At 67.0% G+C, this 56,454-nt stretch carries 51 protein-coding genes and 3 pseudogenes (1 of these 54 only partly in view); 32 read left to right on the top strand and 22 right to left on the bottom strand.

The annotated features are described in order from the left end of the window. Positions 1-3,178 carry the 5' portion of an SdrD B-like domain-containing protein gene (locus BLQ28_RS06790; protein ID WP_093237924.1) on the bottom strand. Its footprint begins 4,835 nt before the window's first position, so only the first 3,178 of its 8,013 coding nucleotides appear in the window; the start codon lies at positions 3,176-3,178; its stop codon lies off the left edge, out of view. 243 nt (positions 3,179-3,421) lie between these two features. On the opposite strand from BLQ28_RS06790, the gene BLQ28_RS06785 reads away from it, so the two are divergent. Then, complete coding sequence (locus BLQ28_RS06785; protein WP_093237922.1) at positions 3,422-4,267, top strand: response regulator transcription factor; 846 nt, start codon at positions 3,422-3,424, stop codon at positions 4,265-4,267. Positions 4,268-4,275: 8 nt separating this feature from the next. Next, complete coding sequence (locus tag BLQ28_RS06780) at positions 4,276-6,615, top strand: sensor histidine kinase (protein WP_093237921.1); 2,340 nt, start codon at positions 4,276-4,278, stop codon at positions 6,613-6,615. A 15-nt stretch (positions 6,616-6,630) separates the two neighbouring features. Here BLQ28_RS06780 and BLQ28_RS06775 read toward each other — a convergent pair whose 3' ends face one another. Continuing rightward, positions 6,631-7,515 (bottom strand): helix-turn-helix transcriptional regulator, encoded by an 885-nt coding sequence (locus tag BLQ28_RS06775; protein WP_093237919.1) that lies wholly within the window; start codon positions 7,513-7,515, stop codon positions 6,631-6,633. Between the two features lie 187 nt (positions 7,516-7,702). On the opposite strand from BLQ28_RS06775, the gene BLQ28_RS06770 reads away from it, so the two are divergent. Both BLQ28_RS06770 and BLQ28_RS06765 read left to right on the top strand, forming a co-directional pair. Beyond that, on the top strand, positions 7,703-8,497 hold the full coding sequence (locus BLQ28_RS06770; RefSeq protein ID WP_093237918.1) for a fumarylacetoacetate hydrolase family protein: 795 nt from the start codon (positions 7,703-7,705) through the stop codon (positions 8,495-8,497). Positions 8,498-8,683: 186 nt separating this feature from the next. After that, positions 8,684-9,070 carry a nuclear transport factor 2 family protein gene (locus tag BLQ28_RS06765; protein WP_093237916.1) on the top strand — a complete coding sequence of 129 codons (387 nt, stop codon included), beginning with the start codon at positions 8,684-8,686 and terminating at the stop codon, positions 9,068-9,070. A gap of 10 nt (positions 9,071-9,080) precedes the next feature. On the opposite strand, the gene BLQ28_RS33140 is transcribed toward BLQ28_RS06765, so the two are convergent. Beyond that, positions 9,081-9,524, bottom strand: a complete 444-nt coding sequence (locus BLQ28_RS33140) for a hypothetical protein (RefSeq protein WP_218121907.1) — start codon at positions 9,522-9,524, stop codon at positions 9,081-9,083. A gap of 59 nt (positions 9,525-9,583) precedes the next feature. Here BLQ28_RS33140 and BLQ28_RS06755 point away from each other — a divergent pair, with 59 nt between their 5' ends. From BLQ28_RS06755 to BLQ28_RS06730, 6 genes are all read left to right on the top strand, one after another. Beyond that, positions 9,584-10,429, top strand: a complete 846-nt coding sequence (locus tag BLQ28_RS06755; protein WP_093237913.1) for a hypothetical protein — start codon at positions 9,584-9,586, stop codon at positions 10,427-10,429. Between the two features lie 112 nt (positions 10,430-10,541). After that, a complete protein-coding gene (locus tag BLQ28_RS06750; protein ID WP_256327199.1) occupies positions 10,542-12,356 on the top strand; it encodes an ATP-binding response regulator in 1,815 nt (604 codons plus the stop codon). A gap of 211 nt (positions 12,357-12,567) precedes the next feature. After that, positions 12,568-12,903 carry a hypothetical protein gene (locus BLQ28_RS06745; protein ID WP_143012441.1) on the top strand — a complete coding sequence of 112 codons (336 nt, stop codon included), beginning with the start codon at positions 12,568-12,570 and terminating at the stop codon, positions 12,901-12,903. A 116-nt stretch (positions 12,904-13,019) separates the two neighbouring features. Further along, entirely contained in the window at positions 13,020-13,220 is a 201-nt protein-coding gene (locus tag BLQ28_RS06740) for a hypothetical protein (RefSeq protein WP_093237911.1), read from the top strand. A gap of 115 nt (positions 13,221-13,335) precedes the next feature. After that, positions 13,336-13,800 (top strand): hypothetical protein, encoded by a 465-nt coding sequence (locus tag BLQ28_RS06735; RefSeq protein ID WP_093237909.1) that lies wholly within the window; start codon positions 13,336-13,338, stop codon positions 13,798-13,800. A gap of 123 nt (positions 13,801-13,923) precedes the next feature. Next, the gene (locus BLQ28_RS06730) at positions 13,924-14,442 is read left to right on the top strand and encodes a hypothetical protein (protein ID WP_093237908.1); all 519 of its coding nucleotides are present in this window, start codon (positions 13,924-13,926) and stop codon (positions 14,440-14,442) included. A gap of 341 nt (positions 14,443-14,783) precedes the next feature. On the opposite strand, the gene BLQ28_RS06725 is transcribed toward BLQ28_RS06730, so the two are convergent. After that, a complete protein-coding gene (locus tag BLQ28_RS06725; protein WP_093237906.1) occupies positions 14,784-15,020 on the bottom strand; it encodes a hypothetical protein in 237 nt (78 codons plus the stop codon). A gap of 345 nt (positions 15,021-15,365) precedes the next feature. Between BLQ28_RS06725 and BLQ28_RS06720 the strand changes: the two genes are divergently transcribed. The 3 genes from BLQ28_RS06720 (at position 15,366) to BLQ28_RS06710 (ending at position 18,695) form a co-directional block, all read left to right on the top strand. Continuing rightward, entirely contained in the window at positions 15,366-16,835 is a 1,470-nt protein-coding gene (locus BLQ28_RS06720) for an aminotransferase-like domain-containing protein (protein WP_093239347.1), read from the top strand. Positions 16,836-17,183: 348 nt separating this feature from the next. Continuing rightward, positions 17,184-17,579: a YbaN family protein gene (locus BLQ28_RS06715; RefSeq protein ID WP_371126581.1), complete on the top strand. Its 396-nt coding sequence runs from the start codon at positions 17,184-17,186 to the stop codon at positions 17,577-17,579. Positions 17,580-17,645: 66 nt separating this feature from the next. Continuing rightward, a complete protein-coding gene (locus BLQ28_RS06710) occupies positions 17,646-18,695 on the top strand; it encodes a DMT family transporter (RefSeq protein ID WP_093237903.1) in 1,050 nt (349 codons plus the stop codon). Between the two features lie 126 nt (positions 18,696-18,821). Here the strand turns inward: BLQ28_RS06710 and BLQ28_RS06705 are convergent, their stop codons facing one another. Then, positions 18,822-19,601 carry a hypothetical protein gene (locus BLQ28_RS06705; RefSeq protein ID WP_143012439.1) on the bottom strand — a complete coding sequence of 260 codons (780 nt, stop codon included), beginning with the start codon at positions 19,599-19,601 and terminating at the stop codon, positions 18,822-18,824. A 62-nt stretch (positions 19,602-19,663) separates the two neighbouring features. Then, positions 19,664-20,047, bottom strand: a complete 384-nt coding sequence (locus BLQ28_RS06700; protein WP_143012438.1) for an STN domain-containing protein — start codon at positions 20,045-20,047, stop codon at positions 19,664-19,666. A 240-nt stretch (positions 20,048-20,287) separates the two neighbouring features. On the opposite strand from BLQ28_RS06700, the gene BLQ28_RS06695 reads away from it, so the two are divergent. The 12 genes and pseudogenes from BLQ28_RS06695 (at position 20,288) to BLQ28_RS06645 (ending at position 33,796) form a co-directional block, all read left to right on the top strand. After that, complete coding sequence (locus BLQ28_RS06695; RefSeq protein ID WP_256327198.1) at positions 20,288-20,845, top strand: RNA polymerase sigma factor; 558 nt, start codon at positions 20,288-20,290, stop codon at positions 20,843-20,845. After that, complete coding sequence (locus BLQ28_RS06690) at positions 20,842-21,891, top strand: FecR family protein (RefSeq protein ID WP_093237899.1); 1,050 nt, start codon at positions 20,842-20,844, stop codon at positions 21,889-21,891. The genes BLQ28_RS06695 and BLQ28_RS06690 overlap by 4 nt, the downstream gene beginning before the upstream one ends. A 70-nt stretch (positions 21,892-21,961) precedes the next feature. Then, complete coding sequence (locus BLQ28_RS06685) at positions 21,962-24,502, top strand: TonB-dependent receptor (RefSeq protein WP_093237898.1); 2,541 nt, start codon at positions 21,962-21,964, stop codon at positions 24,500-24,502. A gap of 1 nt (position 24,503) precedes the next feature. After that, entirely contained in the window at positions 24,504-25,946 is a 1,443-nt protein-coding gene (locus tag BLQ28_RS06680) for an MFS transporter (protein WP_093237896.1), read from the top strand. Positions 25,947-26,090: 144 nt separating this feature from the next. Continuing rightward, a complete protein-coding gene (locus tag BLQ28_RS06675) occupies positions 26,091-27,695 on the top strand; it encodes a serine hydrolase domain-containing protein (protein WP_176801038.1) in 1,605 nt (534 codons plus the stop codon). Continuing rightward, positions 27,692-29,131: pseudogene (locus BLQ28_RS33230) on the top strand (M81 family metallopeptidase); the annotation flags it as partial. The gene BLQ28_RS06675 and the pseudogene BLQ28_RS33230, both read left to right, overlap by 4 nt. 87 nt (positions 29,132-29,218) lie before the next feature. Continuing rightward, positions 29,219-30,112: an alpha/beta fold hydrolase gene (locus BLQ28_RS33225; protein ID WP_371126628.1), complete on the top strand. Its 894-nt coding sequence runs from the start codon at positions 29,219-29,221 to the stop codon at positions 30,110-30,112. Continuing rightward, positions 30,109-31,305 carry an alanine racemase gene (locus tag BLQ28_RS06665; RefSeq protein WP_093239344.1) on the top strand — a complete coding sequence of 399 codons (1,197 nt, stop codon included), beginning with the start codon at positions 30,109-30,111 and terminating at the stop codon, positions 31,303-31,305. Before BLQ28_RS33225 ends, BLQ28_RS06665 begins: the two co-directional genes overlap by 4 nt. 46 nt (positions 31,306-31,351) lie before the next feature. Then, the gene (locus BLQ28_RS06660) at positions 31,352-32,236 is read left to right on the top strand and encodes a MotA/TolQ/ExbB proton channel family protein (RefSeq protein WP_371126579.1); all 885 of its coding nucleotides are present in this window, start codon (positions 31,352-31,354) and stop codon (positions 32,234-32,236) included. A 34-nt stretch (positions 32,237-32,270) separates the two neighbouring features. Continuing rightward, positions 32,271-32,699, top strand: a complete 429-nt coding sequence (locus tag BLQ28_RS06655) for an ExbD/TolR family protein (RefSeq protein WP_093237892.1) — start codon at positions 32,271-32,273, stop codon at positions 32,697-32,699. Positions 32,700-32,711: 12 nt separating this feature from the next. Next, positions 32,712-33,146 (top strand): ExbD/TolR family protein, encoded by a 435-nt coding sequence (locus BLQ28_RS06650; protein WP_093237891.1) that lies wholly within the window; start codon positions 32,712-32,714, stop codon positions 33,144-33,146. After that, positions 33,143-33,796: an energy transducer TonB gene (locus BLQ28_RS06645; protein ID WP_093237889.1), complete on the top strand. Its 654-nt coding sequence runs from the start codon at positions 33,143-33,145 to the stop codon at positions 33,794-33,796. The genes BLQ28_RS06650 and BLQ28_RS06645 overlap by 4 nt, the downstream gene beginning before the upstream one ends. A 19-nt stretch (positions 33,797-33,815) precedes the next feature. Here BLQ28_RS06645 and BLQ28_RS06640 read toward each other — a convergent pair whose 3' ends face one another. The 3 genes from BLQ28_RS06640 to BLQ28_RS06630 are packed head-to-tail and all read right to left on the bottom strand — an operon-like array spanning position 33,816 to position 36,867. Continuing rightward, complete coding sequence (locus BLQ28_RS06640; protein WP_093237888.1) at positions 33,816-34,787, bottom strand: Bug family tripartite tricarboxylate transporter substrate binding protein; 972 nt, start codon at positions 34,785-34,787, stop codon at positions 33,816-33,818. 29 nt (positions 34,788-34,816) lie between these two features. Beyond that, on the bottom strand, positions 34,817-35,746 hold the full coding sequence (locus tag BLQ28_RS06635) for a dihydrodipicolinate synthase family protein (protein ID WP_093237886.1): 930 nt from the start codon (positions 35,744-35,746) through the stop codon (positions 34,817-34,819). Beyond that, complete coding sequence (locus BLQ28_RS06630) at positions 35,743-36,867, bottom strand: mandelate racemase/muconate lactonizing enzyme family protein (protein ID WP_093237885.1); 1,125 nt, start codon at positions 36,865-36,867, stop codon at positions 35,743-35,745. Before BLQ28_RS06630 ends, BLQ28_RS06635 begins: the two co-directional genes overlap by 4 nt. Positions 36,868-37,017: 150 nt before the next feature. On the opposite strand from BLQ28_RS06630, the gene BLQ28_RS06625 reads away from it, so the two are divergent. Beyond that, positions 37,018-37,902 carry a LysR family transcriptional regulator gene (locus tag BLQ28_RS06625; RefSeq protein WP_093237883.1) on the top strand — a complete coding sequence of 295 codons (885 nt, stop codon included), beginning with the start codon at positions 37,018-37,020 and terminating at the stop codon, positions 37,900-37,902. Between the two features lie 36 nt (positions 37,903-37,938). Here the strand turns inward: BLQ28_RS06625 and BLQ28_RS06620 are convergent, their stop codons facing one another. Continuing rightward, positions 37,939-39,918, bottom strand: coding sequence for a sensor histidine kinase (locus BLQ28_RS06620; protein WP_093237882.1), 1,980 nt, complete (start codon positions 39,916-39,918; stop codon positions 37,939-37,941). 313 nt (positions 39,919-40,231) lie between these two features. Beyond that, positions 40,232-41,158: a LysR family transcriptional regulator gene (locus tag BLQ28_RS06615; protein ID WP_093237880.1), complete on the bottom strand. Its 927-nt coding sequence runs from the start codon at positions 41,156-41,158 to the stop codon at positions 40,232-40,234. 152 nt (positions 41,159-41,310) lie between these two features. Between BLQ28_RS06615 and BLQ28_RS06610 the strand changes: the two genes are divergently transcribed. After that, on the top strand, positions 41,311-41,706 hold the full coding sequence (locus BLQ28_RS06610; RefSeq protein WP_093237879.1) for a RidA family protein: 396 nt from the start codon (positions 41,311-41,313) through the stop codon (positions 41,704-41,706). 17 nt (positions 41,707-41,723) lie between these two features. Here BLQ28_RS06610 and BLQ28_RS06605 read toward each other — a convergent pair whose 3' ends face one another. The 5 genes and pseudogenes from BLQ28_RS06605 to BLQ28_RS06590 all read right to left on the bottom strand — a co-directional run bounded on the left by BLQ28_RS06605 (position 41,724) and on the right by BLQ28_RS06590 (position 46,840). Further along, a complete protein-coding gene (locus BLQ28_RS06605; protein ID WP_093237877.1) occupies positions 41,724-42,980 on the bottom strand; it encodes a dienelactone hydrolase family protein in 1,257 nt (418 codons plus the stop codon). Between the two features lie 44 nt (positions 42,981-43,024). Then, a complete protein-coding gene (locus BLQ28_RS33220) occupies positions 43,025-43,549 on the bottom strand; it encodes a flavin reductase family protein (RefSeq protein ID WP_256327255.1) in 525 nt (174 codons plus the stop codon). After that, positions 43,526-44,758 (bottom strand): annotated as a pseudogene (locus BLQ28_RS33490) (styrene monooxygenase/indole monooxygenase family protein); the annotation flags it as partial. The gene BLQ28_RS33220 and the pseudogene BLQ28_RS33490, both read right to left, overlap by 24 nt. A gap of 13 nt (positions 44,759-44,771) precedes the next feature. Further along, positions 44,772-46,013: a styrene monooxygenase/indole monooxygenase family protein gene (locus tag BLQ28_RS06595; protein WP_093237874.1), complete on the bottom strand. Its 1,242-nt coding sequence runs from the start codon at positions 46,011-46,013 to the stop codon at positions 44,772-44,774. 35 nt (positions 46,014-46,048) lie between these two features. Beyond that, positions 46,049-46,840, bottom strand: coding sequence for an SDR family oxidoreductase (locus tag BLQ28_RS06590; RefSeq protein ID WP_093237873.1), 792 nt, complete (start codon positions 46,838-46,840; stop codon positions 46,049-46,051). Between the two features lie 194 nt (positions 46,841-47,034). On the opposite strand from BLQ28_RS06590, the gene BLQ28_RS06585 reads away from it, so the two are divergent. Continuing rightward, positions 47,035-48,030, top strand: coding sequence for an AraC family transcriptional regulator (locus BLQ28_RS06585; protein ID WP_093237871.1), 996 nt, complete (start codon positions 47,035-47,037; stop codon positions 48,028-48,030). A gap of 27 nt (positions 48,031-48,057) precedes the next feature. On the opposite strand, the gene BLQ28_RS06580 is transcribed toward BLQ28_RS06585, so the two are convergent. The 3 genes from BLQ28_RS06580 to BLQ28_RS06570 form a co-directional block, all read right to left on the bottom strand. Continuing rightward, positions 48,058-48,900: a winged helix-turn-helix domain-containing protein gene (locus BLQ28_RS06580; RefSeq protein ID WP_093237870.1), complete on the bottom strand. Its 843-nt coding sequence runs from the start codon at positions 48,898-48,900 to the stop codon at positions 48,058-48,060. 249 nt (positions 48,901-49,149) lie between these two features. Beyond that, complete coding sequence (locus BLQ28_RS06575) at positions 49,150-49,941, bottom strand: lysozyme inhibitor LprI family protein (protein ID WP_176801037.1); 792 nt, start codon at positions 49,939-49,941, stop codon at positions 49,150-49,152. Between the two features lie 201 nt (positions 49,942-50,142). Then, positions 50,143-50,982, bottom strand: a complete 840-nt coding sequence (locus tag BLQ28_RS06570; protein WP_093237867.1) for a helix-turn-helix domain-containing protein — start codon at positions 50,980-50,982, stop codon at positions 50,143-50,145. Positions 50,983-51,043: 61 nt separating this feature from the next. Here BLQ28_RS06570 and BLQ28_RS06565 point away from each other — a divergent pair, with 61 nt between their 5' ends. After that, entirely contained in the window at positions 51,044-51,457 is a 414-nt protein-coding gene (locus BLQ28_RS06565) for a DUF3224 domain-containing protein (RefSeq protein WP_093237865.1), read from the top strand. A gap of 393 nt (positions 51,458-51,850) precedes the next feature. On the opposite strand, the gene BLQ28_RS06555 is transcribed toward BLQ28_RS06565, so the two are convergent. Next, a complete protein-coding gene (locus BLQ28_RS06555) occupies positions 51,851-52,777 on the bottom strand; it encodes a LysR family transcriptional regulator (protein WP_093237862.1) in 927 nt (308 codons plus the stop codon). 206 nt (positions 52,778-52,983) lie between these two features. Here BLQ28_RS06555 and BLQ28_RS06550 point away from each other — a divergent pair, with 206 nt between their 5' ends. Beyond that, complete coding sequence (locus BLQ28_RS06550) at positions 52,984-54,363, top strand: MFS transporter (protein ID WP_256327196.1); 1,380 nt, start codon at positions 52,984-52,986, stop codon at positions 54,361-54,363. Positions 54,364-54,537: 174 nt separating this feature from the next. On the opposite strand, the gene BLQ28_RS06545 is transcribed toward BLQ28_RS06550, so the two are convergent. Continuing rightward, complete coding sequence (locus tag BLQ28_RS06545; protein WP_093237859.1) at positions 54,538-54,837, bottom strand: hypothetical protein; 300 nt, start codon at positions 54,835-54,837, stop codon at positions 54,538-54,540. Beyond that, positions 54,834-55,802: an SOS response-associated peptidase family protein gene (locus BLQ28_RS06540; protein ID WP_093237858.1), complete on the bottom strand. Its 969-nt coding sequence runs from the start codon at positions 55,800-55,802 to the stop codon at positions 54,834-54,836. The genes BLQ28_RS06545 and BLQ28_RS06540 overlap by 4 nt, the downstream gene beginning before the upstream one ends. 137 nt (positions 55,803-55,939) lie before the next feature. On the opposite strand from BLQ28_RS06540, the gene BLQ28_RS06535 reads away from it, so the two are divergent. After that, positions 55,940-56,326 (top strand): LexA family protein, encoded by a 387-nt coding sequence (locus BLQ28_RS06535; protein ID WP_371126578.1) that lies wholly within the window; start codon positions 55,940-55,942, stop codon positions 56,324-56,326. Further along, positions 56,326-56,454 (top strand): annotated as a pseudogene (locus BLQ28_RS32520) (Y-family DNA polymerase); the annotation flags it as partial. The gene BLQ28_RS06535 and the pseudogene BLQ28_RS32520, both read left to right, overlap by 1 nt.

The raw sequence follows: 56,454 nt of genomic DNA, 5'->3' as shown, positions 1-56,454 counted from the left end.
TCACTGGCGTGGCGGTGTTGGCCATGACGGCGGTCTTGGAGACCACCTGCACGTCGGCCTTGAAGCGGAATGTGGTGTTCTCGGCCACCGCGTTGTTGCCCTGCACGGGGTCGAAGGCATTGCGCGCGGCGTCGAAGAAGTCGACCCTGGCGTTGTTCTGGAAGGTGCCGCGCGACACGCCGCGCAGCACCACGCGGAACTGCAGCGTGTTGGGCTCGCCGGTGGAGGTGGCGCCCGAACCGCCGAGCGTCGGGATGGTGAAGACGATCTGGCCGCCGGCCGAGCCGATGGCCGCGCCGTTGGCCAGCGCGAAGGTGGTGCCGCTCGGAGAGGTCACCGACACCAGCGTGGGCGGCGCCTCGCCGTTCGGGCCGGGCAGCGGCAGCAGGTCGACCATGCGCACGTCTTCCGCCGTCGAGGCGCTGTTGTTCGACACCGTGATGGTGTAGCCCACGTCGTCGCCCACGTTCACCGGGTCGACGTCGTCGCGCTTGGTGACCACCAGGTCGTATGCCGGCGCGGTGATCGTCGCCGGCACGGCGGCGTTGTTGTTGGCGATGTTGGTCTCGGGCGTTGCCGTGATGATCTGCACGGCGTTGGTCACCGTGACGCCGTTCAACACGTACAGCGGACGCGCACGCACCGTCACCGTCTGCTGCACGTTGGGGTCGAGCGAGGTCCAGGCGCACTCGAGCCTGTTGTTGGTGGTGCCGGTTCCCGTGGGCTGCGTGGTGCTCGGCTGCGTGGTGCAACTGCCGCCGCCCGAGGCGGTGGCCGAGATGAACATCAGGTTGGCCGGCAGCGTGTCGACCACGTGCACGTCGTAGGCGCGGCCGAGGCTGCCCTCCGTGAGGCTCAGGTTGCGCGCCGTGAGCGTGTAGACGAGCAGCTGTCCCACCGGCACCGAGGCCTGGCTGACCGACTTGGTGACTGTCACGTCGGTGCGCGCGAAGAGGTAGGCCGTGGCGCTGCCGTCGTTGTTGGCCAGGTTCGGATCGGCCGGCGTGGTCGCCAGCGCATTGGCCGTGTTGTTGATCTGGAAACCGTGATCGATGGCCGAGGCGCCGTCACCGTAGTGCTTGGCGACGACCTGGATGACCGGGCACAGCGGCAAGGCGCTCGCGGGGTCGGTGCTGGCGCGGCAGACCGGCAGGGTCGACAGCGTGCAGTTGGAGAGCGAGGCGCTGCCGAAGCCGCCGCCGTTGGCCGGCAGCGCGCAGGTGCCGGCGAAGGTGCCGCCGTTGGCCGTCTGCGAAACGGCGCCGGCGCCGATCACCTGTGCGAAGGTGTCGGTGACGACCACGTTCTGCGCCTCGGAGGGGCCGGCGTTGACCACCTCGATCTGCCACGTGATGTTCTGGCCCGCGATCTGGCGGTTGCCGGCGCTGTCGCCGATGCCCACCACGCGCTTGAGCACCTTCACGTCGGCGGCGGTGGCGTTGTCGTTCACGCCGGTGCCCAGGGTCGTGCAGTCGTTGTTGATATTGGCGTCGGGGTCGGCGCCGAGCGTGGGTGCAACGGCGGGCAGCGCCACGTTCACGCACATCTTGTTGACGATCTGGCCGCCGCCCGGGGGCAACGCGGAGATGGTGGCGTTCACGATGATGTAGCCGCCGTTGCGCGCGCCGTTGCCGCTCGACGTGTCCACGCCGATGTCGGCCGTGAGCGTGCGCGTGCAGGTCACCGTGGCGGGGCCGGGCACCGGGGTGGCGGGCGTCGGGACCACGGTGGCGCCGCCCTTGGTCACCGTGCAGGTGTAGCCGTCGCGCTGCGTGACGCTGTTGATCTGCACGCCGGACGGCAGGTCGTCCACCAGCTGGATCGTGCTGCCCGTCAGCAGGCGCGTGCCGCCAAGGTTGGTGCTGCCGACCTCGTAGTCGAAGGCCTGGCCCAGCGGCACGTTGTTCTGCGGCCAGCTGCGGCGCTTGTCGGCGCGGAAGTCGGCGGCCGAGACCGCCACGTCGGCCGGCACGCTGCCGGTGGCCGAGCTGGCGACGGGGCCGGTCGCGCTCACGGTGGCCTCGTTCACGACGCCGGTGCCGGCCGTCATGGCGATGACCGGGATCACGATGTTGCCGAGCGCCACGTTGGCGCCGTTGTTGCCGCCGATGTTGCTGCGCGTGCAGCTCACCGTCTGGCCGCTGACGGAGCAGGTCCAGCCGGCGGACGCATTGATCGGCAACTGGATCGCGAAGTTGGCGGGGATGGTGTCGCTCAGCGTCACGCCGGTGGGCGGACTGCCGCTGAAACTCGGCCTCAACCGGAAGTCGAAGCGCTGGCCCACCAGCAACTGGCCGCCGTTGTGGCTCTTCGCGAGCGCGAGCACGTAGCCGGCCGTCACGGTGGTGTTGGCGGTGATGGTGTTGTTGGTGGAAACGCCGTCGCCGATCGCACCCCTCGGCGCCACGGCCGGCTGGTGCGTGATGGTCGAGCCCGCGCCTGCGGTGACCGTGCCGTTGATGCTGAAGGTGCGCGTGTTGCCGCCCGCGGTGGCCGGCATGGCCGGCACGGTGCAGGTCAGCAGGCTGCCGCTGATCGCGCAGCCCGAGGGCAGGCCCGTGCCCGAGACCGTCAAACCCGTGGGAATGGGGTAGGTCAGCGTCGATCCCGTGCTGGTGTCGGGGCCGTTGTTGGTGAGCGTGAAGACGATCGGCACCGTCGCGCCGCTCGCCGCGTTGACCGGGGCGTTGATGGTCACCGCCACGTCGGCACCCTGGTTCACGGTGATGGTCTTGGTTTCGCTCGCGCCGCCGTCGCTGGGCGTGGCGGTCACGCTCAGCGTGCCCTGCGTGCGCGTGCGCAGCAGCACCTCGAAGGCACGCAACTGGTTGGCCGCGAGCGTGATGCCCGAGCAGGTCAGCGTGCCGGGGCCGGCGCTGCCCACCGGCACGTCGGCCGTGCAGCTGCCCACCGGCACCGCGCCGGTGCCCATGTAGATCGCGTTCACGGGGATCGTGTAGGTGAACGACATGCCCGGTGCGCCGATCGGCAGGCTGTCGGTTTCGGCGACGGTCACGGTGCTGGTCACCGTGCCGCCGGCCGGCAGGATGTCCGGTGCGTGGACCAGGCTGGAGATCTGCGGCGCCGCATGCGCCGCCACCGCGAATAGCAGCCCCGCCAGCGACACCGCCGCCCGTGCCAGTGAGAAGGTGCGACGTTGTGCGTGCGCGCCCGACAAGCTTTTTGTATTCCTGAACATCCCCGTCCCTCGTGATGCGTCGACCGGCCGGATGCGTTCCAAAACACCGCTGCGTGCGGGGTGGCCGTCCGGAGAAAGGGGGGGATTCTTGAAAGGGGGTGCCTGCCCGGTTTTTGCGCGCCGGTGCGAAGCTTTTGCCCCAGCTGACACTTATTTACTATTGCAAACAAATGTGAACTTAGTCACATCGGGTTTCCGCGGAACACCCCTACGCTCGGCCGCATGTCCTACTGGTCGTCCACTCCCACCAAGCGCGCGCACATCCTGCTCATCGACGACAACATCGATGAGTTACAGGTGCTGCTGGGAACGTTGCGCGGCGCGGATCACCGGATCAGCTTCGCGTTCGATGCGATGCAGGGCTACCGCCGTGCCACGGCGCTGCTGCCCGACCTGATCCTGCTCGACGTGCGCATGGGCGCCATCGACGGCTACGCCACCTGCCGGCTGCTGAAGGCCGACCGTGCGACGGCGCGCATCCCGGTGATCTTCGTGACCGCCTCCGGCTCGGTCGAGGAGCGGCTGACCGGCCTGCGCGAAGGCGCGGTCGACTACATCCTCAAGCCCTACGAAGCCACCGAAGTGCTGGCACGCGTGGCGATTCACCTGAGCCTGGCCGATAGCAAGCGAACAATCGACACGACCGACGAGACCGAGGTGGTCTATGTCGATGCCGAAGGTGCCGACGCGGGCAGTGCGGGCCGCGACAAGGCCGACCGCGTGATCGCGCAGGCGGCCGAGCGCGTGCTGCTGTCGAACCTGTCGCGCGCACCGTCGCTGGCCGAGATCGCGGTGCGCGTGGGCACGCATGAAAAGCGGCTGTCGCGCGCGTTCCGCGAGCGCACCGGCCAGAGCGTCTTCGAGTTCCTGCGCGAAGCCCGGCTGCAGCAGGCGCAGCGCCTGCTGCTGTCGTCCGCGCTGAGCATCGACGAAGTGGCGGTCGAGGTCGGCTTCTCGGGCGCCGCCAATTTCTCGACCGCCTTCCGCGAGCGCTTCGACGCCACGCCCGCCGCTTTCCGCAACGCACGCTTTCGCGTCGCGGAGACCGACGCGGCACCCCGCGCCTGAACGCCGCGATGGCCGCGCGACATTGGGTCGCGGCGCTGCTGTGCGCCGCCTGCGGGTGGTGCCTGCTGCCAGCGGCCCAGGCGGGCACCCTGCGCCTGGGCGCCATGCAGACCCTGCCGGCCATGCTCGACAACGACGTCGAGTGGCTCGAAGACCCGACGACCCGGCTGACGCGCGAATCGGTCGATGCACTCGCAGGCGGCAGCCCCGGCGGCTTCCTGCCCGGAACGTCTGCGCGCATGCGGCCCGGCTTCTCGAACTCGGCTTTCTGGCTGCGCTTCACGCTCGCCAACGACGGCCGCATGGTCCGGGCGATGCGCTTCGTGATGGACGCCACCTGGCTGCAGCGCGTCGACTTCCACGTGCTGCGGCAAGGGCCGGGCGCAGACGACGGGCAACCGCAAACCTGGACTCATACGGCAGCCGGCCTGGCCGTGTCGCAGGACGCCCCACCCGACCGCGTGCCCACGCTCGACCTCGACCTGCAGCCCGGCGAAAGCGCGCGCGTGCTGGTGCGCGTGCAAAGCCTCAACAGCGTCAAGCTCAGCCCCTGGCTGCACACGGCCGACAGCTGGCGCGAATCCGAAAGCCGCCATGCGCTGCTCGACGGCCTGCTCATCGGCGGGCTGCTGGTGCTCGCGGTGTATTCGCTCGCGCTGTGGTGCCAGACCCGCACCTTCCCGATGGCGGCGCAGAGCCTGGGCTTCACGCTGGTCGCGCTCTACGAAGGCACCTACCGTGGCCACACGCACCTGGCGCTGTGGCCCCACAGCCCCGAGTGGAGCTACCGCGCGCCGGGCGTGCTGGCCGGCTGCTGCGTGCTGACCATGGTGGTGTACCTGTACGCCCTCGCACGGCGCGGCCCTGTGCGCCCGCCCGGCCTGCGCGTGCTGGTCCTGCTGACCGGCGTGCAATGCGTGGTGGTGTTCGGCACATCGTTCGGCACCTACGCCCCGTTCGCACGGATCGGCGTGCTGAACGCGCTGCTGCTGGTGTTCGCGCTCGGCGTGAGCAGCTTTCTCTACATGCGGCGCGCAGGGCCGGGCGGCAAGCTGGCTTTTCCGGTGATGGCCGTCGTCGCCTTCGGCACCTGCCTGCGGCTGGCCGAGCTGTCGCTGCCGGCCAGCGCGCTGCCGGGCCTCGATGCCTACGCGCTCGGCTTTCCGGGCCTGCTGGTCGGGCTGGTGGCACTGGCCTCGTGGACCCATCGCCTGTCGCACCAGCGCAGCGACGCGCAACGCACGCTGATGCACTGGCAGACGCACGAGCAGCAGCGCCTGCACGAAGAAGTGACGCGCAAGACGCATGCGCTGAATGCCGCGCTCGAACAGGCCGAGCACCATGCGCGCGAGCAGAGCCGGCTCATGGCCTACATCGGTCACGACCTGCGCGCGCCGCTGGCCACCATCGTCGGCCATGCGCGGATGCTGCGCAGCGAAGCCGGCTCGAAGCCCGAGCAGCTGCAGGCCATCGAGCGCAGCGCCGGCTACCAGCTCTCGCTGATCGACGACCTGCTCGAATACGCCAAGGGCGAGCTGCTGCCCTTCAGCTTCGAGCCCCGGCCGGTGCGGCTGCCGGCACTGATCGAAGACATCGCGCAGTACGCCGCCGCGCTCGCGCAGCGCCAGGACAACCGCTTCGTGCTCGAACGCCCCGGCACGCTGCCGCCGGTGGTGGCCCTCGACAGCAAGCGCTTTCAGCAACTGCTGCTGAACCTGCTGTCGAACGCCGCCAAGTTCACGCGCAACGGGCAGATGGGCCTGCGCGTGGAGGCCCACGCCACGACGACGTCGTCGTCGCCATCATCGCAATGGCGGCTGGACGTCGAGGTCTGGGACAGCGGCGTCGGCATCGACCCCGAGAACCAGCAGCGCGTGTTCCAGGCCTTCGAGCGGGCCGGTGCCAAGGCGGATGGCCACGGGCTTGGCCTGGCCATCGCGCGGCGCATCGTCACGCGGATGGGGGGCGAATTGCAGCTCGACAGCCAGCGCCATCTGGGCACGCGCCTGCGCTTCTCGGTGGTGGTCGACGCGGCCCCCGAGACCGCGGTGCCCACCGCCTCCAGGTCCGCGCCGCTGCCGGCCCTGACCCCATCGGCAACAGCGGGTTCGCGGCGCCGCACGCGCCCCATCGCCGGCATCGCGCCGCTGCCCGATGCGATGCGCGCCGAACTCGAAACGCTCGCGCGCGAAGGCCGCTGGACCGACCTGCACGAATGGGCCGACCGGATCGCACACGACGCGCACCATGCGGCGCTGGTCGCTGCCGTGCGGCAGGCGCTCGATGCGCTGGACTTCGAGCACATCCGCCACCTGGCACGCGCCACGCCCAGCGGGCCGCCCGGCTGAGCGCCAGCGCGCTGATCAGGTACCTGCGTCGGGTGCCGCAACGCCGCTGCGAAACTGCCGTGGCGTGACGCCGATCTGCTGCCGGAAGCGGCGGCTGAAATAGTCGGCATCGGTGAAGCCGCATTGCCGCGCGATGTCGACGATGCGCGCGTTCGATGTCAGCAGCAATTCTTTCGCGCGGTCGAGCCGGCGCTCGGTGACCAGCTCGGTGAAGGTGCGGTCGGTCTGCTTCTTCAGCCGATGGGCCAGGTAGTTGGGCGACAGCATCGCCGCCGCGGCCGCGTCGTTGAGCGACATCTCTTCGCTCAGGTGTTCGCGCACATAGCGCATCACGCGCTGCAGTGCATCACGCCGCGAGCTGCGCCCGCTGCTGTGGCGTTGCGCCTGCTCGATCAGTTGTGCCTCGTGCCGCTGGCATGCGAACGCGATCAGCTGCAGCAGGATGCCGCGGATCGCACCCACTGCCGCGAAACCGCGTGTGCGGTTCAGCGCGGAGAGTTCGTCGAGCCAGCCCAGGATGCGCGCGAAGTCGACCTCATCGAAGCCGAAGTCGACGTACTCCTGGAACAGGAACGGTGCCAGCTCGGGCACGCGCGCCACCGGCACCTCTTCCAGGTCGAGCGGCGCAACCGCCAGCTCCGGCCACAGAAAGCCCTGGTCGAAGTTCACGATGGCATAGCGCGCGCCCTCGGGGTGCGGCACCACGTGCACGCGGTACGGCAGCACAAAGCTCAGGTGCCCCGCCCGGAACGGCCGCACCGCGCCACCGATGAGCTGCTGCGCGCCGCCCTCGATGCTCACCTGGATCTGGAAATACTCGTGGCGGTGCGGACGCGCGAGCACGTCGCGCGCGCCCTCGAAGCGGATGTCGAAGTCGAGATGGTTCGCACGCTCCTGCATGCCATAGAGGCGGGAGCTGGAAGAACGGGCCGAGGGCATCGCGCGATGGTAAGGCCGGCCCTGGCGTGGTGGTTGCGTCCTGTTTTTGCGTAGATGCGTGCGGCCTCGCGGCTGCGCAGCATTCCAGAATCGACGGGCGATGCCGCTCACGGCCACGCCTTCGAGAAACCCAAGGAGCACAAAGATCATGTCCAGTTCACGTCGCGGCCTGCTGGCCGGTTCGGCCGCCATGGCCACGGGCGCCATCGCCGGTTGCGCATTGCCCGCCGGCGCGGCGCGCACATCGCCATCGACACCCTTCGATGTCGCCGCCTCGACCATCCCCATCGTCGGCAGCGAGCAGGTGTACCCGGTGCGCCGCATCTATTGCATCGGCCGCAACTACGCCGCGCATGCGCGCGAGATGGGCTCGGACCCGACCCGCGAGCCGCCCTTCTTCTTCCAGAAGCCGGCCGATGCCATCCAGGTCGTGACGCCCGGCGTGGTCGCCGACCACCCCTACCCCTCGCTCACCAAGAACTACCACTACGAAGTGGAGCTGGTGGTGGCACTGGCCAAGGGCGGGCGCGACATCGCCACGGCCGATGCACTCGACCACGTGTACGGCTACTCGCTCGGCCTGGACATGACGCGCCGCGACCTGCAGCGCGAAATGGGCGACCAGAAGAAGCCCTGGGAAATCGGCAAGAGCTTCGACCACGCCGCACCCGTCGGCCCGATCCATCCCGTCGCGAAAGTCGGCCACTTCACCGATGGCGCCATCTGGCTCAAAGTGAACGGACAGACCAAGCAGAGCGCAACGCTCAAGTACATGATCTGGTCGGTCGCCGAGCAGATCAGCCGCCTGTCGCAGGCCTTCGAGCTGATGCCCGGCGACATCATCTATTCGGGCACGCCGGAGAACGTCGGCCCGGTGGTGCGCGGCGACCTGATCGAGATTCACATCGATGGGTTGCCGGAGCTGTCGGTGCGGATTGTCTGAAGCGGCGCATCGCCTTCCGGCTTTGCTTCTTGCGTGCGGTGTGGTGGCCGGGTGAATAGCGCCCGGCCCACTGATCTCTTGTGCATCGTGCATCGGCTGCGATGCGACCAGTGGCGAAGGTCTACAGTCGGCCTGTAGAAGCCTTTCGCCCGACGTCAACGCCGCAGACATGCATGGAGATCGACGATGCAATCACAGGACATCCGCGCAGCCATCGACCGCCACTGGGCCGCATCCGCTGCAGGCGACCAGGTCGTCGAGCACGAGATCTATCACGACGATGCGGTGTGCGCGTACCCGCAATCGGGCGAGCTCATCCACGGCCGGCACAACCTGCAGGCGCTTCGCAGCCATCACCCGGGCAAGCCCTCCGGGTTCGCGATACGGCGGATCGTGGGAGAAGGCTCGCTCTGGGTCACCGAGTACGTCATCGACTACCAGGGCAAGAGCGCCTTCACCGTGAGCATCATGGAGTTTCGGGACGGCAAGGTCTCACGCGAGACCCAGTACTTTGCAGACCCTTTCGACGCCCCCGCCTGGCGTTCGCAATGGGTCGAGCTGACCTCGGGTTGAGGCCTGCGCGCTACGCGCGAGGCAGTCGCCTCTTCAGCATTCGGATCGTTGCGCGCTGACGGATCACCACGGCGAAAAGAACCAGCGTCACGATCGGCCAGATCACGCAGAAAACATAGACGTTGATCTCGTTGTAGGTGATGCCCAGAACCTTGGCCCAGTGCACCAGGAATTGGACGCACCAGTCAAAGACCTGGTCGACGGGCGTTTGTTTTGTCATGCGTTTTTCTTGAGTGAAAGATGCCGCGAGCCGCGCGGATTCTGCCGGACGCCATGAAGGTTCAGCCACGCGCTCGTTCATGAATCGATCGACGTTGCGTGGCCGACTGTAGCCGCGCGCGTGGCCATTCAACGCCTTCTCTTCGATCTGTTTTTCGACCTGTTCGATCGCGTCGATGCGCGTCGATGTGCGTCGTTGGCCTCGTGACTTTCGACACTGGCGAGCCCCATTCAAGGCTCCTACATTCCCGCAGCGGCCTCGACATCCTTCGACACAACCGACCAAAGGGAATCATGACAACATCGAAGATCAAGCGCTTCCAGCAACTCTCCATCATCGCGGCTGCCGCGACACTCGCTGCCTGCGGCGGCGGTGGCGACGGCGGCGGCGGTGCAGGCCTTCTGCCCATCACCGCCACGACGCCGACGGCACCACCTGCACCGCCGCCTCCGCCACCCGCACCACCTGCTCCTGCACCGGCACCCGCGACTGCAGACTCATCGGCCTGCACCAACGCGGCCGATTACGACGAAGGCACTCAGCTGACGTACGACCTGCAGATGACCACGCCCAACCAGCCGACCACCTCGACGCACAACAGCGTCACGACGGGCAAGCGCCAACCGTTCGCAGGCGCCACGCCGGTGACCTTCGAGCAGACGCTCTTCGACGCGAACAACACGCCGTTCGCCACGCTGCCCTACTACCGCGACCTCGTTGGCGGCAACGTGATTCGCTATGGCGACACGACCGGCAGCGGCAGCACGCAGGTGGACAGCGTCTTCACGCCACCACCTTCGACCCCCGTCGCGATGCAGCCGGGCCAGACCGTGAACGTCGCCTATCGCGCGGACGCCGTGAGCGGCAACGCAACGATCAAGGTGAACGTCACCGAAGCCCTGACCTACCAGGCGCAGGAGACGTTGGCGACGCCGGTCGGCACCTTCAACACCTGCCGGTTCTTGCTCGTCACGACCACTGGCACGAACAATGCGCCCGGCGTCACGGTCACCGTCACGTCGTGGATCGCAGCCGAGGGGCCATATCGCGGCCAGCGCCTGAAGTCCTTCGTCGCTCCCACCGACAAGGTGCCTGAAAGCACGAGCGTGGTAACCCAGATGACCTACACGCCGAAGTAGGCCGCATGCGCGGGGCCATGCCGATGAAAGTTTGCTTGCGGCCTTCGACCGGCCGCGGGTTAAATTGCCGAAGCCACATCTGGATGACCCTGCAACTTCTGCCCGGCCCGCGTTGAACAATCCCGCCATCGACACATCCAGCAGCCAGCGCGTGCTGCGCGAGCACCTGGCTTCGGTCTATGCATCGCGCAAGGTGGGTGTCTGGGCCCATCTCGGCTTCACGTTCCTGGGTGGGGCGCTGGGCTACTTTCACCTGAAGCTGCCCACCGTGCTGCCGCTGGTGGCCATGCTCGTCTGCGTGGACCTGTACGTGCTGTCGACGCCGCGCTGGCACCCCGACGTGCCGGTTGCCGACAGCCCTCGCTGGGCGCGCCGGCACATGCTGCAGATGATCCTGACCGGTGTGGCCACCGCACCCGTGCCCTGGTTCTTCATCTCCACGCACGACCCCGAGGTGACGGCGTTGATGGCCATCCTCATCATGGTCGGCTCGGGGCTGGCCATGCAGGCGCTCTGGCCGATGAAGGCTTCGCTGTTCGGCTACGGCATTCCGATGATGGGCGGCCTGATCGGTGCGCTGATCTGGCACAGCGACGGCGTGAATCTTTTTCTGGCCGCCATCGGCATCGCTTATCTGGTGCTGGCATTGCGCCGGGGCGTCCGGCAGAACAAGCAGCTGACCGATGCGCTGGTGCTGCGCTTCGAGAACGAATCGCTGGTCTCGCGCCTGGGAGAACAGATCGCCGCGACCGAACGCGCGAGCGAAGAAAAGACCCGTTTCCTTGCCACGGCCAGCCACGACCTGCGCCAGCCGCTGCACGCCATCGCGCTCTTTGGCGCCGCGCTGCAGAACGAACTGCACGACCGCCCCGAGCGCAAGAACGCCGAACGGCTCATGCGCGCGGTCAATGCGCTGGGCAACTCGCTGGACACCATGCTCGACGTCTCGCGCCTCGATGCGGGCGTGATCACGCCCGACGTGCGGCTCATTCCGCTCGATGCGCTGCTGGTGTCGCTCAACCACGTCTTCCTGGCGCGCGCCGAGCAGGCCGGGTTGCAGCTGCGCGTGCAGGCCAGCGGCGTGTGGGTGCGCAGCGACCCGCAGCTGCTGCAGCGCATGCTCTCGAACCTTGTCGACAACGCGCTCAAGTACACAGTGCGCGGCGGCGTGATCGTCAGGGTGCGTACGCGTGGCGAGAACGTGTGGATCGAAGTGCGCGACACCGGCATCGGCATCGCACCCGAGCAACTGGGCCGCATCTTCGAGGAGTTCTATCAGATCGGAAACTCGGGCCGCGACCGTTCGCGCGGCCTGGGCATCGGCCTGTCGATCGTGCAGCGGCTGTCGCGCCTTCTCGACCATCCGGTGCAGGTGCAATCGCGCGTCGATCGTGGCACGCGTTTTCGCGTGCAGCTGCCATCGGCCAGCGCCCCGGCCGACATGCCATTCAACTGGCGCCCGGGCACGAACACCTGGCGCGAGCATCAGCGCCCCGCCCCGATGCCGACCCCGACCGTCTCGCCGGCCCTGCCGCGTCGCGTGCTGCTCATCGACGATGAGGCCGAGATCCGCCAGGGCATGAGCGAACTGCTGCGCTCGTACGCCATCGACGTCGAGGCCGTGGCCGACGAGGCCACCGCGGCCACAGCGCTGTCGCAGGCCGACGTCGACGGCCGGCCCTTCGAGCTGCTGCTGTGCGACTACCGCCTGGCCGACGGCGGCAGCGGTCTCGATGCCGGCCTGCGGCTTCGCTGGCGCGGCGGCCGGCGGATTCCGCTGCTGCTGATCACCGGCGAAACGGCGCCTGATCGCCTTCAGCGCGTGCGGGAGTCTGGCGTGCCGGTGCTTTTCAAGCCTGTGGATACGGAGAAGCTGCTGCAAGTCATTGGGATGACGCTGGGGGCGGCGGTGGCTGGTGTGTCTTGAGTTGCGGCGGCGGCTTCGTCGTCAGCTTGTGGCCTCGCTATGGGTCGGTACGGTGCACGACGGCAGCCTGCATGCCGATGGCTCATTTGGCTGCCAGGAGTTAGCCTCTGTCCGCGCTGCGCGCTTTTCGCGCAAACCGTTTGGCCACGGAAAATGACGATGGGTGACTCCAGTCGGCCAGAAGCTGAAATTCGTCAGGGGCTCGCACACCATGCAAATTGAAGCATCAATCAAAACCGCTGCAGTCGCCGGCGCGTGGGCATCTTTCGGCCTCGTGCCGTTCGAGGGATGGATGGCACAACATCCTATCGATTCGGCTCTCGCGCACAACCTCTTGTGGCTGTCTGCCGCGCTGATGTTCTTCATCTTGCCCGCCTATTTCTTTGTATTCGGCCGCGGCAGTGAGCCCTTCGGCCGAACATGGTTCATCGACCCTGCAGAGCGCGCCCGATACGCTGTCATCGCGAAACGGATGTTCGCGTGGTTCATCTCCGCCGGCATCGTTGGTTCGCTCTGGTCCTGGGCCCTGTCATTGGTGATCAAGTGAGTTCGCCTCTGAGTGTTTTCGACGAAGGCTGGCCCCGGAGAGCACCCGGCGCACGGTGTGAAGCAAGATTCGATCGAAACCCGACCTTCGCGAGTAGCCCAAAGGGCAGAAAGACGATGTCCATGATCAACGATGAAACCGGTGCACGGATCGCCGCTTTGGGCTTCTTTCTCGCGCTCTTCGGAGCTGCTTTGGCCTTCACGTTCCTTCCGGTTGGCGGGTACTGGATCGCCGTCGCAGGGGTCGTACTTGGGTTGGCCGGGATTGCGTTGCACTTCGTTCTGCACCGGCAAGCAATCTTTCGAATCAAAAAATAGTTTGCCCCGTCATAGGTCCGAAATCGGCCGGAAGCAAACCCTCATCCCGGCCTTTCAACAAGAGGGCATTCGCGATCTTCACTCTCGGCCGATTGCATCTAACCAAATCCATCCCATGAAGTCATATCACCTCGAACTCTTCGCGGACTACCACCAGTTTTATCTTCAAGATGAGGCCGCGGAAGGAAATCTGTCGGACGCTTGGGATGAGGTGGCAACGCGTCGCATGCTTGCGGTCTCGGCGGGTGTGGTCGGTATCGGAACCGCCCGCAACACGAATGTGCCGGTGACGCTCGAGTTTCTTGAGTCCAAGCCGCCTGGCGACTTCGCCAACTTCGACCATGTTGTTGAAGGCTCGCTGGTCGTTGCGGCTGGCCCTCTCGTGGTCGCAGGCTGCACCGATTATTTTCCCGATGCCCTCCGTCTCGATGTGAAGCCCGGCACATTCAGGGTCAGGCTATCGGCCTCTGGCTTGGATTCGCTGTCGGCGAATGGGCTGGACGGTGAAGATCATTACCTCGTGCAGCTCTGGCCAGGACATCCCATTGAACCTACTGTGTTGAAGCAGCGTTCCGTCTGACCTGGCGAGCCCGCCGATGTGGCAGAGTTCGGCCAGAACCAGTCGTTCGTGAGCGCTGCGCGATACGCAACGCCGGCGGCTACATCTGGACGGGTGCAACAGCAGGACGTTTCAACAATCAAGATGATTGAAGACAAATACCGTAAAGAAGAGCAGACCTTTGCCATCTTCGCCCTACCGGAAGACTACGCATATCACATCGGGCAAGTGGCAAGTATTGGATCGGACGGGCTAAGAGTTGTGCGCAGACAGCTCTCGATCAACAGTCCCTACAGGCTCGAGGTCGTTCCTGCCACAAGCATTTCTCGAGCGGAGTACGACTGTGGGTTGGCACCGGTGCGAATGGTGGCAGGCATGCTTGTGCTCGTCCTTTTGGTTAGCATCTTCTACTACCTTGGGGTCTACTGGGATCGTCTCGAGCCTGGTACTACTGTCCGATACGGTTTGCTTGCGCTTGCCGGCATCTATGGTCTGAAGTGGGCTTTCATGTCGCGCCGCCACCAGCTTACGTTTCACCTGCATGACGGCGGTCGAGTTCGGTGGCGCTCTCGCTCAGGTGACTTCAAATACAAGGCACCGGTGGCTGATCGTGCATTGGGGCATCTGAGGGAACTAGGATTGCTCGCACCCGATTCCGCATAGTGACTGGGTTGACTCAATTCGGCCACAAGCAGCCACTCGGCGGGCTCATCGAATATGAAAATCGAAGATTGCCACATCGAGTTCCGGCACCGCCTCGAGGCTTCTGGCAAGAAGGTAACCGGCCTGGTGCCTGGCACCAACGCAGGTTGGCGCAGGAGCAGAGACGATGCAGCCGGAAAATCACTTCACATGAATTCTGGGCGAGAACTTTACCGTCGGCGAGTTCGTGCCTCGCACGTCGGCATGCCCGCCAAATACCGCGCCGTCGTGTCGAGGTCCGTCTCCGAAAGGGTCGTGCCGTTGGTTGCATCGTATCCGGGCTATCGGCCGAAAACTTCCAATCACCGCATGGCCAGGTCCAGACCCATCCAATTGCAAACTTCGAAGGTAAGGAAGAGCACGAGGAACGCAGAAGCGACGAACGCCGCGCCCACCTTGACGGATGTCAGTACCACTGCAACTGTCTTTTGATTCTTGTCCTTCTGTCCCCGTTCGTAATGCCACTTGACGGCTAAATACATGCCCACGCTGAGCACGAGGATCTTGAAAATAACAAAAGAGATAGGGATTGAATTCATGATTGAAAGGACATTGGGTGACAGACGGCGAAGTGCCCGAGTGCGGCGAGTAGCTCAATAGACCGATGAAGAAACGGTCAATCAATCAATCCAACGAAACGGTAGCGGTCAGCTAAATGAGTGTCCGCAAGACGCGTCGAAAGGCGGAGCAGTCTGCCTGCACCACAGAAGCACTCTCATCGTCCCGTCGAGTGTTCATCTTCCAGGCTGATACGTACAGAACCAGATCGGCTGAAAATTGTCGTATCAGATGCAAGGAGGTCGGTAGTCGCGCCGGGGCAGGCCGACGTCTGATATGACAATCTCGGGAGCGGTCCAGAACGACCGTATCAGAAAGAGATGCCCGTGAACCGCTACGAGAAGCTTGCCGACAACATCGCTCAGCGTATTCGCGCGGGTAGCCTGAAGGCGAGCGATCGCCTTCCCTCCGTGCGCGAACTGAAGTCGCAAATGGGCATCAGCGCGTCCACCGTGTTCTCTGCTTACTACCTGCTGGAGGCGCAAGGGCTTGTCGAAGCGCGGCAGCGGTCGGGATACTTTGTTCGAGCGGGCGCGGAAATGCCGACCAACGAACTCGCCGCCAGCGAGCCTGTCCTCAGGTCCATGTCGGTCGACGTCTCGTCGCTTGTCTTTCAGGTCCTTGCGCAGGCTCGCGAGCGCGACATGGTCCCGCTCGGCTCGGCCTTTCCGTCGCCGGAGCTGTTTCCCTTCGAACAACTTGCCGCCGGCCTGACGCGAGCGCTCAAGCGGATGGATCCTTGGCAGACCGTCGAAGATTTGTCACCAGGAAACGCCCTATTACGCCATCAGATCTCCCTCCGCTATGGCAGCGTCGGGATGGATGTTCCTGCGTCTGAACTGGTCATCACCAGCGGGGCGATGGAAGCCCTCAATCTTGCACTCGAATCGGTGACGCAGCCAGGCGACGTCGTGGCGATCGAAACGCCAACCTTTTATGGTGCGTTGCAGGCACTGGAGCGGCGCGGTCTTCGCGCGGTCGAGGTTGAGACCCACCCGCGTACAGGCGTAGATCTCAGCTCTCTTGCTCGCGTGCTCGACCAGCATCCGGTGAAGGCCTGCTGGTTCATGCCGACCTTCCAGAACCCAATGGGCTGCACCATGAGCGACGCAGCCAAGGAGCAACTGGTCAGCATGCTCGCCGCCCGCGCCATACCGCTGATCGAAGACGACGTGTACGGCGAGCTCGCGCATGGGGCTCGGAGACCTCCACCAGCCAAGGCCTGGGACCGGGCTGGCGGGGTGCTGCACTGCAGTTCTTTCTCGAAATCCCTGGCACCCGGATATCGCATCGGTTGGGTAGCGGGCGGTCGCTTTGCAGCCACTTTGAGTCGGAACAAGTTGATGAGCTCGCTGGCGACGGCACTCCCCTCGCAACTGGCGTTGCAGGAGTACCTCCAACACAAGAGTTTCGATCGCCACCTGCGCGCCCTGCGGCATTCGCTCAGCCGCCAGCAGGCTGCATGCTTGCGACTCATCGATCGATACTTTCCGACTGGAACGCGGGTCACGCGCCCCGAGGGTGGCTATTTCCTGTGGCTCGCGCTGCCAGAAGGTGTCGACTCGCTCGCACTGCACCAGGACGCTCTTCGGCTCGGCATAGGCGTAGCGCCGGGCCATTTGTTTTCAGCCGACCGCCGATACACCCGACACCTGCGCATCAACTACGGGTATCTCGGCGACCCGCGCTTGGAAGGGGCTATCAGGAATCTTGGAGATCTCGCCAACGCGCAGCTTGAATCTACAACTGGAAAATCGGGGCAATCTTCGAGGAACGTTCGTCGAGACCCTAGTTAGTGTCAATGCAGATCGAGGTCCGCCGCCTTCGACTGACTCTCAACGTCATGCGCGCCGCTTCTGTTCAGTCGTCGACGCTCCACCGCAAGATGGCACGAAGGCCTGAAGCGGTAGCCTCGACTTCTTGGTGACAAGATTGAGGGCGTCGTGGACGACTGCGCTTTGCACGTTGCCGAGGGGCCAGTTGAGAATTCCTTGACTCATCGAGACTCGTCCACCTTCGCTGGCAGCGACTGCTTTTTTCAGACTTTGACGGCCTCCTCAGGGTCCATTCCAGCCATCCAGTCTTCCCCATAACCGCTATTTAAGAAACTCGGGCCAATCGAAATGCCTGGCCGGAGCGCTGCATTGAACCCCACCCCCAAGCCACCATCACCGCTGATGCGCGCCCTGCTGTACTGCTTTGCCGTACTGTGCCTTGTCCTGGGCCTCATCGGCGTGGTGCTGCCGGGCATGCCGACGACGGTGTTCATCCTGCTGGCTGCATGGGCGGCTGCGCGCAGCTCGCCGCGCCTGCACGGCTGGCTGCTCGGGCACCGGCTGTTCGGCCCGCTGCTGCACAACTGGCAGAACGGCCGCACCGTGAGCCGCCGCGCCAAGTGGAGTGCGACGATCACCATGGCTGCCTGCGCCGTGATCGTGTCGCTGACCGCGCACAGGTGGTGGCTGGCCGCACTGGCCATCGGTTGCATGGCCATCGTGCTGGCGTGGCTGTGGTCGCGCCCGGTGCCGCAGCCCTCGTGACGCCATGCAGCGGCTGATGCAATCGCTGCAGAATCGACCTTCTCCCCCACCAAAGAGACCCAGGCCATGCGCTTCTTCCATCTGCCCGCGATGCGCGGCGGCCTGCTGGCCCTGCTGGCGGCCGTGCTGTTCGGCATCAGCACGCCGCTGGTCCAGTTGGCGGGCGCCGGGCTGGGCGCCTTCACCACCGCCGCCCTGCTCTATGCCGGTGCCGCGCTCATGGGCGCATGGCTGCGGCAACCGGTCGAACGCGAAGCGGCCCTGCGTCGCGCCGACCTGAAGCGGCTGTCGTGGATGGCGCTCTTCGGCGCGGTGGTCGGCCCCGTGGGCCTTGCCTGGGGCCTGCAGCACACCAGCGGCACCAGCGCATCGCTCATGCTCGCGCTCGAAGCCCTGTGCACTGCCGTGCTGGCCCGCATGCTCTATCGCGAGGTGATGGACCGCCGCGTCTGGACCGCGATGCTGCTGTTGCTCGCGGGCGGCATGGTGCTGGTGGTCGATCGCGGGCTGAACGGAGGTGCTCAACTGCTGGGCCTGCTCGCCGTGCTGGCGGCCACGCTTGCCTGGGGCATCGACAACACCTTGTCGCGCACGCTGGCCGAACGCGATCCGGGCCAGGTGGTGCTGGGCAAGTCGCTGCTCGGCGTGGGCGCCACGGTGCTGCTCGCGGTCGCCGCCGGCGAGCCTCGGCCCGAATGGTCCGCCGCGCTGGCACTGCTCGCCATCGGCGCCAGCGGCTATGGCCTGAGCCTGCGGCTGTACCTGTTGGCGCAACGGGCGTTCGGCGCGGCGCGCACCGGCTCGGTGTTCGCGTTCGCGCCCTTCATCGGCGCACTGATCGCCATTGCGCTGGGCGACCGGAGCCTGAGCTGGGGAATGGCCACCGGCGGCCTGCTGATGCTCGCAGGGGTCGCCCTGCACCTGGCGGAATCGCACGGCCATGCGCACGACCATGAATGGCTCGACCACGAACACGCGCACCGGCATGACGATGGCCACCACGACCATGTGCACGAGCCAATGCCGCTGGGCGAGCACAGCCACCCGCACCAGCACACGCCCCTGCGCCACACGCATCCGCATGTGCCGGACGTGCACCACGCGCATCCGCATTGAAGCTTCAAGGAGCAACGGCAAGATCGACCGGCGCTTCGACGTTCTTCTGAACAGGCAAGCGCCTTCAGCGCATCGGCACGGCGCCACCGAAAGCGGAGCCGATCCAGCCCTCCCGAACCCCGGCCGTCAGTGGCCGCCGAACGACGCAACGCTGCGAACGCCCTTGGAAATGCGCCACAACGAGACGCACCAGCCGTCGCAGTCTTCCTCGACGAGGATGGCCGGCAGGTCGCCACCATCGATGTCGAAATACCCCGTGGGCTTGGCCGGGAGCATTCCCCGGTACGCATACGCCCCGTCTTCCTTCACGAAGACATAGTGGCGTTGCGCGTAGTACTGGCCAGGTTCATCCCGCACCTCATTGCCCGGCACGACGAGGGTGGTAGGCCTTTCGTCCGAGGCAGATACCGCCGTGGCCGCGGCCAGCTTCAACTGCTTCGCGGGCAGGCGCGGACGTGGCTTGTTCGCATCGATCCAAGCTTTCAGCGCCGCCTGCTCTTCAGGCGTGACTGCCCGCGTGTTCCAGTGCGTGGTCCGCGTGGGCTTCAATGAAAACATGCCGAACCGTTGCGCGCCTGACTTTGGCGCCGCCCCTCTCACGATGACTTCGGCCGCCTTCCAGGCTTCCGGACTGTCGGCCTCATGCGGCCGCGCCTCGCAGGTGAACCGCGCGTTCTGCCCGAAGCTGTAGACGGGGAGCCCGCTGCCGCAATGCGCGGTCAACGCGCGGGAGTCCGCTTGCCTTGCGAAGTTGACGACCACCGGCTCATCGCTGTCCTTGGACGAGAACCATGCAAAGAACAGGTCCGGACGGGTGCTCGTGCTCTCCATCGCCCCTCCGGCCATGGACGATGCGGACGCAAGACAAAGTGCCGCGCAAACGGCGTAGCGAACAAGGGGCTTCATCGCGGTGCTCTCCAGGATTCGCGCCCGACTGTAGCCGGACACGGCACCGTCGCGATGACAGGTCAGAGCTTCCTGTCCTTCGCCACAGGCACGCCCTTCGGCGATGCCATTCCAGGCGGCGCGATGAGCACCATCGCGCCGTCCTGCCCGCGGCGGATGTGCAGGCGGGTGCCGTCGAGCAGGCGGTCCAGCGCGGCATCGGGGGCGATCTTTCCCTGGACGCCCCGCGTCGACAGGTCCTTGACGTCTTCCACCTTGTAGATGAGCTGCACGCCCGACTGCGCGATGTAGGCGTCGAGCGCGGGCTTCAGCTCGCCGCCGGGCACGTCGAACTCCCGGATGGTGGCGAACGACAGGCCCGCCGTCAGCACGCACGCCGCCGCAACGGCCATGCGCCGGCCCGTTCCGGCCTGGAGGATGGGGCTCTGCCTCCCGATTCGATTCATGTAGGTGTGTTTCCAGCGAGATGAGATGGTTTTTCTTGTTACCCCCATGAGACGAGTGCGGGCGCGCTTTCCGGTAACGGGCGCGCCCCAATGGGGTGCCACCTAGAATTTCGTGGTGCTCCTCACCGTGCGTTACCGGAAATCTTCGGGCCGTTCGTCTCAGTGTCTGTCGCCAATCCCGGCGACGAGCCGTCCGCCCATCCGGCCATTCCCAGGAGCGCTTTTTTGGTTCTCAGTGACTTGGACAACTGGTTTGTCAGGGAAGTGCTGCCCATGGAGGCGGCGCTCACGCGGTTCCTTCGCCGCAACTGGCGCGACGAAGCCGAAATACCCGACCTGCGCCAGGACGTCTACATGCGCATCTATGAGTCCGCGGCCAAGGCCGTGCCCGATCTGGTCAAGCCCTTCGTGTTTGCCATTGCACGCAACCTGCTGATCGACCGCGCGCGGCGGGCGCAGATCGTGTCGATCGAAATCATTGCCGACCTCGACGCGCTCGATTTCTCGGCCGACGAGCTCACGCCCGAGCGCCATGCCGCCGGCCGCGGCGAGCTGCGGCTGCTGCAGACGGCGCTCGATGCCCTGCCGTCCAAGTGCCGGCGCGTCATCGAGATGCGCAAGATCGAAGGCCTGTCGCAGCGCGAGGTCGCCACGCAGCTCGGCATCACCGAAGACACGGTCGAGCGGCAGGTGTCCCGTGGCGTGCGGGCGCTGGCCGATGCGCTGCTGTCCGACGGCGTGCAGCTGGCCACCAAGGCCTTCGGCCGGGCGCAGAACGAAAAGAGGCTTTCGACATGACTGAAGCCGAACGCATCGAATCCGCGGCGGCCGACTGGCTGGCGCGCCGCGACAGCGGCACATGGACCGACGCCGACCAGCAGAAGCTGGACGCCTGGATCGCCGAGTCGATCACGCACCGCGTGGCATGGCTGCGGCTGGCCAGCGTGTGGCAGCGCAGCGACCGGCTGAGCGTCTTGCGGGCGCCGCCGTTCCTGGCGGGCGCGTCGACGAATACACCGTACACACCAGATACGCCGCCGCCCATCCGCATCCCCCTGCCCGCACCTGCGTCCGCCACCGGGCCACGCACCGCACCGCCGCAACGGCTCTCGCGCTTTTCCACGCAACGCATCGCGGCGGGCCTGCTGGTCGTTGCCGCCGCCTGCAGCTGGCTGGGCTGGCGCTACACGCAGGACTGGCAGAGCGAGCACTACGCCACCGCCGTGGGCGCGCGCCAGTCGGTGGCACTGCCCGACGGCTCCGTGCTCACGCTGAACACCGCCACGCACGTGCGCGCGGTGGTGAACGGCAGCGGACGCAAGGTCTGGCTCGAAGACGGCGAGGCCTACTTCGACATCGCGCACGACAAGGCACATCCCTTCGTCGTGATCGCGGGCGACCGCCGCATCACGGTGCTGGGCACGCGCTTCCTGGTTCGCCGCCAGGGCGAGCAGGTGAACGTGACGGTGGAAGAAGGCCGCGTGCAGATCGCCTCGGCACAGGCCTCCAAGGAAGTCGCGCCGACGGTCATCACGCGCAACCAGGCTGCGGTTGCCAGCCCGAACAGCGTGCTGGTGATGTCGAAGGCGCCCAAGCAGATCGACGACGAACTGAGCTGGCGACAGGGCCGGCTCGTGTTCGACCAGACGACGCTGGGCGACGCGGCCGCACAGTTCAACCGCTACAACACGCGCAAGCTGGTGATTGCCGATCCGACCGTCGCGCGCATTCGCATCGGCGGCAGCTTCGAGGCCAACAACATGAGCGGCTTCGTGGCCTTGCTCAAGCAGGGCTTCGGCCTCGCGGTGCAGGACAGCGGCAACGAAATACGAATTTCAAACTAGCTTATTACCGGAATGTGACCGGGCATTCGTCTCAGTGGATACCAAAACAAATACCACTCTGGAGACACCCATGAATCGAATCGCGCAAGGCCTGGGCCAGCCCGCCAGGAAGAAAAAACTGAAGAGCAAACGCACGCCGGTGACGATCCCCGTGGCCATTCGCCATTGGGTCATCGGCGGCACGTGGGCACTGATGAGCGGCCTGCCGGTGCTGGTGCACGCACAGGCGCAAGTGCAGGCACAGCAGGTGTTCGACGTCAGCGGCGGCGACCTGAAGACCGCGCTCGACGCCTACATCGCGCAGGGCGGCGTGCAGCTGCTCTACAAGGTCGACGACGTGAAGGGCATGGTCACACGCGGCGTGAAGGGCGCGCTGTCGCCGCAGGAGGCGCTGTCGCGCATTCTCGAAGGCACGCCGCTGCTCACGCGCCGCGGCGACGACGGCGCGATCGTGGTCTATGCCGCCGCAGCCGCTGCTGCCGCCGCAAAGCCTTCGGCCGACGAGCCGCAGTCGCTCGACAGCGTCACCGTCACGGCCACGCGCCGCCGCGAGCCGGTGCGCGAGATCCCGATGCAGGTCAACGTGATGAAAGCCGAGACGCTGGAACGCGCCGGCGCCAAGAACCTGGCCGACTACGTGGCCGAGCAGCCGGGCGTGAGCCTCACGAGCAGCGGCAGCGTGGGCGGCATCCTCACCATGCGCGGGCTGACCACCGGCCCGGTGCAGGGCATCGCGACCGTCGGCGTGTACGTCGATGACGTGGCCACGGGGCAAAGCTCGTCGGGCGCGCTTGCCGGCTTCACGCCGCTGGACATGGGCATGCTCGACCTGAACCACATCGAGGTGCTGCGCGGCCCGCAGGGCACGCTGTACGGCGCCGGCGCCATGAGCGGCGTGCTCAAGTACGTGACCAACCAGCCCGACACGATGGAGTTCGCGGGCTCGGTGAAATTCGGCACCACCTGGACGCAGGGCGGCGGCCAGGGCTACTCGACCAACGCGGTGCTCAACGTGCCGATCAAGGAAGACGTGGCCGCCGTGCGCATCGCGGCCTTCACCGACCAGGTCGGCGGCAGCTACAACGCCATCGGCCCGGCCTGGGGCCGCAACATCGATCGCGGCCACACCGATGGCGGCCGCGTCTCGCTGCTGCTCACGCCCACGAAGGAACTCACGGTGCGCCTGACGGGCACCGTGCAGGACGTGAAACGCAAGGGCCTGGGCTTCGAAGACATCGACAAGCGGACCCTGCGCCCGTGGTCGCTCGACCGCACGCGCCAGCTGTCGTCCAGCGAGCCTTATGAAAACAAGACGCAGCTGTTCGGCCTGGACGTGGAGTACGACTTCGGCTGGGCCCGCCTGAACTCGATCACCTCCGCGCAGGACGTGAAGATCGCCAACTCCGTCGACCTCACCGCCCTGTACGGGCCGGTGGTGACTGCGATGCGCCTGCCGGTGCTCTCGGTGCCGCTGGCCAGCACCGTGGAGCAGCACCGCATCAGCCAGGAGTTCCGGCTGACCTCGCGCTCGGGCACCACCATCGAGTGGCTGGCCGGCGTGTACCTGAACCGCGAGCGCGGCAGCAACGACGGCACGGTCAGTGCGAACCTGGGCGGCGGACTGGGCAACAAGAGCTTCCTGACGTCGACGCAGTTCTCGCGCTACCGCGAAGAGGCCATCTACGGCGACGTCACCTGGAACGTGACGCCCGCGCTGTCGTTCACCGGTGGCGTGCGGCTGGCGCGCAACAACCAGCGCTACGGCAGCAAGCAGTCCGGCTCGCTGATCGGCCCGGTCGACTCCGTCGCCAGCGGCACCTCGTCGGAAAGCCCCACCACCTACCTGGCCGCGGCCAAGTACACGCTGTCGGACACCAGCAACGTGTACTTCCGCGCGGCGAGCGGCTACCGCCCCGGCGGCCCGAACGTGCTGAAGGCCGACACCGACCGCAACATCGTGCAGCCGATGTTCAAGTCCGACTCGCTGTGGAGCTACGAGCTCGGCTACAAGGCCGACCTGCTCGACCGCAAGCTGTCGCTGGAAGCCGCGCTCTACGACATCGAATGGCGCGACGTGCAGCAGCCCACGCGCAGCGGCGGCTTCGTGTTCGTCACCAACGCCGGGGGCGCGCGCATCAAGGGCGGCGAACTCACGCTCAACTGGAAGCCCAGCAAGGAGTGGCGCTTCACCGCCAACGCCGCGCTCATCGACGCGCGCCTGACCGAGGACGCCAAGGGCCTGGACGCCAGGGCCGGCACCCGCCTGCCCCAGACGCCGCGCTTTGCGACCACGCTGGGCGTGATGCGCAACTTCAGCATTGCCGATCACCCGGCGTACTTCGGCGTCAGCGCGCGCTACACCGGCAAGCGCGATGCGGGCTACCCCGGCAGCGCGGTCATCCCGAGCATCAAGATGCCGGCCTACACGATGGTCGACCTGCAAGCGGGCATCGACTTCCAGCGCTTCAGCCTCGCGGCCTATGTGCGCAACCTGGCCAACAAGCGCGGCATCGTGTCGATCGACACCGGGCTGGTGGCGAACCCGAACCTGGTGCAGGCGGCACTGGCGCCCTCGCGCACCGTCGGCCTGACCGTCAACGTTCCTTTCTGAGATGTCGAGCGTCAATCCGCTGGCGGCCGCGTTGCCGCCGGATGCGGCGAGCCCCGCAGCACAGGAAACGGCACGCAAGGCACCTTCCAGCGCGTGGTATGCGCTGGCGGTGCTGGTCATCGCGACGGTGCTGGGCTCGATCGACAAGGTCATCCTCACGCTGCTGACGGAGCCGATGCGCATCACGCTGTCGCTCTCCGACACGCAGCTGGGGCTGCTGCAGGGCGCGGGCATCGTGCTGTTCACCGGCATCGCCACGCTGCCGCTGGGCTGGCTCAGCGACCGCTACGACCGGCGCGTGGTGCTGGCCGCCTGCGTGGTGCTGTGGAGCGCCGCCACCGCCATGCGCGGCACCGCGATGGACTACGGCGTGCTGTTCATCGCCTCCATCGGCCTGGGCGTGGGCGAAGCGGGCCTCGGCCCCATCACCAACAGCATGATTCCCGACCTGTTCCCGCGCGCGCAGCGGGTGCTGGCCAACGCGGTGTTCGCGCTGTCGGCCATCTTCGGCAGCGCGCTCGGCGCGCTGCTGGGCGGTACTGTCGTGCACCTGACCGACGACCTGCGGCACTGGCTGCCCGCGTCGATGCAGCACCTGGAGCCGTGGCGGCTGACCTTCTTCGTGATGGCGTCGGCGGGCCTGCCGGTGGCGCTGCTGGTGCTGTCGATTCGCCGCACGCGGCGCGGGGGCGCGCAGCCCGTTGCCCCTGCGACTTCCACGGCGCACGATGCCGCACCTGCAGCATCTGTTGCGGATCGAGCCAACGCGGCCGATGCCGACGATGCGGCCAGCACCATCAGCTTTCGCGACCACTTGCGCCAGCACTGGCGCACCTTCGCGGGCCTCGTGGTCGGCGCGGGCCTGGCAAGCATCGGCATGAGCTCGATCGGCACCTGGCTGCCGATCATGGCGGCGCGCCAATACGGCGTCACGCCGGCACAGATGGGGCAAGGCATGGGGATCGCCTTTCTCTGCGGCACGGTGATCGGCGGCCTGCTGGGCGTGGCGGCAATGCGCTACGTGCAACCCCGCATGGGCCCGGCCGCCGCGCTGCGCATCATCATGCTGGGCAACCTCACGGCCGCGCTGCTGTCGTCGCTGCTGCTGTTCACGCGCTCGGCGACCGATGCATTCACCTTGCTGGCGCTGCTGGTCATTCCGCTCATCAGCGGCGCGGTGCTGCTGCCCAACGTGCTGCAGGACGCCGCACCGCCGCACCTGCGCGCCCGCACCATCGCACTGCTCTCCGTGGGCGGCCTGCCGTTCGCCGTGCTGGGCCCGCTGGTGGTCGGCATGTTGTCGGACGCCCTCAAGTCGGTGCCCAACGGGCTGGCGATGGCCATCGTCGCCACGACGCTGATCGGCGGCCTCATGGGCGCCATGGTGCTGCGCGCCACCGAAGGCCCGTTCGTGCGCCTGATGCGCGCGGCAAGGCCCACCTGACCGCCTCTCTCTCTCGTTTCTTCCTCGCTCTTCCCTCCCCTTCGTTGTCCTTCCATGTCACAACAACCTTCGTCATCCTTACCTGACTCCCCCTCTTCGCCCGCTGCCGCGGAAGCGGCCGCGCTGGCCGCCATCGATGCACTGGTGACGCCCCTCAACCGCAGCGACGCACCCGGCATGGTGATCGGCATCGCGCGCCATGGCCGCCTGCTGTACCGGCGCGCCGTCGGCATGGCCAGCCTGGAGATGGGCGTGGCCAACACGCCGACCACGCGCATGCGCATCGCCTCCACCAGCAAGCACTTCACCGCGATGGCTGTGCTGCTGCTGGCCGAAGACGGCCTGCTCGGCGTCGACGACGCGGTGCACAAGCACCTGCCCGAGATGCCGCAGCTGAGCGCCAACGGCCCCACGCTGCGCCACCTGCTGACCCACACGAGCGGCTGGCGCGGCCACGACGAGCTGTGGGCCATCGCGCACGGCCTCACCTTCACCCGGCCGGGCCCGGGACTGCCTTCGATGGCGCGCCAGAGCGAGCTGAACTTCGAACCCGGCACGCAGATGGTCTACAGCAACGGCGGCTACTTCCTGCTGGCGAAGATCGTCGAGCGCGTGAGCGGCCAGAGCTTCAACGACTTCCTGAAGGCGCGCCTCTTCGGACCGCTGGGCATGCCCGACACCGCATCGGTGGTGTCCGACCTCGACGTGGTCCCCGGCCTGGCCGGCCAGTACCTGCCCGCGCCCGGCGGTGGATGGCAACGCGGCGTGTACCCCTGCGAACTCGACGGCGGCGGCTCGCTGGTCTCGACGGTGGACGACATGCTGCGCTGGCAGGCGCACATGCGCAGCAGCGAGAAGATCGTGGGCACCGCAAGAAGCTGGGCCCTGCTGAGCGAGCCCACCACGCTGTCTTCGGGCTCGAAGGTGACCTACGGCTTCGGGCTGGCGCGCCACCCCTACCGCGGGGTCGAGATCGTGCATCACGCGGGCGCGGTGCTCGGTGCCCAGTCGCAGATGCTCAGCGTGCCGGCCCACGGGCTGGACATCATCGTCATGGTGAACGGCGCGCCAGTGGCCCCGTCGCCATTGGCCCTCAAGGTGGTCGAGCTGCTGCTGGGCGACGCGCTCGAGCCGCATGAAACGCGGCCCTTGGCCAGTGCCTTCCCCACGCTGATCGGGCAGCGCTACCACGCGCCGTCCACCGGCAGCCTGATCGGTTTCGCCGACGTCGGCGGCAAGCTGGGCATGTCGTGGCAGGCCGGTGCGCCGAAGCCGATGCACCAGGGCGAAGGCAAGCTGTGGCTGGGCCTGCAGGACCTGCCTGTGAACGACCTCGTGCTCGACGCCAGCGACATCGACCCGCAGCGCGCGCCCGACACGCTGGTGCTGCACGAAGGCGGCCAGCCGCGCCGCTTCGAGCGCATGAGCGAGACCGTGCCCGACATCGCCACGCTGGCCGAGCAGCTGTGCGGCCACTACACCAGCGCCGACCTCGACGCCACCGCGCAGATGGCGCTGGTCGACGGCAGGTTGCTGCTCACGGTGCAGGGCCGCCACGGCCAGCACGCCTGCGCACTGACGCCCGTGTCGGCCGACGTGATGACGCTCACCTCGACCGATCCGGTGCTCAGCCAGATGGGCAACTCGCTCCTCAACGTCGAGCGCAAGGCGGGCCGGGTCGTCGGACTCCGGCTCGACACCCTGCGCACCCGAAACATCCACCTCGTCCGTCAGGAGCCACGCGCATGAAGTTCTTCACCACACTCCTTGCCACCGAAACCAACACCTTCGTCTCCGCCCCCACGGGGCAGGGCAGCTTCGAGGAATACGGCATCTTTCACGGCGACTCCAGCACGCGCGACGCATCCGGCTACGGCATGTTCGCGGTGGAGCTGCGCAAGCAGCTGGCCGCCGAAGGCCACGAGATGATCGAGAGCCTGCTGGCCTTCGCGCAACCGCTGGGCCGCACCGTGCGCCCGGTGTACGAAAGCCTGCGCGACGAGATCCTGGCCGACCTGCGCGACGCCGGCCCGGTGGACGGCGTGATCCTGGTGCTGCACGGCGCCATGGTGGCCGACGGCTACGACGACTGCGAAGGCGACCTGATCTCGCGCGTGCGCGCCATCGTCGGCCCGAAGGTGCCTGTCGGCGTGTCGCTCGACCTGCACTGCCACTTCACGCAGCAGATGCTGAGCGAGTCGGACGTGATCATCTGCTACAAGGAATATCCGCACACCGATGCGCTGGACCGCCTGCGCGAGCTGGCCCGCATCGTGATGGACACCGCGCAGGGCCGCGTGCAGCCGGTGACCGCCGTGCACGACTGCCGCATGGTGGGCAAGTGGCACACCACGCGCGAACCGATGGCCAGCTTCGTGCGCCGCATGGAAGCCTGCGAGAAGCTGCCGGGCGTGCTCTCGGTGTCGCTGGGCCATGGCTTCCCGTGGGCCGACGTGCCCGAGTCGGGCGCCAAGCTGTGGGTGGTGACCGACAACGCCCCCGCGCTGGCCGCGAAGCTCGCCGATGAATTGGGCCGCGCGTTCTGGGACCTGCGCCACCAGACCGGCGTGCCCTCGCTCTCGATCGACGAGACGCTGGAGCGGGCCATGGCCACGCCGGGCGGCCCGGTGGTCATCGCCGACACGGCCGACAACGCCGGCGGCGGCGCCACCAGCGACAGCACCTTCGTGCTGCGCGCGATCGTCGAGCGCGGCATCGCCGACGTGGCCCTCGGCGGCGTCTGGGACCTGGGTGCGGTGCAGCTGTGCCGCGACGCGGGCGTCGGCGCCAGCTTCGAGTTGCGGCTGGGCGGCAAGTGCGGCCCGGCCTCGGGCGACCCGATCGACCTGCACGTGACCGTGAAGGCCGTGCGCGAAGCGCATTCGCAGCGCGGCCTCGTGGCCGGCAACCATACGCCCATGGGCCCCTGCGTGTGGGTGCAGGCGGCGAACGGCGTGGACATCGTGCTCATCAGCAAGCGCAACCAGGTGATCGGCAGCGACCTCTTCACGGGGCTGGGCATCGACCTGGCGGCCAAGAAGCTGGTCGTGGTGAAGTCGGCGCAGCACTTCCACGCGGAGTTCGGCCCCATTGCCAAGTCGGTGCTGTACGTGTCGACGCCGGCCGCGCTGAGCACCGACTTCGCCAACCTGCCCTACCGCGTGCGCGACCTGGACTACTGGCCGCGCGTGGAAGAGCCGAAGCGTGTCGCGCGTTCGTTGTCGTTGTCGCCTTCATCGCCTTCATCGGCATCGTCGGCAGACGGGCGCGGCATGCCCGCGCCCGGCGAGCTCTACACCGTCGACGGCCGCAAGATGCACCTGCAGCGCAGCGGCCCCGTGCCGGCCAGCGCGCAGCAGCCCACGCTGGTGATCGAAGCCGGTGGCGGCTGCGCTTCGCCGATCTACGCGCGCCTGCAGCAGGCGCTGTCGGCCAGGTACCCCGTCATCAGCTACGACCGCGCCGGCATGGGCTGGAGCGAGGCCGACGACGCGCCCTTCGACGGAAAGCGCAACGCGCAGCAACTGCATGCGCTGCTGGCCGCGGCCGAAGTCACCGGCCCGATCGTGCTGATCGGCCATTCGCTCGGCGGCCTGCTCAACCGCATCTACACCGGCCTGTACCCCGAGCAGGTGGCCGGCGCCGTCATGCTCGACGCCAGCCACTGGGACCAGTTCGAGGTATTCAAGGGCCTGCCGCCCGAACACCTGGCGACCGAGCGCAACAAGCGTGCCGAGTTCCAGGCCGGTGGCTCGCCGCCGCCGGAGTTCGCGCCGGTGCAGGCCCTCTTTGCCGACATGCCGCATGTGCTGCGGCAGATGGCCGCCAACTACACGCCGCAATCCATCGACACGATGGCCAAGGAGGTCGTGGCCCTGCCGCACGTCGCACGGCAGGCCGGCGCGTCGCCCGACCTGGGCGCGCGTCCGCTCGCGGTGCTGTCGGCCACGGTCATGCCGAAGTTGCCGCCCGGTGCCGAGGAAGGCGCCGAAGTGCAGCGGCGCTGGCCCGAGTACCAGCAGGCCTATGCGGCGCTGTCGACGCGAAGCCACCTGTGCCCTGTCGAAGGTGCCGAGCACATGACGCTGGTGCTGCTGCCGCCCTTCGTGAACCGCATCGCCGAAGAAGTCGACTGGATCATGTCGGAGCTCGGATGCGCCCGATGACGCCGCTTGCACACACGGCGCTGGCCGAGCTGACCACGCCCGCGCTGCTGCTCGACCGCACGGTGCTGGAGCGCAACTGCGACGCGATGGCGCAGCGCGCCGCGCGGCACGGCGTGGCGCTGCGTCCGCACCTGAAGACGTCCAAGTCGGCCGAGGTGGCACGCGTGGCCACGCGCGGGCACAGCGGCGCGATCACGGTGTCCACCGTGGCCGAGGTCGATTACTTCGCACGCTACGGCTTTCTCGACCTGACCTACGCGGTGGGCATCAGCGCGAGCAAGGTCGATGCGCTGCACCGCGTCCAGCGCTTGCACGGCGCCCGCGTGAACCTGCTCGCGGACTGCGTCGAGGCGGTGCGTGCCGTGGCGGCGCGTGCGCGTGCCCTGGGCGCGAGCTTCGGCCTGCTGATCGAGGTCGACACCGGCGGTGGCCGTGGCGGCGTCGCGCCCGACGACGAAGAAGCACTGCGCGCCATCGCGGCCGAAGTGCAACGCAGCGGCTCGCTCACGCTGGCCGGCGTGCTCACCCATGCCGGCCACAGCTACCACGCCGACGGACTGGAGTCGATCCGCGCCATCGCCGAAGCCGAGCGTGCCGGCGCCGTGCGCGCGGCCGAGTGCCTGCGCGCGGCCGTCTTCACGGTGGACATCGTGAGCGTGGGCGCCACGCCCACGGCGGTGTGCGCCGAGCGGCTCGACGGCGTCACCGAGATGCGCCCCGGCGTCTATACCTTCTTCGATCTCGACCAGGCCGCGCGCGGCATCTGCGGCATCGAGGACATCGCGCTGTCGGTGCTGGCCACCGTGATCGGCCACAACCCGCGCTCGCGCCGCGTGCTCATCGATGCAGGTGCGCTCGCGCTGTCGAAAGATGAATCGGCCGCCGAGTTTCGCGACGGGCTGGGCTTCGGGCTGGTCTGCCGCGTGGACGGCACGGCGCCGCTGCCCGGATTGCGCGTGGCCGAGCTGCACCAGGAACACGGCCTCGTTGCCTCCGGAGGCGATGGCCACGGCGACAGCGACGACGACCTGCGGGCCATGTTCGAGGCACTGCCCATCGGCAGCCGCGTGCGCATCCTGCCGCACCACGCCTGCATGACCGCGGCCCCCTACGACCGCTACCACGTGGTGCAGGGCACCGGTGCGAGCGTGCACGCCGTCTGGGGCAAGGCCCTCGGCTGGCGCCCGGCCTGACCGGGCGCATGAACCACAGCGCCCTTTGCTTTTTTTGGAGACATACATGATGAAGACCTTTTTCGCGAAGCTGATGGCCGCGGCCGCTCCGCTCGTTCTGGCGCTTTCGCTCACCGCCGCACCGAACGCCGCCAACGCCCAGGCCACGCCCGAAGCCGCGCCCGCCGTTGCACCCACCGCCGCACCGGCAACGGACCCGTCGGCCGGCAGCGCCGCGGCGCCGGCTTCCACAGCGCCGGCCGCTGTGCCTGCAGCCGCAGCCACCACCAAGGTCGACAACCCCTACGGCATCGGTGCGCTCTGGGCGCAGAGCGACCTGGTGGCCAAGGCCGTGCTGGCCATCCTGGCGATCATGTCGATGGGCAGCTGGTACGTGATCGTCACCAAGCTGCTCGAACAGATGCGCATGGGCCGGCAGGCGAAGGAGGTGGACAACGAGTTCTGGAACGAGCGCACCGTGCAGGACGGCACCGCCAAGCTCGCCGAGGGCAGTCCCTTCCGCTTCATCGCCGATGCGGGCGTGCATGCCACGCGCAAGCACGACGGCCTGCGCGGCAAGGTCGACTTCGCCGACTTCGTGGACCTGTGCATCCACCGCGCCACCGAGCGCGTGCAGCGGCGTTTGAGCAACGGCATGTCGCTGCTTGCCACGGTGGGTTCCACCGCGCCTTTCGTCGGCCTGTTCGGCACCGTCTGGGGCATCTACCACGCGCTCACCGCCATCGGCATCGCCGGCCAGGCGTCGATCGACAAGGTGGCCGGCCCGGTGGGCGAATCGCTCATCATGACCGCCATCGGCCTGGCCGTGGCCGTGCCCGCGGTGCTGGGCTACAACTGGCTCCTGCGCCGCAACATCACCGTGATGGACGACGTGCGCGAGTTCAGCGGCGAGCTGCACTCGGTGATCCTGGCCGGCAGCGCCGCGGCCTGAGCCGCCGCGCCGCCGCACGGAACCGGGCCACATCATGGCGATGAACATTCCATCCGCCGGAGGCGACGAGGAGCAGGTCATTGCCGCCATCAACACGACACCGCTGGTGGACGTGATGCTGGTGCTGCTGATCATCTTCCTCATCACCATTCCGGTGGTCAATTATTCGGTTCCGGTGGAGGTCCCGAAAGAGCGCAACGAGGTGCGCGAAAGCAAGCCCGACACCGTCGTGCTGTCGGTCGATGCCTCAGGCCGGACCTACTGGTTCGACACGCCCGTGCGCGACACGAACGCGCTGGCCGACAAGCTCAAGAAGGTGGCGGCGATGAACCCGCAGCCCGAGGTGCACATCCGCGGGGACTGGCACTCCGACTACGAGCCGGTGGGAAAGATCATCTATGCGTGCCAGTCGGCCGGCATCGTCAAGGTCGGCTTCATCACCGAGCCGCCCGCGCGCAACTGAGAAGACACAGCAATGCCTAGAGAAAAACAGGGGCGCCGCCGAAGTGCGCCGTCCGACGAGCCGATGATGGACATCAACACCACGCCGCTGATCGACGTGATGCTGGTGCTGCTGATCATGCTCATCATCACCATCCCGATCCAGCTGCATGCGGTCAACCTGAACATGCCCACGGGCAACCCGCCGCCGAGCGACATCAAGCCCGAGGTGCTGCGCATCGACATCGACGAACGCAGCACCGTGCTGTGGAACGGCGAGGCCATTGCCGACCTGCCCGAAGTCGAGCGGCGCTTCGAGCAGATCGCGACGCAGGCGGTGCAGCCTGAAGTGCACCTGCGCCCCGACAGGCACGCCAGGTACAGCATCGTGGCCGGCGTGATGGCCTCGGCGCAGCGCTCGGGCCTGACCAAGCTGGGCATCGTGGGTTCGGAGCAGTTCATCCCATGAGCCGCGCCAACGACTTCGACCCCAAGTCCCGCTTCGGCCCGGTCGGCATCGGCGTGATGATCCTGTTCCACGTGCTGGTCGGCTATGCGCTCGTGTCGGGCCTTGCCCGCAAGACGATCGAGATGATCAAGAAGCCGATGGACGCGACGATCATCGCGGAGATCAAGCCGCCCCCGCCGCCGCCACCACCGCCGCCCCCACCCAAGAAGATCGTCAAGCTGGAAACGCCGAAGGCGCCGCCGCCACCGCGGCCCGCCTACGTGCCGCCGCCGGCCGTGACGCCGCCCGCGACCGCCGCGCCGACGATCACCGCGGTGCAGAGCGTGGAGCCGGTGGCACCGCCGCCGGCCGCACCGCCTGCGCCGCCCGCGCCACCGGCACCGCCGAAGGCGACCTCTTCGGACATCGCGGTGGCCTGCCCCAAGCAGGTCAAGCCCGAGATGCCGCGCAAGGCGCTGGACGAAGGCACCAGCGGCGTGGTCAAGGCCGAGGTGCGCATCAAGGGCAGCCACGTGACGGAGGTGCGCTTCCTGTCGGGGCCGCGCGTGTACTACGGAGCCGTGCGCTCGGCCATGATGCGCTACGAATGCCAGACCACGGGCGACGCGGAGATCCTTGCCACGCAGGAGTTCGTCTTCAAGATCGAATAGGCGGGCCGGGCGCGGCGGCTCACTTGTCGACCGCGATGCGGGCCGTCTTGATGAGGCGGCCCCACTTCTCGCGTTCGGCCTGCATGAAGTCGCCGAAGCGCTGCGCGCTTCCACCGCCGTCTTCGGCGCCGAACTGGTCCAGCCGGGCGATCACGTCCGGCATGGCCAGCACGGTGTTCACGTCCTTGTTCATGCGGGCGACCATCGCCTGCGGCATCTTCGCCGGGCCGACCAGCCCGAACCAGATGCTGGCCTCGTAGCCTTCGTACCCCGACTCCGCCAGCGTCGGCACGGCGGGAAAGTTCCTGGAGCGCTTCGCTCGCGTTTGTGCAATGGCCGTCATCTTGCCGCCGCCCAGGTACTGCGTGGCGGTGGTCATGCCTTCGAAGCTGTACTGCACGTGCCCGCCGAGCATGTCGCTCACCAGCGGCGCCGAGCCCTTGTACGGCACGTGCAGCACGTCGATGTTGGCGCGCGCCTTGAAAAGCTCCAGCGCCAGGTGCTGCGCCGACCCGTTGCCGGCCGAGCCGAAGATGACTTCCCCGGGCCGGCTGCGACACAGCTCGACCAGCCCCTTGAGCGTCTTGACCGGCTGGTTGCTCGCGCAGATGAGCATCTGCGGCGTGGCGCCGACCAGCGCGATGGGCGTGAAGTCGCGCTCGGCGGAATAGCCCAGCCCCGGCTGCAGGCCGGGCGCGATGCCGTGGCTGTTGATGTGCGCCATCAGCAAGGTGCTGCCATCGGGTTCGGCGCGCGCCACCTGCTCGGCCGCGATGATCCCGGCCGCGCCCGCCCTGTTCTCGACGACGACCGGAATGCCCCACATCACGCCCAGCTTCTGCGCCAGCAGCCGGGCCAGCACGTCGGTGCCGCCGCCGGCCGGGAACCCGACGACCAGCCGCGTCACGCTCTTGGGCATGGTCTGGGCGAACACGCCCGTTGCGGCCAGGGTGGCCGCGACGGCGCCCCCGGTAAATAGCCTGCGTTTCATTGTCTTTGTCTCCTGTTTTTTCTTCGGTATCAGGCGGCCAGTGCCGAGGCATTCGGCATGTGGAAGCCGCAGGCATCGAGGCCGGCCGCCAGCGCGGCACGCTGCACGGGTTCGATCTCGACCAGCGGTGGCCGCACCGCCGCCCAGCCGACATCGCCAGTCTGCCGCGCGATGGTCGCCTTCATGGCCGCGATCATCGGCAGCGCCTGGAAGACGGCGCGCGTTTCGTTGAGGGCCTTCTGCCTGTCGTCGGCATCCGCATCGCGCCAATGTTCGTAGAGATGAACGATGGGCGCGGGATTCACATTGCCGGTGGCCGTGATGCAGCCTGCGCCGCCACCGCGCAGCGTGGGCAGCAAGACCGTCTCGGTGCCGGCGAACACGTCGAAGCCCCCGGGCTGGAATTCGCGCAGCAGGGCGGCCGTGTTGTTCCAGTCGCCCGAGCTGTCCTTGATGCCGGCGACCGCGCGCGGGTAGGCCTTGAGCAGCCGCTCGATCAACGCCAGGCTGATGCCGACCTGCGAGACCGGAGGGATGTGATACAGGTAGATGCGCAGCCGCTCGTCGGCCACCGCATCGATCACCCGCGCGAAGCTCCGGAAGAGCCCTTCGTCGGAGATGCCCTTGTAGAAAAACGGCGGCAGCATGAGCACGCCGGCGCAGCCCGCGGCCACCGCATGCCGCGTGAGTTCGATGGTGTCGCCGAGCGCGCAGGCACCGGTGCCGGGCATCAGGCGATCGGGCGGAATGCCGTGCGCCAGCAGCGCATCGAGCAGGCCGCGCTTTTCGTGGAGGGTCAGCGAGTTGGCCTCGGAGTTGGTGCCGAACACCGACAGGCCCACGCCCTGATCGAGCAGCCAGCGGCAATGCCTGACGAAGCGCGGCACCGACGGAGAAAGGTCGGCATCGAAGGGCGTGAGCACCGGCGACAGCACGCCGCGCAGCTTGGGTGCGCTCATTGCACGACGCCCCAGCGGCCGTACTGCTGCACGGCCTTCTCGTCGAAGCCGAAGCCCAGCCCCGGGGTCTGGTGCAGGATCACGCGGCCGTTCTTGTGCTCGAGCTGGCGATCGACGAGGCGGCGGAAGTTCAGCACCTGGTCGTCCCAAAAGAACTCCACGTAGCGCGCGTTGGGCGTGGCGGCAACCAGCGGCGCGTGCACGTCGTGGAACCAGTGCGGGCACATCACCACGCCGTAGCTCGCCGCCGTCGCGGCAATGCGCTTCCATTCGGAGATGCCGCCGCACACGAGCGCATCGGTCTGCAGGATCGATGCGGCGCCCTTGTCGAGCAGCTCCTTGTGGTACCAGCGGCCATAGCCGATCTCCGCCGTGGCCACGGGGATGCGCGTCAGCCGGGCCAGCTTCGCGTGGCTCTCGATGTCGTCGGGGCCGAAGGGCTCTTCGATGAAGTAGGGGTCGTAGGCCTCGAAGCGGCGGATGTACTGCATGGCCTGGGTGGTGTCGACCCAGCCGTTGTTGCAGTCCATCATCAGCTCGACGTCGGGGCCGACGGCATCGCGCGCGGCCTTCAGCCGTGCTTCTTCTTCCTTGGGCGAGAGGCGGCCGGTCTTCATCTTCACGGCCTTGAAGCCCTTGTCGACGTAGCTGGCCATCTCGTGGCCGAGCATCGCGGGCGTCTTGCCGTCGAGGTAGTAGCCGCCGCTGGCATAGGCGGGCACCGATTCGAGTTCGACCGCGCCCAGGTACTTGTGCAGCGGCAACCCTTGCGTGCGCGCGTTCAGGTCCCAGAGCGCCGTGTCGAGCGCGCTGATGGCACGCATGACCGTGCCCGAGCGGCCCTGCAGCAGCGACTCCTGGTACATGGCCGACCACAGCCCCTCGACGGCATGGGAGTCCTTGCCGATCAGCACCGGTGCGAGCAGTTGCTCGACCGCCGCGGCGAAGAGGCTGCCGCCGGCGCTGCCCACGTAGCAGAAGCCGATGCCTTCGACACCGTCGTCGGAGCGGACCTTCACGAGCCCGTAGTGGCGCGTGCTGACGGTGCGGTTGGAAAACGAAGTGACGCGGTCGAGCGGAACGGCGGCGGCACAGAAATGAATGGATTGAATCTTCGGCAATGCGGTCTCCTGTTGATGTTGCAGGAGATTCTGGGAGGCATCAAAGCAAAGAAAAATGGTTGTTCCATATCTTCTGAAGAAGTAAATTATTTCTTCCCGTGCAGGCACGATCGGCCCGCGCACCCAGCACCTACCGCACCCCCACACACCATGGACTCACGATTCCTGCAGAGCTTCGTCTCGGTCGTCGAACTCGGATCGATCGCCGAGGCGGCGCGCCACCTGGACATGACGCCCGCGACCATCGCGCAGCGCGTGCGGGCGCTCGAGGCGGACATCGGCAGCCAGCTCATCGTGCGCTCGGGGCGCACGGTGCGGCCCACGGTGTCGGGCACGCGCATCCTCGCGCGGGCGCGCAACGTGCTGCGGGAGCTGAGGGACCTGCAGTCCGCGGCCTCGGACACGGAACTGCCGGCGGGGCCCTTGCGGCTCGGCGCCATTCCGACGGGGCTCATGGGCATCATCCCGCTCATCCTCAAGGACTGGGTCCGGCGGCATCCGCACATCGGGATCTACATCGAGCCCGGCTCGACCACTGCGCTGTACGGCCGCGTCATGGCGGGCGAGCTCGATGCGGCGATCCTCGTGCACCCGACCTTCGAGTTGCCCAAGACGAGCAACTGGCACACCCTGCGCCGTGAACCGCTGGTCTTGTTGACGCCCGCGCGCATGAAGGTCGCGTCGGTGCCGGCCACGATCGCGCGCGAGCCGTTCATCCGCTACGACCGGCAGGTGGTCGGCGGCAAGATGGCCGACGATTACCTGCGGCAGCTCGGCATACGCCCCAACGTGCGCGTCGAACTCGATGGCATCGAGTACATCGCGAAGCTGGTGGCCGAGGGGCTGGGGGTGTCGGTGCTGCCCGACTGGGCGGTGGTCGGCCCGCCCAACCGCGCGCTCAAAAAGTGGGCCTTGCCTGCGCCCTGTCCTGCGAGAACGGTGGGCGTGCTTTGGCAGCGTTCGACTGTCAGAGCGCCGCTGGTCGAAGCCCTCGTGCAAATTGCGCAGGCGCATTTTCCGCAGGCGGCGGGCTGAACAACGCGGGTGCGCCTGTACCCGCGCCTTCTTCGCTCAGAGCGAGCCCACGGCCCTTTCGGCCTCGACCTTGCGCTCGAGCGGCAGCCAGAGCGTGAAGCGCGTTCCGCCGCTGCCGGATTCCCAGTTCACGGTGCCGCCGATGGCCTGCGCGCGCTGCTGCTGGTTGCGCATCCCGCGGCCGCTCCGACGCAGCGCCTCGTCGACCGCGAAGCCAGCGCCGTTGTCTTCGATCACCACGCACACGCCCTGCCCCACCGTCGCGGTGCTGAAGCCGATGGTGGTGGCCCGCGTGTGGCGCAGCACATTGGCCACGCACTCCTGCATGATGCGCAGGATGTGCAGGGCACTGCCCGGGTCGAGCCAAGGCAACGCGGGCACGGGCTGTACCTCCCAGCGCAATGCGACGCCGGCGCTCTCGATGCGCGGCGCGAGGCGAAAGCGCAGGGTCGCCAGCAACAGCAGCAGGTCGGCGTCCACGCTTTCCATGGAATCGATCGCCAGCTTCAGGTCGTCCATGCAGCCCTTGAGCACGCCGGAGATCTCGGCGTCGTTCATGGCGCCGCGCTCCACCGAACGGATGGCGCCGATCAGCGACGAGCCCAGCCCGTCGTGCATGTCCTGCATGAGGCGCCTGCGCTCGGCGTTGAGCATCTGCTGGTTCTCGATCACGCGCAGCCGCCGGTAGCTTTGCTCCAGCTCGGCCTCGCGCTCCTGCAGCCGCTGCGCCAGGCCCGTGTTCAACCGGCCCACCTCGGCGAACGCGCCCGTGTAGCGCTGGAACATGATGTACGAGAAGACGAAGAACAGGCCGATGATGGCGTAGGGCGAGGTGTACACGCTCTCGGGGCTGACCAGGTTGTTCTGCAGCAGCCCGTCGTAAGACGTGAACCCGACCGCGAAGACGGTCCACCCCGCCACCAGCCGCCCTTCGGGCAATTGCGCGCGCAAGGCCTTGCGCAGGTTCACCGAGAAGATCAGCACCGCGACGGGCAGCACCGCCAGGTTGAGCAAGGGCGTGAGCAGGTAGAGGCTGACCGACACATGCGGCAGCGTGCCCACGCTGCAGGCCAGCGCCAGCCCGACCGACGTGCGTGTGAGCCACGGCGAGGGCTGCTGGTGCAGGCGCTGCAGAAACAGGTGGATGAGGATGATCAGCCAGAGCAGCGAGGCCACAGTCATCCACTCGAACCACTCGTCCGACATCGGCAGGTAGCTGCCGCCTGCGTAGTAGTGGAGCATCCGCAGGAAGGCCAGCGCCGAGATGGCGGCGAACAGCAGGTAGAGCGATTCGCGCCGCTTGCCCAGCCACACCGCGAACGCGAAGGCGCCCACCGCCAGGAACGCGGCACTGCCCATGAACGGCAACTGCACCTGCAGCAACTGGCGCGCCTGGTAGCGCCAGCTCAGCGAATCCTGGTCACCCACCCACACGGTCGAGAACCCGCTCCCGCTGCTGCGCAACCGGTTGACGCGGATCAGCACCGACGACGGCGACAGCGCATCGGCCGTCGCGTTCAGCGGCAGCAGCAACGGATGGTTGTAGCCGTTGTGCACCGGGCTGCCGATCGACTGATAGAGCAGCACACCGTCGCCATACACCGCGATGTGGCCGAGGGTCTTCCAGCGCGGAAGGTACAGAAGGCGCGGCCGTTGCGATGGCGGCAGGCCCGCCAGGTCTAGGCGGTACCAGTCGGAGACCGTCCGCACGCCGCCCGCCTCGGTGGGGACCAGTTCGCGCGGGGCTGTGTACGGAAGGGCGACGACTTTCCAGCCGTCCTTCGGCAACCCGGCGTCTTCGATGCGCCGCGGCGGGGACGAATAGCCGATGCCGGGAACGGACAGCAGCTCGGCCTGGGTGAAGTGAACGACGATGTCGTGTTGCGGCGGCGCCTTCGTGGCCGGTGGCTCGCTGGCGTAGGCGCAAGGCACCACGACGGCCAGCCACGACAGCCACAGCAGCCGTGCGAGCCAGTGGCCCACCCGCCACCCGCGTTGGCCGTCGTCGGGTTTCATGAAACGCTGATGCCCTGGAAGCCGCACTTGGCCAATTGCCGCGAATGCACCGCACGAATGCCCGCTTCGTGTGAAGTACCGCGCCCATGAGGCCGGCGATCTCGTCGACCGTGTTGCCTCATTGGAAGTGGCTCAACGCCCCGCGCTGGTGGCGAAACCGGTCGCCGCCGCGACGGTATTCCGCAATTCGGGAGCGCCGTCCGCCTGCGCAGTGCGAAGGGTGTGGCGGTCAAGGGCAACGGCGGGCGCGTTCATCAGGCCGCGATTATGTCCTTGGCCCACTGTTCCGGCCAACCGGGCGGAACACGGCAGGTCAGGCGGCACGCCCGACGACGACCGGCGCGTGCTCCGCCATCAGCGCGACGACCCAGTCGATGAACACGCGCAGCTTGGCGCTCACATGCCGGTTCGGCGAAAACGCCAGGTACAGCGGCATCGGGTCGAGCCGCCATGCCTCGAACACGGGCACCAGCTCGCCGCGCGCCACGTGCGCCCTGGCCATGTAGTCCGGCAACCAGAGAATGCCCAGCCCCGCCACGCCGGCTGCAAGGTAGGCGTTGCCGTCGTCGACCGAGAACACGTGGCGGCCCTGCACCTCGATGCGCTCGCCCTCGCGGTGCATCGCATACGGAAAGGCCTTGCCGGTGCGCGACCACAGGAAGCCGACGATGCGGTGGTGCGTGTCTTCCAGCTCGCGCGGATGCGAGGGCGTGCCGGCACGTTCGAGATAACCCGGCGCCGCATAGACCCCGAGCTGCAGGTCGCCCACGCGGCGCGCCATCAGCGAGGGGTCGGTGAGTTCGCCGCCGCGCACCACGCAATCGACGTTCTCGCCGATCACGTCCACCATGCGATCGCTCACGCCCATGTCGATCTGGATGTCGGGGTAGCGCGCATGGAACGCCGGCAATGCCGGCACCAGGATCAGGCGCGCGAGCGGGCTGGGCACGTCCACGCGCAACCGGCCCCTGGGCAATGCCGCGGCGCTCGACAGGCTGGTCTCGGCATCGTCCATGTCGACCAGCAGGCGCACCACGCGCTCGTAATAAGCCGCGCCGTCGGCGGTGACGTTCACCTTGCGCGTGGTGCGGTTGAGCAGCTTGACGCGCAGCCGCGCCTCGAGCTGCTGCACCAGCTGCGTCACGCTGGTCTTGCTCATGTGCAGCGTCTCAGCCGCGCGGGTGAAGCTGCCGGCCTCCACCACGCGGGCAAACGCCTGCATCGCATCGAAACGGTCCATCTCTCACGTGCTCCTGCGGGTGTGACGATTGTTTGGGTTCTGCAAACAGTGATTGTTGGCTTTGCCCGTTTATCCGGCAGGCGCCGATCCCTAAAGTCCCTTCGTCGTGATCAGCGGGCCGGCTTCGGCCCCATCAACCCAGAAAGCAATCCATGGCCAGACGTGATGTCGTTTTTCCACCCGGGCGCCAGGCGCTCTATGAAAAGAACCGCTACTCGCCGGCGGTTCGCGCCAACGGCTTCCTGTTCGTTTCGGGGCAGGTCGGCAGCCGCGAAGACGGCTCGCCCGAGCCCGAGCTCGAAGCCCAGGTGCGGCGTGCGTTCGAGAACCTGAACGCGGTCCTGACGGCGGCCGGCTGCACCTTCGACGACGTGGTCGACGTGACCGTCTTCATCGTCGACCCGGAAACGAACTTCGAGAAAATCTGGAAGCTGGTGCCGGCGTATTGGGGCGATGCGCCGCACCCCACGCTGACCGGCATCGGCGTGACGTGGCTCTACGGCTTCCAGTTCGAGATCAAGGTGATCGCGAAGCTCCCCGAGGCCTGAACGCCTCAGGCATCGCTTCAGCCGCGCGCAGCGGGCATCAGGGTGTTCGACGGCAGCGTCTCGTCCAGCAGCTTGCGCGCCGTCTCGATGCCCGCCACCGGCAGCAGCTTCGCGTCGAGCAGGCCCACCTGCACCAGCACGCTGGCCTGGTCCCAGTAGATGTGCTCGTGATAGAGCTTGTCGCCACGGAACTTGATGACCGCCAGCAAGGGAATCTCCACGCGCTTGCCGGTGGGCGGCACGCCCGGCAGCATCCACGGGATCTCGGTGGTGTGCGTGAAGCAGAAGAGCATTTCGTCGACCACCTGCGACGCGCCCACCGTGCGCGAGATCGGAACGAGCGAGGTGTCGGGCGGGTTGCTGTTGACGAAGTGGTGCGTGTAGAAATGGTGCAGGTCCTTGTAGCCCACGCCGCCGGTCATCGTCGGGATGTGGTTCACATAAGGCTCGGCCACCATGGTGGCCATGGTGTCGTCGACATTGCGCGTGCCGAACTCGTACTCGCAGTGCTTGTCCCACAGCGCGGCCAGGTCGTAATGCGGCCCGATGGCGCCCTTCAGCGTGGCGATGCTGCGCTCGTGCGCCATCAGCGCCGAGGCCCGGTGGAAGTGCTCGCCGCCCACTCGCGCGAACGCGTGATCGACGCCGGGGTACACATGCACCTGCACGTTCTTGCGGCCGCGCAGCGTCTGCACGATGCGCTCGCGCGCCTCGGGTGGGCAGAAGCCGTCGAGCTCGGCCACATGCAGGGTGAGCGGGCAGCGGATGCCGTCGGCCTCGTCCAGCGCCGCGTCGATGCCCACGCCGTAATAGCCGACGGCAACGTCGGCATCGGTGCGGCAGGCCGCCAGGTAGGCCAGCTTGCCGCCCAGGCAGAAGCCGAGCACGCCCACCTTGGCGTCCTGCACTTCGGGCCGCTGGCGCAGCGCGGTGATGGCCGCCTGCATGTCGGCCATGCCATGGGCCTCGTCGAAGCCCTTGTAGAGCGCGAACGCGCGCTGCCAGTCGTCCGGCGAATAGCCCAGCTCGACATCGGGCTGCTGGCGCCAGAACAGGTCGGGCACGAGCACGACGTAGCCCTCTTCGGCGTAGTAGTCGGCCACCTCGCGCATCGTCGCGTTCACGCCGAAAATCTCCTGCGCAAGCACCAGGCCGGGGCCGCTGCCCGAGCGCGGCACGGCGAGATAACCGCTGAAGCTGCCGCTGCCATCGGTGGCCTGGATGCGGATGCGGTGCGCGGAGGCAGCGCGAGAGGTCGAATTTTTTTCTTGCATGTGGGCTTCTCCATTCCAAGGTTTGTGGGGTGTGGGCCGCGCGCTCACTGCGCGCATTCCGGGTGGCGTGTGGTCACCTGGTAGTAGCCCGAATGAAAGACCAGCGGCTCGCCATCGAAGCGGTCGTAGCGCTCGACCTCGCCGATGAAGATGAGGTGGTCGCCGCCGTCGTACTGCCTCACGTTGCGGCAGACGAAGCGCGCGATGACACCGTCGAGCAGCGGCACGCCGGCCGTGCCTTCGCAGCAGTCCACGCCGGCGAACTTGTCGGCCTGCGGCGTCGAGAACTGCCGCGACAGGTGATGCTGGTGCGCCGCCAGCACGTTGATCGCGAAATGGCTGGCGCCGGTGAAGTCGGCCACGCTCGGCGCCTGCCGGGCCAGGCTCCACAGCACCAGCGGCGGATCGAGCGAGACCGACGAGAACGAATTGGCGGTCATGCCCACGCGGCGGCCATCGATGGCGCGGGTGGTGATGACGGTCACACCGGTGGTGAACTGTCCGAGCGCCTTGCGGAAGTCGCGCCGGTCGAAGCGGTCGACCACGGCTTCGCGCGCGCGGGCCTCCAGAAAGCGATCTGTCTCCACCGGGTCGAACCACCACGGCGCAAACGCACGCGGATCGTCGAACCCGTTGACGATGGTGCTGGCAACAGCGGGCATGTGGGTCGCGCTCTGCAACAGCTTCTGCAGGTGCGGCTTCGGCGCTGCGAGCAGGCTGTGCGTCCAGTCGGTGGCCCAGCGAGCGTAGCCTTCCCAGTAGCGGTCGAAGGTCTGTTGCATCCACTCGGCGTCGAACGGTGCGCCGCCGCGTTCGAGGATCCGCTTCAGGTAGATGTCGGCGCTCTTGGCCGCGTTGTTGGAGCCCTGCCCGGTGATCGGGTCGTTGAGCACCACCGCGTCGGCCAGGCCCAGCACCTGGCGCCCCGAAGGCAAGGTCGCCACCGGCTTGCGCACCGTCGGCGTGAAGCGGCCCGCGAGGACGCCGTTGTCGTCGGTCAGCTCGATGTGCCTGCAGCGCTCGGCCTCCCAGGGCAGAAAGGTCTCGAGAATCTGCTTGCTGCGCGCCAGGTGTTCTTGTGGTGTCTTCACATCGGCCCAGCAGTCCATCGGGCCGCCGGGCACGCCCTCGAACACCATGATCTCGCACGGCCCGCTCGTGGTGAGCGCCGGGAAGACGAAGTACTCGCCCACGCCGGGGATCAGGTTGAAGCACACCGCGGCGAACGGCTCGCGCGGCGTCATGCCCTTCACGTAGGTCAGCGCCAGTGCGCGCTGGGGCTGCTCGAACGGCGAGCGCTCCGGGTCGCGCTCGAACAGTTGCGAGATCTCACCCTTGCCGCTCGCAACGACCACGAGGTCGTGTTCCGCAGCGCAGGCCTCCAGCGCATCGAGCCCCACGTCCTGCAGCACCAGCCGGCCGCCGCGCTTCTCGAACTCGGCCATCCATGCGGGAATCTTGAGCCGCTGGTCGACCGAGCGCGCGGGCCCGTCGAGCCTGGCGCTCCATTCGATGGCCTTGCCGCCTTCCGGGTTGCGCACCGTCATGCCGATGCCCTCTACGCGGGGGCACGCGTCCGCCCACGCATCCAGCCCCAGTTCGCGTTCGGTCTGCAGCGCGGTCTCGAACATGCACTGGCTGGACATCACCGGCCCTTCGAAGATCTCCGATGCCGTGCGGTTCGAGTAAACCGCCACCTCGTGCCCCGCGCCCAGCAGGCCCAGCGCGAGTTGCATGCCGGACTGTCCGGCGCCGACGATGGCCACGCGTCGCTTCATGCGTTCGCTCCGGCTACGCAGCGGCGGCAGCGCAGGTGTCGATGTAGCGGTCCGCCTCGACGGGGTCGGCAAACCACGGGAAGAAGGTGCGCGGATCGTCGAACCCGTTGGCGAAGGCACTGGCCAGTGGCGGCACCGCGCCTGCGGTGCCCAGCAACTTCAGCACGTGGGGCGGCGGCGGTGCAAGCAGCATGTTGGTCCACTGCGTGACCCATTGCGCGTAGCCGTACCAGTAGCGGTCGAAGGTCTGCTGCATCCACGCCGCATCGGCCGCGCCGTCGCCGCGCGCAAGAATGCTCTGGAGGTAGGTGTCGGCGCACTTGGCCGCGTTGTTGGAGCCCTGGCCGGTGATCGGGTCGTTGAGCACCACCACGTCGGCCAGGCCCAGCACCTTGCGCCCCGAAGGCAGCGTTGCCACCGGCTTGCGCACCGTCGGTGCGAAGCGGCCCGCGAGGATGCCGTTGTCGTCGGTCAGTTCGATGTCCTTGCAGCGCTCGGCCTCCCACGGTGTGAAGGTGTCGAGAATCCACTTGCTGCGCGCCAGGTGCTCCTGCGGTGTCTTCACATCGGCCCAGCAGTCCATCGGGCCGCCGGGCACGCCTTCGAACACCATGATCTCGCAGGGCCCCGTCGTGGTGAGCGCCGGAAACACGAAGTACTCGCCCACGCCGGGAATCAGGTTGAAGCACACGGCGGAGTGCGGCTTGCGCGGCGTCATGCCCTTCACGTAGGTCAGCGCCAGTGCGCGCTGCGGCTTGTCGTAAGTGGACTTGTGCGCATCGCGCTCGAAGAGCTTCGAGATCTCGCCCTTGCCGCTGGCGACCAGCGTGAGGTCGTGGCTCTTCGTGCAGGCCTCCAGATCGTCGATGCCCGCGTCCTTGAACACAAGCTCGCCGCCCTTCTTCTGGAACTCGGCCATCCACGCCGGAACCTTCACGCGCTGGTCGACCGATTGCGCGCTCGAGTTCAGCCGCCCGATCCAGTCGATGGCCTTGGCGCCCTTCTGCTCAGGGTGCGGCACGGCCAGCCCGATGCCGTCCACCGTGGGGCAATCGCTCGCCCAATGGTCCAGCCCCAGGTCGCGCTCGATCTGCAGCGAGGTGTGGAACATGCACTGGCTCGACATGACCTTGCCGTGGCGGATGTCGTCGCCGGTGCGGTTGCTGAACATGGTGACTTCGTAGCCTGCGGCCAGCAGGCCCAGGCCCAGTTGCAGGCCCGACTGGCCCGCGCCGACGATGGCGATTCGCTTCATTGCTTGCTCCTTGCTTGTGATGCTCCGGGCCGGAGCTAGTCCATCAACTTGGGAATGGCGGGCACGGCCTGCTCGGGGCCCATGGCCGAATAGCCACCGTCGACCGCGTAGTCGGCACCGGTCACGAAGCTCGCGTGGTCGGAGCACAGGAACAGCACCACCTGCGCCACTTCGTCCGGATCGCCGACGCGCCCCAGCAGATGGAAAGGCGCAGCCACGCGATCGGTCTTGGCGCGGTCGCCGCCCGAGAGCTGGTTCATCACCGCCGACCACGTCCAGCCCGGCGACACGCTGTTCACGCGGATGCGGTCCGGTGCCAGGTCCATCGCCATGTTGCGGGTGAGCTGCGCCATCGCCGCCTTGCTCACCGGATAGAGCCAGCGCCCCGTCTGCGCCACGCGCGACGAGATGCTCGTGAAATTGACCACCGCCCCGCCGCCGGCCGCGACCATGTGCGGATGCGCGGCCTGCAGCATCGCCACCGCGCTCGCGACGTTCACGTTGAACGAGGTGAGCCAGTCGGCGCGCGGCGACTTGAAGCCGTCGTCCACATACGAGCACGCGAGGTTGACGAGAAAGTGCACGCCGCCGTGCCGCGCGGCCGCCTCCGCCACGCAGGCTTTCACCTGCGCGTCGTCGGTGATGTCGGTGCGCACGAAGCGCGCGCCGGCGCCGAGCGAATCGGCCAGCGCCTGGCCGTTGGCGGCGTCGATGTCTGCCACCACGACCTTCACCCCGGCCCCATGCAGCGCGCGCGCCACGCCGGCGCCTATCAGTGTGGCGCCGCCTGTGACGATGGCGCTCTTGCCTTCGAGTCCCTTGAACATGACGTTTGCTCTCCTGTGCTGATCGAACGGGCCGGAATGGCCTGTGCCGTGGAGCGAACGTTATGAGGCGGCGGGCCGCGGGCGAATCCCGCAAACGCAGGGCCTGTCCCTGGCGCGCAGGTTTTTGCATGCTTTGCGTGAGGGCCGGCCCGAATTGTGGGCGGGGACGGTTTTTGCTACGGTGACCCTGCCCCATGGAAACCGCCACGACTCCCCTGCTGCCGCTGCAGCGCTACCGGCTTTTCGAGAGCCACGACATGGACGAGGCCCGCGAAAGCGTGGCGCGCGTTTTCTGTCCGCACGGCCTGGTCATGCTGCGGCCGCGCACCGAACTCGATGCCTGCCACCACAGCGCGCGGCTGCACCGGAACGTGAGCCTCAACTACGTGCAGTACGGCCCCGGCGTGCAGATCGACCCCGGCTACCTGCAGGACTTCTATTTGCTGCAGATCCCGTTGCGCGGCGGTGCCGACATCCGCTGCGGTGCCCAGCATGTGGACGCGACCCCGCGCCTGGCCTCGCTGCCCTCGCCTACCGAACCGCTGTCGATGCGCTGGGCCGACGACAGCCCGCACCTGATCGTGCGACTGGCCCGCCCGGCACTGCTTTCGCGGCTCGAAGCGCTGCTGCAGGCGCCTGTCAACCAGCCGCTGGTGTTCAACCTCGGCGTGCCGCTCGACAACCCCGCGCTGTCGCCGCTGGTTCACTTCATCGACTACCTGCGGCTCACGCTCGATGCCGGCAACGCGCTGCAGGCGGGTGGTCCGCTGGCCGAGCATGCCGAGGAGTACCTGATGTCGTGCCTGCTGATGTCGGCCGGGCACAACCACTCGCGGGCGCTGGCGGGCGACACGCGGCGCAACCTGCTGCCGCGCGTGGTCCGCAGGGCGCAGGAGTACATGGCCGCCCATGCCGACCAGCCCTTGTCGCTGGCCGACATCTGCGGCGAAGTCGGCTGCAGTGCGCGCGCCCTGCAACTGGCGTTTCGCCAGCATGCGGGACAGGGGCCGATGGAGTTCCTGCGCGAGCTGCGGCTCGACAGGGTGCGGGCCGAGCTGCAGGCTTCGCCCGGCACAGGGGTCCGCGAGGTCGCGCAGAAGTACGGCTTTCTTCACCTGGGGCACTTCGCGGCGCAGTACCGCGTTCGCTTCGGCGAGCGGCCGTCGGAGACGACGGCCCGGCGCGTTTGAGCCTTTCTTCAGGCCGGGCGCCGATCTTCAAAGCCTGTCGTCGCAAAGCCCTGGGTTGACGGCATCGCCTGTTGACGAAGCGTTGTGCAGTTGCACCTCGATGAGCTGATAGCCCTGTCCGTACACGGCCCGCAGCAGGAACCCGTTCTCGCCGTTCAGCTCGAGCCGCTTGCGCACGTTCGAGGCACAGGCATCGAGCGCCCGCTTGCCTTCGCGCTGGGCCGGCATTCGCCACAGCTCCCGCCACAGCCGATCTCGTCCCATCACATGGCCGAGATTGCGAAAGAGCTGCAACGCAAAGCCGAACTGGCGCGGTTGCAGCCTGATCTCCTGGCCCTTGAACTGCACGCTGCGACTGCTCTCGTAGAAGTGGTAGTCGCCCCATACCTCGGCGCTGTCGGGCCAGTCGATGGCGGGGGCCGTGCTGGTGCGCTGAATCAGCGCACGGACCAGCCAGTCCAGTTCCGCATCCGCCATCCGCGACACATCGGCGCCCAGCGTGCCGCTGGACTCGAAGCCTCCGCCCGTCGATGCAAGAGGCCCCCACTGCCCTCCGGAGACCACCACGAGAACGGGCATGCCGAGGATCAGACAGGCCGCGGGCAGGCCGCCGAGCGATGCGTCTTCTTGCGGGACCGACAGCAGCAATCCGAACCGGCGCCCGCGACTCAGCGTCAGGATCAGCTCACTCGCGTTGGCGAACACGGCGCATTCATGGCCCAGTTGCTGGAGCCTTGCACGAAGGGCCGTCCGCCGGGGCTCCTCGTTGTCGAGAAGCGCCAGGGACAGCGCATCTCTCGAAGGGGTCGTCATGATCGCTTTCGGAATGAAACGCGGCGCCGAGGCCGCGATGGCAGGAATGGATTGCATCGTTGTCGCGGGGGTGAAACCTGAAGGACGACCAACCTTCGCGGGACGGCAATTGAAAGAGAAGCGAATCGTTACCGAGACGGGAAATCCATGGGAGCCGATTGCGAGATTTCGTGAACATTCACTGGTGCGGCACACACATTTCGTGAAATTCTTGTGGCGGTGTTCACACTTCTGCGGTGGTCTTGCGGCGCAGCCCCCCTGCGGCGCCGAGGCACGTCAGCGGGCCTTTGTGCAAGCCCCCGCTCTTCACCGCGCCGCTTTTTTCCCGTCGCCGCGCGGATCCTGAAAATCGTTGATGCACCGGTCGTGGCTCTCCCCGGTTTGCTGGCGGCAGGTTTCCAGCTGCGCGCTCCGCGCCGTGAAGGCAGCGAGCACGCAGGCGCGCGCGGCGGGCGACGGAGTGCCGCCGACCGCTCCCAGGGGGCAGCTACGGCTGACGAATTTCAGCCAGTTGTTCTGACTGGCGACCAGGCTCGACCTGGCACTTCCACCCTTCTCCAAGCCCTTGAGTGCCGAGGTATAGCGCTCGGCAAGCACCAGGTCTGCACGCCCCACTTCCGGGTCGGCGCAGATGGTCTTTTCGAGGGGTGTCCTGGCCTTCGCGCAATCGAAGCTCGCCTGGCCGGACGGGGCGTCGACACGCTCCTGCTTGGCGGCGAAGCGGGTGGCGACATCGGCCTGGCAGATCGCGGTGGCCGAGATGTACATGGTGCCGTCTCGATGCGCGTAGCGATCGGCGCAGAGCTTCATCTGACGGTCGTAGGCGCGCCGGTCTGGTGGTGTCAATTTGCCGAGAAACTCTTGCTCGCATTTGCTCACGACGGTGGCGCCGAACGTCGTGTCCATGCTGGAGCCCCAGGCACATTGGCGCAGCATCGCCATGGCCGCCTTGCAGGTCGGCGTGCCGGCCAGCGCCGCATCGAGGGCATCGGGCCCCTTCGGGCCAGGTCCTGCGCAGGAGTTTTCGTCAGCGAATGCCTGCGTCGACGCCAGCACGGAAAAAATCGACAGGATGAGAGCGCATGTAAGACGACGCATGGAGCCTCTGCCAAAAAGAGAAAATTCTATGGCTGTCGCCCGAGGAATAACCTCGGTACACATCGGTTCTTCGCACATTGAGCTGGCAATCCATGCCGCCCCGCTGCGCAACCGCCAGCGTGAAGCCGTTGAACATGCCACCTCCGGTTTCGCAGGCATCGGCCCCGATCGATGCTCACTGCCAAGGTCTGTTCTTTCGGCTCAGCCGGGCGCAGAGTCCAGTTCGCGTGCGTAGTCCGCCGGGGTCTTGCCGACCAGCTTGCGAAAGTCACTGATGAAATGCGCCTGGTCGAAGTAGCCAAGCTCCTGCGCGAGCGCCACCCAGGACACGGGCTGACCCGCCTGCACGCGGGCAATCGCCTCATGCATGCGGTAGCGGTTGATGACCCACTTCGGACCGATGCCGACGTACTCGTTGAACAACCGCTGCAATGCGCGCAGACTCATTCCGAAACGTTCGGCGAGTTCGCCGGCGCCTTTGAGCTCACGGTCGTCCACGATGCTGTCGACGATGCGTCCGGCCAGCAGCGCGTTCGGATCGACAGCCGGCAGGCGAGCGATCAGAAACCGCGACACCTGTTCGACTACGTCGGTGTCTTCACCCATTTCGCCGCTGCTGTCGACGATGTCGTTCAGCTCGCGCGCGTCAGTCCCCCATAGCGCCTCCATCGGCAGCGAAGAATCTTTCAGCCCCGAGACGGCACTGCCCAGGAAGGCGCGGAACGCCCCCGGCCGAAGCTTGATGCCGAAGGCCGAAGAGCGGCCTTCGAGCACGCGCGTCCATCGCCGGGTGTGGATGCCGAACGCCTGTGCCGAGCCGCGCTCGATGACGATGTGCACGTTCGGGTGAGGCAGCGTTTCCTGCACTTGCGGCGGCAGTCCTTCGAGGTTCCAGCGCACGCGCCAGAAATGCTCAACCCAGTCTTCGAGAGCAGGCGGTGGAGCGTCGCGGCAATGGGCGAATTCGCCAGTCGCCAGCGTGTGCAGAACCCCGCGCGCCTCGCGGGCAACCGGTCGTCGTGTTTTTCCAATCGTCGTCATGCGTCTTGCTGCTTCAATGCACTCCCACCTTGAACGATCACGTCACTCCACGATGCCAAAGATGATTCCTCATTCCGTCAACGGTCCATTCGACGTCCAGATTGCGCCGCAGCCATCGAGCAGCGTGGCTGGCGAAAGCGGCCTGCTGCGCATGTCGATCGACAAGCGCTTCCACGGCGCGCTGGACGCGACGAGCACGGGCGAGATGCTAGCTTTTCGCAGCGCGACCGACGGCTCGGCCGGCTACGTCGCGATGGAAACGGTGCGCGGCACGCTCGACGGCCGACGCGGCAGCTTCGTGCTGCAGCACAGCTCGACAAGAACACGCGGCGAGGCGGCGCAGTCCATCACGGTCGTTCCGGATTCGGGCACCGAAACGCTGACCGGCCTGACGGGCCGGATGACCATCGACATCGCCGCGGATGGTGCGCACGCCTACCGGTTCGAATTCACGCTGCCAGACGGCACCGATTGACGCAGGAAGGCATCGCGAAACAGGACGGCGGGTATCGTTTCACAGAACTCCCGCACAGACTTCACTGCGACTTCACCTGCGTCGTGGACACTGCCTCTCGACAGCGGTTCGGCGCTGGTAGAGGCCAGGGGGAAGACTGTGAAGGGACCGCCTCGATGCCGACCACTGTCGCCTTTTTCATGGCCTGCAGCGCTGTCTTCGTGCTGATGGCCCCGCTGCTGTAGCGCGATGCCGATGCGGCGGCGCTAACCAACGATCTCTCTCGACGTTCGTCCGCCTTTTGCGCGACGCCTATTGACGGCGACCCCAATGAAGAAAGCGGCCGACGACGGATTCAACAGGTCGAGGCAACAGATTCGCCGAACATCTCGGTAAGCCCCAACTCGAATCCAATCACGGCACTCTTTCCTGCTCATTCAGCGGCCTGCAAACCTCCAGCACCATCCCGCGCAGCCACCGATGCGCAGGGTCCCGATCAAGACGCGGGTGCCACATCTGCGACACAGTGATCTGCTCCGTAGGCATGGGTAGCGGAAACGAGCGCAGCGTGCCCCGCGCCCTGAGGTGTTCGAAGTACGACGACGGTATCAGTGCCACCAGATCGGTCGCAGCCGCTATCGACAAGGCGGTGTTGAAGCTGGGCACGACGACCGAAGCATTACGCACCAGGCCCATGGCTGCGAGCGCATCGTCCACCGGCCCCTCTGTCCTGCCGTGGCGCGAGGTAATCACGTGGTCGCAGGCAGCGTAGCGCTCGGCGGTGATCTCGGGTTCGGCGAGCAGAGGATGATCCTGGTGCACGACCGCGATGAATCGGTCGCGAAAGAGCGCCTGAAGGCGCACCTCCGGGCCCGACTCGCCGAGAACGCCGACATCCAGATCGAGCAATCCTTCGCGCAGTGGGCGAACGTCCTTGTCGGGCTTGGGCGCGAAGCGCAGGCGAACGCCGGGCGCTTCGCGCGCGACGCGAGCCACCAACCGAGGCGCAAGGGCCTCGATGAAGCCGTCGTTGGCCCGTATGGTGAACAGGTGGCGGAGCGCGCGAGGGTCCATGCTCGCGCCGGCGGGCTGGAGCACCGCACTGGACTCCCGCACCAGCTCCCTGGCGCGGTCGCGCAGTGCCAGTGCATGCGGCGTGAGCACCATGGCGCGGCCCGCGCGCACGAGGAGCTCGTCCCCGGTCGATTCCCGCAACCGCGCGAGCGCCCGGCTCATCGCCGATTCGCTCAGGCCCAGGCGCTCGGCAGCCTTTGCGACGCTGCCTTCGGAAAGAAGTGCGTTCAACGCGAACAGCAGGTTCAGGTCGGCTTCTGTTGGCATGCCCGAACCTAGCACGGCTGCGAGGATTTCGACAGGCGCCGCACGCAGGGACAAGTTGCGCGCCGCGCGCTGTGCAAGCCGTATGCGCAGTCCTAAGCTGACCTGGCGCGATACAGCGTGCCTCCTCCAGTCGTCCCATCATGTTGTCACCAACGCTTCAACCGCCCCCTTCTTCCCTCATTGCGCGCGCTGTCGAACCCCAAGCGGTGAACGACGCGAACGCAGTTCAAGACACCGACGGCCTGCCCTTGCCGCGACGCTACGCAGCCGTCGCCGCGATTTTGGGCGCAGGCGTGCTGGTGGTGCTCGATGGCGCCATCGCCAACATCGCGCTGCCAGGCATTGCCCAGCAGTTGCAAGCGACGCCCGCCGATGCCGTCTGGATCATCACCGCCTACCAGTTGGCCGTGGTCATGTTCCTGTTGCCGGCCTCTGCTGTCGGAGAGAGGTTCGGGTACAGGCGCGTTTTCGCCGGTGGTGTCGCACTGTTCACCGCCGCATCGGTGTTGTGCGCCTTGGCCCCGTCGCTGCCGTGGCTCGTGGCCGCGAGGTGCCTTCAGGGCCTGGGCAGCGCAGCCGTGATGCCCCTCGGGCTGGCGCTCTTGCGCTTCACCTATCCGCGTCGATTGCTGGCGCGCTCGATCGCCTGGAATGCACTCGCCGTTGCGGCCGCATCCTCATCGGGCCCCACCCTTGGCGCTTTCGTACTCTCCGCGGCGAGTTGGCCATGGCTCTTTGCGGTGAACCTGCCAATCGGTCTCCTTGTGCTCGCCGCCTGCACGGGGTTGCCGAACCCCCCGCGCTCGGCGCGACCCATCGATGTGTGGAGCATCGCGCTCAACGCGGTCATGTTCGCCGCCTTCGTGCTCGGAAGTGACCGGCTGGTGGTGCATCCGTTGCACGGCGGTGCGTTGCTCGCCATGTCGGTCGTTTGCATGGTCCTCTTGGTGCGGCGCGAGATGCCGAAGGCGGCGCCGTTGATCCCGCTCGACCTGCTGCGCGTGCATTCCTTTCGGGTCTCGGTCATCGCCTCCGTCTGCTGCTTCACCGGCCAGATGGCCAGCCTTGTGGCGCTGCCGTTCTACATCCAGCACGAACTCGGCCAAAGCGCGGTGACCGCCGGCCTCTTGATGACCCCGTGGCCGCTGGCGGTGATGCTGGCTGCACCGCTCTCGGCACGCCTGGCCCAACGCGTGCCGAGCGCCTGGCTGTGCGCGGCCGGAAGCGCGTGTTTCGCGAGTGGCCTGGCCCTGTGCGCCCTGTGGCCGCTGCACGGCAACGCGACCTTGCCGATCGCGCTGTTCACCGGCCTCGCCGGCCTGGGCTTCGGCTTCTTTCAGACACCGAACAACCAGAACATGCTGCTCTCGGCACCCAAGGAGCGCAGCGGCGCGGCCGGTGGCGCGCAAGGCACCGCCCGACTCACGGGGTTGACGCTGGGCAGCCTGTTGATGAGTTTGATGTTCGGGCTGTTGTCGTCGCACAGCGCTGTGCGCTGGGGGCTGGCGATGGCGGCTTTGGCTGCGTTGTCGGGGAGCGTGGCGAGCTTGCTCCGAAGCCCTGCAAGGGTCACTCGCGTCGCGTGATCGAGGATGCGTGAGGGGTGGTCTTGTGCGACTGAAGTCCTAAGGACGGTCCCCCCCCAACCCAGAAACCAGCATGAGCACTAGGTCGCTGGCGGAGAGTGTGTCCCCGAAGAATCTAGCATTCATGCGGGCTTCGGAGGAGTTCGCCTTCTCTATAGGCCATCCCATGGGCCATCACGATTGGACTTTGCGCCCCATCAAGACATTGCCGTCCCAGAGCACCAGCGTTCGGCTGACCTTGGCTTCAGCATCGCGCTCTAGCATGACGTCATAGCCTTCCAGCTCGCGTGCTGCGACCTTGTCCGGCCGAACCCATCGAACTTCATAGCCCTGCTCAGCGGCTTTCTCTTTGAAGCCAGATTGATCCGGCCAGTTGTAGTCGACGAGCTTCTTTTCGTCTTTCCACTGACCTCGCTCCTTGTAGTCCTTTCCGAGGGTGTACAGGAGGGTTCCAATTGCAACGATGTCGATCATGCTGCCATCCGATGCTCGTAGTAAGGCCGCTCTTTGTCCTCGAGGATCTCATCGAGTTGATCCAGCTTGCGACTTTGCGGCGTAAGCCAAGCCTCGACATTCTCGCGGCGCAGTTGAATGATGCAGCGGTCGTGCCCAGCGTCGGCCACCTCTGGCGGCGGGTCGTCGGTCACCGCGGCGAAGGACCATAAGTCCTCATCGTTCGAGCCCTCGGGCGGTGTCCAGTGCGAGTAGACGCAGGCGATCAGCATGTCCTGCTGCGGCTTCGGTCTGAACTCGAGCACGACGTTCTCGGGCTCCTCACCCGGTCGCAGCTCGCGGTGCTCCATGTCGTGCCGTTTGACGTTCTCGTAGAAGCCGTTGACGATCATCAGCCCGTGGGTTTTACCGAACTGCCCCTTCCAGAAGTTCCGGATGTTGTCGCGGCGCGCGTTGTAGGTGCCCGGGTACTTCGTGTCGTAGAAGGCCGGCTTGCCCTCTGGACGGCATTGGTATCGCATCGGCTTGATGACCCACTCGTCGTTCTCGACGATCAGCACGGGCGCATACCATCCGGGGAAGATGCGCGAGTCCCGTGGCTTCAGGTCGACCCGCTTCAGGTCTTCCAGCTTGGCCAATGCCCACGGGATTTTCTCTCCTGCTATGCGCTGGTCGTTGAGCGCCTGCTTGGTCTGCTTCACCTGCAGCACCCGCTCCGCAGCGACTAGGCGCGCGCGCTGCTTGAACAGCGTCTGCTCGTACTTCATCACCTGGTCGGCGTTGAACTCGTCGATCAGCGCCTTGACCGCCTGCTCCTCTTCACTCCGTGGGTGCGCGAACTGCGCATCCATGGCCTTCGGGAACAGCATCGGCTTCAACTTCCGCTTCCAGTAGGCATCGTGGAAGTCCTTGATGGACATCTTGGACTTGGGGAACAGGCGCAGGAAAGCCCCGTGATCAGCTCGGACCTCGGCTGAAAAACACATCGCAGCTCCTTTCAAATGCCCGGCAACGGGCTGTAGGCCATCGGTTTTACACATTCGTGATGTGCCCGACCTATACTGTATGAATGAACAGTGTTTTGGCGCAATCGGTCCCGGTGGCTCTTTCCACCGAAGTCCTGATGCTGCCAATTGCGGACGCGCGAGTCCACGCCGGCTTTCCCTCGCCTGCTGAAGACTTCCTCGTAAAGCGCATCGACCTGAACACGGTGTTGGTGACGCACCCCCAGGCCACGTTCTTTCTCCGCGTCGCCGGCGACAGCATGCGCGAGCTCGGCATCGAGGATGGCGACCTGCTGGTGGTCAATCGGGCCATCAAGCCGCGGCACGGCCAGATCGTGGTCGCTGTCGTGGACGGGGACTTCGCCGTCAAGCAGCTGCACCTACGCGCCGGCCGACTGAAGCTCAAGGCAGGCAACCCCACGTACCCCGACATCACGCCTTCCGATGGCCAGGTCGTCGAGGTATGGGGCGTGGTGACGAGCTGCATCAAGCAGTTCCAGACGTGATGCTCGCGCTGATCGACGGCAACAATTTCTACGTGTCCTGCGAGCGGGTTTTCAAGCCGAGCTTGCGGGGCCGGCCGGTCGTCGTCCTGAGCAACAACGACGGGTGCGCGATCAGCCGCAGTGACGAG

The sequence above is a fragment of the Variovorax sp. EL159 genome (genome assembly GCF_900100965.1).
Classification (GTDB): Bacteria; Pseudomonadota; Gammaproteobacteria; order Burkholderiales; family Burkholderiaceae_C; genus Variovorax.
This window is presented reverse-complemented; position numbering and strand designations above follow the sequence as displayed.

Coding starts and splice junctions, on each gene's coding strand:
- BLQ28_RS06785 (WP_093237922.1), top strand. CDS start 3,422: ATGTCCTACTGGTCGTCCACTCCCACCAAGCGCGCGCACATCCTGCTC.
- BLQ28_RS06780 (WP_093237921.1), top strand. CDS start 4,276: ATGGCCGCGCGACATTGGGTCGCGGCGCTGCTGTGCGCCGCCTGCGGG.
- BLQ28_RS06775 (WP_093237919.1), bottom strand. CDS start 7,515: ATGCAGGAGCGTGCGAACCATCTCGACTTCGACATCCGCTTCGAGGGC.
- BLQ28_RS06770 (WP_093237918.1), top strand. CDS start 7,703: ATGTCCAGTTCACGTCGCGGCCTGCTGGCCGGTTCGGCCGCCATGGCC.
- BLQ28_RS06765 (WP_093237916.1), top strand. CDS start 8,684: ATGCAATCACAGGACATCCGCGCAGCCATCGACCGCCACTGGGCCGCA.
- BLQ28_RS06755 (WP_093237913.1), top strand. CDS start 9,584: ATGACAACATCGAAGATCAAGCGCTTCCAGCAACTCTCCATCATCGCG.
- BLQ28_RS06745 (WP_143012441.1), top strand. CDS start 12,568: ATGCAAATTGAAGCATCAATCAAAACCGCTGCAGTCGCCGGCGCGTGG.
- BLQ28_RS06740 (WP_093237911.1), top strand. CDS start 13,020: ATGTCCATGATCAACGATGAAACCGGTGCACGGATCGCCGCTTTGGGC.
- BLQ28_RS06735 (WP_093237909.1), top strand. CDS start 13,336: ATGAAGTCATATCACCTCGAACTCTTCGCGGACTACCACCAGTTTTAT.
- BLQ28_RS06730 (WP_093237908.1), top strand. CDS start 13,924: ATGATTGAAGACAAATACCGTAAAGAAGAGCAGACCTTTGCCATCTTC.
- BLQ28_RS06725 (WP_093237906.1), bottom strand. CDS start 15,020: ATGAATTCAATCCCTATCTCTTTTGTTATTTTCAAGATCCTCGTGCTC.
- BLQ28_RS06710 (WP_093237903.1), top strand. CDS start 17,646: ATGCGCTTCTTCCATCTGCCCGCGATGCGCGGCGGCCTGCTGGCCCTG.
- BLQ28_RS06705 (WP_143012439.1), bottom strand. CDS start 19,601: ATGAAGCCCCTTGTTCGCTACGCCGTTTGCGCGGCACTTTGTCTTGCG.
- BLQ28_RS06700 (WP_143012438.1), bottom strand. CDS start 20,047: ATGAATCGAATCGGGAGGCAGAGCCCCATCCTCCAGGCCGGAACGGGC.
- BLQ28_RS06690 (WP_093237899.1), top strand. CDS start 20,842: ATGACTGAAGCCGAACGCATCGAATCCGCGGCGGCCGACTGGCTGGCG.
- BLQ28_RS06685 (WP_093237898.1), top strand. CDS start 21,962: ATGAATCGAATCGCGCAAGGCCTGGGCCAGCCCGCCAGGAAGAAAAAA.
- BLQ28_RS06680 (WP_093237896.1), top strand. CDS start 24,504: ATGTCGAGCGTCAATCCGCTGGCGGCCGCGTTGCCGCCGGATGCGGCG.
- BLQ28_RS33225 (WP_371126628.1), top strand. CDS start 29,219: ATGCCCGCGCCCGGCGAGCTCTACACCGTCGACGGCCGCAAGATGCAC.
- BLQ28_RS06665 (WP_093239344.1), top strand. CDS start 30,109: ATGACGCCGCTTGCACACACGGCGCTGGCCGAGCTGACCACGCCCGCG.
- BLQ28_RS06660 (WP_371126579.1), top strand. CDS start 31,352: ATGATGAAGACCTTTTTCGCGAAGCTGATGGCCGCGGCCGCTCCGCTC.
- BLQ28_RS06655 (WP_093237892.1), top strand. CDS start 32,271: ATGGCGATGAACATTCCATCCGCCGGAGGCGACGAGGAGCAGGTCATT.
- BLQ28_RS06650 (WP_093237891.1), top strand. CDS start 32,712: ATGCCTAGAGAAAAACAGGGGCGCCGCCGAAGTGCGCCGTCCGACGAG.
- BLQ28_RS06645 (WP_093237889.1), top strand. CDS start 33,143: ATGAGCCGCGCCAACGACTTCGACCCCAAGTCCCGCTTCGGCCCGGTC.
- BLQ28_RS06640 (WP_093237888.1), bottom strand. CDS start 34,787: ATGAAACGCAGGCTATTTACCGGGGGCGCCGTCGCGGCCACCCTGGCC.
- BLQ28_RS06635 (WP_093237886.1), bottom strand. CDS start 35,746: ATGAGCGCACCCAAGCTGCGCGGCGTGCTGTCGCCGGTGCTCACGCCC.
- BLQ28_RS06625 (WP_093237883.1), top strand. CDS start 37,018: ATGGACTCACGATTCCTGCAGAGCTTCGTCTCGGTCGTCGAACTCGGA.
- BLQ28_RS06620 (WP_093237882.1), bottom strand. CDS start 39,918: ATGAAACCCGACGACGGCCAACGCGGGTGGCGGGTGGGCCACTGGCTC.
- BLQ28_RS06615 (WP_093237880.1), bottom strand. CDS start 41,158: ATGGACCGTTTCGATGCGATGCAGGCGTTTGCCCGCGTGGTGGAGGCC.
- BLQ28_RS06610 (WP_093237879.1), top strand. CDS start 41,311: ATGGCCAGACGTGATGTCGTTTTTCCACCCGGGCGCCAGGCGCTCTAT.
- BLQ28_RS06605 (WP_093237877.1), bottom strand. CDS start 42,980: ATGCAAGAAAAAAATTCGACCTCTCGCGCTGCCTCCGCGCACCGCATC.
- BLQ28_RS06595 (WP_093237874.1), bottom strand. CDS start 46,013: ATGAAGCGAATCGCCATCGTCGGCGCGGGCCAGTCGGGCCTGCAACTG.
- BLQ28_RS06590 (WP_093237873.1), bottom strand. CDS start 46,840: ATGTTCAAGGGACTCGAAGGCAAGAGCGCCATCGTCACAGGCGGCGCC.
- BLQ28_RS06585 (WP_093237871.1), top strand. CDS start 47,035: ATGGAAACCGCCACGACTCCCCTGCTGCCGCTGCAGCGCTACCGGCTT.
- BLQ28_RS06580 (WP_093237870.1), bottom strand. CDS start 48,900: ATGCAATCCATTCCTGCCATCGCGGCCTCGGCGCCGCGTTTCATTCCG.
- BLQ28_RS06575 (WP_176801037.1), bottom strand. CDS start 49,941: ATGCGTCGTCTTACATGCGCTCTCATCCTGTCGATTTTTTCCGTGCTG.
- BLQ28_RS06570 (WP_093237867.1), bottom strand. CDS start 50,982: ATGACGACGATTGGAAAAACACGACGACCGGTTGCCCGCGAGGCGCGC.
- BLQ28_RS06565 (WP_093237865.1), top strand. CDS start 51,044: ATGATTCCTCATTCCGTCAACGGTCCATTCGACGTCCAGATTGCGCCG.
- BLQ28_RS06555 (WP_093237862.1), bottom strand. CDS start 52,777: ATGCCAACAGAAGCCGACCTGAACCTGCTGTTCGCGTTGAACGCACTT.
- BLQ28_RS06545 (WP_093237859.1), bottom strand. CDS start 54,837: ATGATCGACATCGTTGCAATTGGAACCCTCCTGTACACCCTCGGAAAG.
- BLQ28_RS06540 (WP_093237858.1), bottom strand. CDS start 55,802: ATGTGTTTTTCAGCCGAGGTCCGAGCTGATCACGGGGCTTTCCTGCGC.
- BLQ28_RS06535 (WP_371126578.1), top strand. CDS start 55,940: ATGCTGCCAATTGCGGACGCGCGAGTCCACGCCGGCTTTCCCTCGCCT.